This is a genomic window from Shewanella sp. (genome assembly GCF_047975355.1).
Classification (GTDB): Bacteria; Pseudomonadota; Gammaproteobacteria; order Enterobacterales; family Shewanellaceae; genus Shewanella.
On record NZ_JBKEDJ010000046.1, the window covers coordinates 1 to 44,417 of the forward strand.

General features: G+C 47.0%; 39 protein-coding genes. 11 read left to right on the forward strand and 28 right to left on the reverse strand.

Annotation, left to right across the window (positions count from 1 at the left end; translation table 11 throughout):
• Positions 1 to 255: 255 nt before the first annotated feature.
• From glmS to mioC, 18 genes are all read right to left on the reverse strand, one after another.
• Positions 256 to 2,085 carry a glutamine--fructose-6-phosphate transaminase (isomerizing) gene (gene glmS / locus ACK5NH_RS13660; RefSeq protein WP_416920908.1) on the reverse strand — a complete coding sequence of 610 codons (1,830 nt, stop codon included), beginning with the start codon at positions 2,083 to 2,085 and terminating at the stop codon, positions 256 to 258.
• 75 nt (positions 2,086 to 2,160) lie between these two features.
• Positions 2,161 to 2,931, reverse strand: a complete 771-nt coding sequence (locus tag ACK5NH_RS13665; protein ID WP_416920910.1) for a DeoR/GlpR family DNA-binding transcription regulator — start codon at positions 2,929 to 2,931, stop codon at positions 2,161 to 2,163.
• A 203-nt stretch (positions 2,932 to 3,134) separates the two neighbouring features.
• Positions 3,135 to 5,246, reverse strand: coding sequence for a TonB-dependent receptor (locus ACK5NH_RS13670; RefSeq protein ID WP_416920912.1), 2,112 nt, complete (start codon positions 5,244 to 5,246; stop codon positions 3,135 to 3,137).
• A gap of 260 nt (positions 5,247 to 5,506) precedes the next feature.
• Complete coding sequence (glmU, locus tag ACK5NH_RS13675; RefSeq protein WP_416920914.1) at positions 5,507 to 6,871, reverse strand: bifunctional UDP-N-acetylglucosamine diphosphorylase/glucosamine-1-phosphate N-acetyltransferase GlmU; 1,365 nt, start codon at positions 6,869 to 6,871, stop codon at positions 5,507 to 5,509.
• Between the two features lie 170 nt (positions 6,872 to 7,041).
• Positions 7,042 to 7,470: a F0F1 ATP synthase subunit epsilon gene (locus tag ACK5NH_RS13680; RefSeq protein ID WP_011624645.1), complete on the reverse strand. Its 429-nt coding sequence runs from the start codon at positions 7,468 to 7,470 to the stop codon at positions 7,042 to 7,044.
• A gap of 36 nt (positions 7,471 to 7,506) precedes the next feature.
• On the reverse strand, positions 7,507 to 8,898 hold the full coding sequence (gene atpD, locus ACK5NH_RS13685; protein WP_011718832.1) for a F0F1 ATP synthase subunit beta: 1,392 nt from the start codon (positions 8,896 to 8,898) through the stop codon (positions 7,507 to 7,509).
• Between the two features lie 35 nt (positions 8,899 to 8,933).
• A complete protein-coding gene (gene atpG / locus ACK5NH_RS13690) occupies positions 8,934 to 9,794 on the reverse strand; it encodes a F0F1 ATP synthase subunit gamma (RefSeq protein ID WP_416920917.1) in 861 nt (286 codons plus the stop codon).
• Positions 9,795 to 9,844: 50 nt separating this feature from the next.
• Positions 9,845 to 11,386, reverse strand: a complete 1,542-nt coding sequence (atpA, locus tag ACK5NH_RS13695) for a F0F1 ATP synthase subunit alpha (protein WP_416920919.1) — start codon at positions 11,384 to 11,386, stop codon at positions 9,845 to 9,847.
• Positions 11,387 to 11,400: 14 nt separating this feature from the next.
• On the reverse strand, positions 11,401 to 11,934 hold the full coding sequence (gene atpH, locus ACK5NH_RS13700; RefSeq protein WP_416920921.1) for a F0F1 ATP synthase subunit delta: 534 nt from the start codon (positions 11,932 to 11,934) through the stop codon (positions 11,401 to 11,403).
• 16 nt (positions 11,935 to 11,950) lie between these two features.
• Complete coding sequence (gene atpF / locus ACK5NH_RS13705; RefSeq protein ID WP_011624650.1) at positions 11,951 to 12,421, reverse strand: F0F1 ATP synthase subunit B; 471 nt, start codon at positions 12,419 to 12,421, stop codon at positions 11,951 to 11,953.
• 38 nt (positions 12,422 to 12,459) lie between these two features.
• Positions 12,460 to 12,711, reverse strand: a complete 252-nt coding sequence (gene atpE, locus ACK5NH_RS13710; RefSeq protein WP_006083840.1) for a F0F1 ATP synthase subunit C — start codon at positions 12,709 to 12,711, stop codon at positions 12,460 to 12,462.
• A 70-nt stretch (positions 12,712 to 12,781) separates the two neighbouring features.
• Entirely contained in the window at positions 12,782 to 13,576 is a 795-nt protein-coding gene (atpB, locus tag ACK5NH_RS13715) for a F0F1 ATP synthase subunit A (RefSeq protein ID WP_011624651.1), read from the reverse strand.
• Positions 13,577 to 13,588: 12 nt separating this feature from the next.
• On the reverse strand, positions 13,589 to 13,972 hold the full coding sequence (locus ACK5NH_RS13720) for an ATP synthase subunit I (protein ID WP_011624652.1): 384 nt from the start codon (positions 13,970 to 13,972) through the stop codon (positions 13,589 to 13,591).
• Between the two features lie 225 nt (positions 13,973 to 14,197).
• Complete coding sequence (locus ACK5NH_RS13725) at positions 14,198 to 15,076, reverse strand: ParB/RepB/Spo0J family partition protein (protein ID WP_416920924.1); 879 nt, start codon at positions 15,074 to 15,076, stop codon at positions 14,198 to 14,200.
• 9 nt (positions 15,077 to 15,085) lie between these two features.
• A complete protein-coding gene (locus ACK5NH_RS13730; protein WP_011718840.1) occupies positions 15,086 to 15,874 on the reverse strand; it encodes a ParA family protein in 789 nt (262 codons plus the stop codon).
• 74 nt (positions 15,875 to 15,948) lie between these two features.
• Positions 15,949 to 16,569 carry a 16S rRNA (guanine(527)-N(7))-methyltransferase RsmG gene (gene rsmG, locus ACK5NH_RS13735; RefSeq protein WP_416920927.1) on the reverse strand — a complete coding sequence of 207 codons (621 nt, stop codon included), beginning with the start codon at positions 16,567 to 16,569 and terminating at the stop codon, positions 15,949 to 15,951.
• Between the two features lie 117 nt (positions 16,570 to 16,686).
• On the reverse strand, positions 16,687 to 18,576 hold the full coding sequence (mnmG, locus tag ACK5NH_RS13740; protein ID WP_416920930.1) for a tRNA uridine-5-carboxymethylaminomethyl(34) synthesis enzyme MnmG: 1,890 nt from the start codon (positions 18,574 to 18,576) through the stop codon (positions 16,687 to 16,689).
• Between the two features lie 440 nt (positions 18,577 to 19,016).
• The gene (gene mioC / locus ACK5NH_RS13745; RefSeq protein WP_416920932.1) at positions 19,017 to 19,457 is read right to left on the reverse strand and encodes an FMN-binding protein MioC; all 441 of its coding nucleotides are present in this window, start codon (positions 19,455 to 19,457) and stop codon (positions 19,017 to 19,019) included.
• Between the two features lie 178 nt (positions 19,458 to 19,635).
• On the opposite strand from mioC, the gene ACK5NH_RS13750 reads away from it, so the two are divergent.
• Entirely contained in the window at positions 19,636 to 21,183 is a 1,548-nt protein-coding gene (locus ACK5NH_RS13750) for a POT family MFS transporter (RefSeq protein ID WP_416920934.1), read from the forward strand.
• Between the two features lie 181 nt (positions 21,184 to 21,364).
• Here ACK5NH_RS13750 and ACK5NH_RS13755 read toward each other — a convergent pair whose 3' ends face one another.
• Both ACK5NH_RS13755 and ACK5NH_RS13760 read right to left on the reverse strand, forming a co-directional pair.
• On the reverse strand, positions 21,365 to 24,496 hold the full coding sequence (locus ACK5NH_RS13755; RefSeq protein ID WP_416920936.1) for a multidrug efflux RND transporter permease subunit: 3,132 nt from the start codon (positions 24,494 to 24,496) through the stop codon (positions 21,365 to 21,367).
• A gap of 14 nt (positions 24,497 to 24,510) precedes the next feature.
• The gene (locus ACK5NH_RS13760) at positions 24,511 to 25,665 is read right to left on the reverse strand and encodes an efflux RND transporter periplasmic adaptor subunit (RefSeq protein ID WP_416920938.1); all 1,155 of its coding nucleotides are present in this window, start codon (positions 25,663 to 25,665) and stop codon (positions 24,511 to 24,513) included.
• 161 nt (positions 25,666 to 25,826) lie between these two features.
• Here ACK5NH_RS13760 and ACK5NH_RS13765 point away from each other — a divergent pair, with 161 nt between their 5' ends.
• Together ACK5NH_RS13765 and ACK5NH_RS13770 are read left to right on the forward strand one after the other, a co-directional pair.
• Positions 25,827 to 26,555 carry a response regulator gene (locus tag ACK5NH_RS13765; protein WP_416920940.1) on the forward strand — a complete coding sequence of 243 codons (729 nt, stop codon included), beginning with the start codon at positions 25,827 to 25,829 and terminating at the stop codon, positions 26,553 to 26,555.
• Positions 26,552 to 27,646, forward strand: coding sequence for an ATP-binding protein (locus tag ACK5NH_RS13770; RefSeq protein ID WP_416920942.1), 1,095 nt, complete (start codon positions 26,552 to 26,554; stop codon positions 27,644 to 27,646). Before ACK5NH_RS13765 ends, ACK5NH_RS13770 begins: the two co-directional genes overlap by 4 nt.
• 424 nt (positions 27,647 to 28,070) lie before the next feature.
• On the opposite strand, the gene mnmE is transcribed toward ACK5NH_RS13770, so the two are convergent.
• The 5 genes from mnmE to rpmH form a co-directional block, all read right to left on the reverse strand.
• A complete protein-coding gene (mnmE, locus tag ACK5NH_RS13775; protein WP_416920944.1) occupies positions 28,071 to 29,432 on the reverse strand; it encodes a tRNA uridine-5-carboxymethylaminomethyl(34) synthesis GTPase MnmE in 1,362 nt (453 codons plus the stop codon).
• A gap of 104 nt (positions 29,433 to 29,536) precedes the next feature.
• Positions 29,537 to 31,162 carry a membrane protein insertase YidC gene (yidC, locus tag ACK5NH_RS13780; RefSeq protein ID WP_416920945.1) on the reverse strand — a complete coding sequence of 542 codons (1,626 nt, stop codon included), beginning with the start codon at positions 31,160 to 31,162 and terminating at the stop codon, positions 29,537 to 29,539.
• 3 nt (positions 31,163 to 31,165) lie between these two features.
• A complete protein-coding gene (gene yidD / locus ACK5NH_RS13785) occupies positions 31,166 to 31,420 on the reverse strand; it encodes a membrane protein insertion efficiency factor YidD (RefSeq protein ID WP_011624661.1) in 255 nt (84 codons plus the stop codon).
• Complete coding sequence (gene rnpA / locus ACK5NH_RS13790; protein ID WP_007652336.1) at positions 31,387 to 31,743, reverse strand: ribonuclease P protein component; 357 nt, start codon at positions 31,741 to 31,743, stop codon at positions 31,387 to 31,389. The genes yidD and rnpA overlap by 34 nt, the downstream gene beginning before the upstream one ends.
• A gap of 20 nt (positions 31,744 to 31,763) precedes the next feature.
• On the reverse strand, positions 31,764 to 31,901 hold the full coding sequence (gene rpmH, locus ACK5NH_RS13795; RefSeq protein WP_011070423.1) for a 50S ribosomal protein L34: 138 nt from the start codon (positions 31,899 to 31,901) through the stop codon (positions 31,764 to 31,766).
• A 445-nt stretch (positions 31,902 to 32,346) separates the two neighbouring features.
• On the opposite strand from rpmH, the gene dnaA reads away from it, so the two are divergent.
• The 4 genes from dnaA to gyrB all read left to right on the forward strand — a co-directional run bounded on the left by dnaA (position 32,347) and on the right by gyrB (position 38,528).
• On the forward strand, positions 32,347 to 33,729 hold the full coding sequence (gene dnaA, locus ACK5NH_RS13800; RefSeq protein WP_109287714.1) for a chromosomal replication initiator protein DnaA: 1,383 nt from the start codon (positions 32,347 to 32,349) through the stop codon (positions 33,727 to 33,729).
• A gap of 20 nt (positions 33,730 to 33,749) precedes the next feature.
• Complete coding sequence (gene dnaN / locus ACK5NH_RS13805; protein WP_416920949.1) at positions 33,750 to 34,850, forward strand: DNA polymerase III subunit beta; 1,101 nt, start codon at positions 33,750 to 33,752, stop codon at positions 34,848 to 34,850.
• 161 nt (positions 34,851 to 35,011) lie between these two features.
• Positions 35,012 to 36,094, forward strand: a complete 1,083-nt coding sequence (recF, locus tag ACK5NH_RS13810; RefSeq protein ID WP_416920951.1) for a DNA replication/repair protein RecF — start codon at positions 35,012 to 35,014, stop codon at positions 36,092 to 36,094.
• A 16-nt stretch (positions 36,095 to 36,110) separates the two neighbouring features.
• Positions 36,111 to 38,528: a DNA topoisomerase (ATP-hydrolyzing) subunit B gene (gene gyrB, locus ACK5NH_RS13815; RefSeq protein ID WP_416920953.1), complete on the forward strand. Its 2,418-nt coding sequence runs from the start codon at positions 36,111 to 36,113 to the stop codon at positions 38,526 to 38,528.
• 67 nt (positions 38,529 to 38,595) lie between these two features.
• Here gyrB and ACK5NH_RS13820 read toward each other — a convergent pair whose 3' ends face one another.
• Complete coding sequence (locus tag ACK5NH_RS13820; RefSeq protein ID WP_416920955.1) at positions 38,596 to 39,252, reverse strand: glutathione S-transferase family protein; 657 nt, start codon at positions 39,250 to 39,252, stop codon at positions 38,596 to 38,598.
• Between the two features lie 126 nt (positions 39,253 to 39,378).
• On the opposite strand from ACK5NH_RS13820, the gene ACK5NH_RS13825 reads away from it, so the two are divergent.
• The 4 genes from ACK5NH_RS13825 (at position 39,379) to ACK5NH_RS13840 (ending at position 41,429) form a co-directional block, all read left to right on the forward strand.
• Entirely contained in the window at positions 39,379 to 39,507 is a 129-nt protein-coding gene (locus ACK5NH_RS13825) for a LysR family transcriptional regulator (RefSeq protein WP_416920957.1), read from the forward strand.
• Between the two features lie 66 nt (positions 39,508 to 39,573).
• The gene (locus tag ACK5NH_RS13830) at positions 39,574 to 39,741 is read left to right on the forward strand and encodes a hypothetical protein (protein ID WP_416920959.1); all 168 of its coding nucleotides are present in this window, start codon (positions 39,574 to 39,576) and stop codon (positions 39,739 to 39,741) included.
• 33 nt (positions 39,742 to 39,774) lie between these two features.
• Complete coding sequence (locus ACK5NH_RS13835) at positions 39,775 to 40,227, forward strand: hypothetical protein (protein ID WP_416920961.1); 453 nt, start codon at positions 39,775 to 39,777, stop codon at positions 40,225 to 40,227.
• 158 nt (positions 40,228 to 40,385) lie between these two features.
• Positions 40,386 to 41,429, forward strand: coding sequence for an HDOD domain-containing protein (locus ACK5NH_RS13840; protein WP_416920963.1), 1,044 nt, complete (start codon positions 40,386 to 40,388; stop codon positions 41,427 to 41,429).
• Between the two features lie 63 nt (positions 41,430 to 41,492).
• Here ACK5NH_RS13840 and glyS read toward each other — a convergent pair whose 3' ends face one another.
• Both glyS and glyQ read right to left on the reverse strand, forming a co-directional pair.
• Positions 41,493 to 43,559, reverse strand: a complete 2,067-nt coding sequence (glyS, locus tag ACK5NH_RS13845; protein ID WP_416920965.1) for a glycine--tRNA ligase subunit beta — start codon at positions 43,557 to 43,559, stop codon at positions 41,493 to 41,495.
• 9 nt (positions 43,560 to 43,568) lie between these two features.
• Positions 43,569 to 44,417 (reverse strand): glycine--tRNA ligase subunit alpha (gene glyQ, locus ACK5NH_RS13850; RefSeq protein WP_416920967.1); only part of this gene is annotated, 849 nt, incomplete at its 5' end.

The window sequence follows — 44,417 nt, forward strand, 5'->3', positions numbered from 1 at the left end:
TATCCAATTTCGAACAGTCAAACAAGCAGATAAAGCACGAAAAGCAGGGTTTATAGATGAGATTTTGTAGGGCGACTCATTCGTTTGACTAAAGGTGTTCTAACGAGCTTTGGAGCATAAACGTTTTAGAAATGGCAGCGTACCTATGAGAACGCTGCCATTTTAGTATGATACTTTAATACTCAGTATGAATCTTTATTACTTAGTGTGAGACTTTATTACTCTCCCACAGGCGGTTTTTTAATTGCTTCCGATTTATTCCACCGTCACCGATTTAGCAAGGTTACGTGGTTGATCCACATCGGTGCCCTTAATTAAGGCAACGTGATACGAGAGCAACTGTAATGGGATAGTGTAAATCAGCGGTGCCATAAAGATATCGCAATGTGGAACTGGGATAACCTTCATGGTCTCGTCAGATTCAAACTCAGCATCCACATCGGCGAAGACATACATTAAGCCTCCACGGGCACGCACCTCTTCAACGTTAGATTTCAGCTTTTCTAACAGTTCGTTGTTTGGCGCAACCACGATGACGGGCATGTCGGCATCAATCAACGCCAGTGGACCATGTTTCAGTTCGCCAGAGGCATATGCCTCAGCATGGATGTAGGAGATCTCTTTTAGTTTGAGCGCACCTTCCATGGCTATCGGGTACTGATCGCCACGGCCAAGGAATAAGGCATGGTGTTTGTCGGCAAAGTCTTCCGCCAATTCGGCAATCGCATCATCTAAGCTTAAGGCTTGTTCCACTTTGGCAGGCATAGACTGTAGGCTTTGGGTGATCTCCGCCTGCATTTGCTCAGACATACCATTATGGCGACCGATCACCGCCGTCAGCATTAACAAACCCGCTAATTGCACGGTAAAGGCTTTAGTTGAAGCAACGCCAATTTCAGCACCCGCTTTCATCATGTACGCCATATCAGACTCACGGACTAAGGAAGAGCCAGGAGCGTTACAGATAGTCAGCGTCGCCTTATAACCCATTTCTTTAGCTAGGCGCATCGCCGCCAGCGTATCGGCAGTCTCGCCCGATTGAGAAATGGTCACCAACAGGCTGTTCGGGAACAAATGCGACTTACGGTAGCGGAATTCGGAGGCGATTTCGACATTACAAGAAACGCCGGCCCAATCCTCTAACCAATAACGCGCCGCCATACCCGCATGATAGCTAGTACCACAGGCAATGATTTGTACGTGCTTGATATCTTTTAAGAACTCAGCAGCATTATCACCAAAAGCCGTGTCGAGCACTTGCTTGTTAGCGATGCGACCTTCGATAGTGCGTGTCAGCGCCAATGGCTGCTCATAAATCTCTTTGAGCATATAGTGGCGATATTCACCTTTGTCACCGGCATCGTGGGTGATTTCAGATTCTTTAACTTCGCGCTCAACTTTATTGCCATGCACATCGAAAATGCTCACTGTGCGACGAGTCACTTCAGCCACATCACCTTCTTCTAAAAACGCGAAAGAACGGGTCACAGGCAATAGCGCCAATTGATCAGAGGCGACAAAGTTTTCACCTAAACCAAAACCAATTACCAGTGGACTACCAGAACGCGCCACAACCATGCGCTCGCTATCGCGACGGTCAATCACCACAGTGCCATAAGCGCCTTCGAGTTGTTTTACCGTGGCTTGCACCGCAGCCAGTAAGGTGTCGTGCGTTTTTAATTCGTGATGAACTAAGTGGCAAATCACTTCGGTGTCGGTATCAGAATTGAAGTGATAGCCCAGCTCTTTAAGCATTTCGCGCAGTTTATGATGGTTTTCGATAATGCCATTGTGCACCACGGCAATATCGCCTTCCGATAAATGTGGGTGAGCATTGCGCTCGCTTGGCTCACCGTGGGTCGCCCAACGTGTATGCGCAATACCTGTGCCGCCCGCTAGCGGGTCGGTTTCGAGTGCGGCAGAGAGCTCCTGCACTTTACCCACGCGGCGAGTGCGATTGAGCTCGCCATTGTGGATAACGGCAACACCAGCGGAGTCATATCCACGATATTCTAAACGACGTAAACCTTCGACCAGAATTTCGGCCACATCCCTTTGCGCCACGGCGCCAACGATTCCGCACATAGTTTTTACCTATAAAATGAAAAATAAAAATGAAGTTGTTTTAGACATTTGCTTTGGTTTATCACGGGCAAATGCCTAAGGCGAGTAGGGCGCTAAGATGACTTTCACGCCTTGCTCGGTAATTTGGTTAAGGGCGCTCTCATCGATGCGAGCATCGGTGACTAGCACACTGATTTGCGTCCAAGGTAGTTCTAAGTTAGGGATCCGCTTACCAATTTTGTCCGAATCCACCATCACGATCACTTCGCGCGAAACCTCAGCCATCACCTTGCTTAAACCTGTCAGCTCATTAAAGGTGGTGGTGCCGCGCGCTAAATCGATACCGTCGGCACCGATAAACAGTTGGTCGAAGTTATAGGAGCGTAATACCTGCTCGGCCACTTGCCCCTGGAACGACTCAGAATGGGGATCCCAGGTACCACCAGTCATCAACAGGGTGGGCTCATTTTCCAGTTCATGAATCGCATTCGCCAAATGTAAGGCATTGGTCATGACCACCAGCCCACGCTTGTGATTCAGCTCGGCGATCAGGCCTGAAGTGGTGGTGCCACTGTCGATGATGATGCGATTGTGATCTTTAATCAGCTGCGCCGCGGCTTTAGCGATGGATAACTTGTTAGGGGCAATCTTGGCAGAAAACTGTTGTGTCACTTCATCGGGAATAGCCACAGCACCACCATAGCGGCGTAGCAATAGTCCGGTTTTTTCAAGCTCTGCCAAGTCTTTGCGAATAGTTACTTCTGAGGTTTCGAAACGTAATGACAACTCATCGACACTCACTTCACCCTGTTCATTCAGAATGCTGATAATACTGTGGCGTCGTTGCTGTGTGTTTCGTTTATTCATAAAACCTTTCAGTTAACTTTCGATTCGAAAGTTACATTATAGAGAAACGAAACATTTTTGCTAGTATTCGAAAGGTGTTTTTAGAGTGAAAATGATGTAGTTGCTGAGTTTTTAAAATTAACCTAATGAAAAGCAATAAAAAAGCAGTTCACCTATCGATGAACTGCTTTGAGCGAGCTAAAACTTAAGCGTCGAAAGTGAAGTTAGAACTTAGCTTCAAGTGCTACACTGAAGTTACGGTCTTGGCCTAGGGTCACCATATTGTATTGACCACCATCGATATAATCGGTATCAAACAGGTTTCTCACGTTCGCACGGATGCTTACGTCTTTACCCATAATATCCATAGTGTAGGCAGCACCAATATCGAAGCGAACATAACCGTCTTTACTGATAGTGTTATCCAGGTTAGCAAAACGCTCGCCAACATAGATAGCACCGAAGTTCATTGCAAAGTTATCGGTTACTTCATAACGAGTCCAGATATTGGCCGACCATTCAGGGGCATCGATAGGCGTTTTACCTTCACGCTCATCACCCGTTTGATACTCAGCATCGAGGTACATCATAGATGAAGTTACAAACCAGCTATCACCTAGCTTACCTTGGGCACCGACTTCAAAACCACGGTGTTTTTGCTCACCGCCTTGGGTGGTAATATCAGTGTAATCACCGATAGGCGTGGGTAATTTCTCAGAAATGGTGATGTTTTCAAGTGTGATATCAAATGCCGCAGCCGTTAATAACAAGCTATCGTCAAACAATTCCCACTTAGTTCCCACTTCATATTGAATACCGTATTCAGGCTTTAAATTAAGCTTATTGTTTACGTCATATTCGTTATTCACTGCACCTTGCGGGGTGAAGCTTTTTGAATAGTTAACATAAATACTGCCGTTATCTGTAGGTGAGTAGATCACCCCAAATTTTGGCGATACGGCATAGCTATTTTCACCTTCACCATTTTTTTTCTGTTCGTCATAACGTACACCTGCGAGCAATTTCCATTGTTCGTTGATGGTCATTAAGTCTTGCAGATAGAAACCATAGTATTTGTAATCGCTTTCATACTTAGTGGTATCTCTATGATAATCTAAATCAGGTTTTGCAACTGGCAGGCCAGGGACAACGGTAATAGTGCCTTTAGTCGCCTTGTTAACATATCTCTCTATATACTGACCATAATAATAATCGAGGTAGTTAGCACCAATCAGTAATTGATGTTCCATACCCGCTAATGCAAACTCGCCTGTAAAATCGATATAAGCGGTTTTATGTTGCCAATCATCGTAACGATCGAATGGCTTTATTTTATAACCACTAGTAAATGGATCTTCATTATATTGCGGCGCAGAATCGAAACGCTGGCGGTTAAACTGTTGATCGTTATAACCCAGTTTAACTTTCCAATCGTCACTCATATGCCAAGTTAAATCGGCACCTAAATTTGAAACCGTGTTATCGGTAAAGGCCCAAGGCGCATCCCAGATGGTTTTACGCTGGCCGACAACATTACCTTGCTTATCTAACCAACTGCCAGCATCGATACCGGTTTTATCTTGGGTATGGTCGTATTTCAGCGACAATAACAGATCATCACTGATATCGAATTCTAGGTTCAAATAACCTAACCAACGGTCACGTTCTTGGTTTTCATCGGTCGTTGAATATTCACGCCAGTATTTAGTGTCTTGTTTGACTAACACACCGCGGTAACGAATGCTTTGAGCCTCGTTTAAGCTGCCACCCGCATCTAACTGCGCACGGGTAGAGCCGTAACCGTCGGTATCAAACCCTAAGTTGAGCATAGAATCGTAGGTAGGCTTCTTGGTGACCATATTCACCAAACCGCCGGGGCCAGATTGGCCATACAACATGCTCGAAGGGCCTTTAAGAACTTCTACCTGCTGCAGGGTTTCGATAGGTTGAACGTAATGAGACCATTGCTGGTGGCCGTTGATCAGATAACCGTTGCCTGAATCTAATTCAAAACCACGAATACTGAAGACTTGGCGGTTCCAACGAGTGGTACCCGCCGTTACGCTCGAATCGTTAACTAAGACTTCCGCAAGGTTAGTCGCTAATTGCTCATCAGTGACAAAGTCAGGGATAACATTCACGGATTGTGGTGTATCCATTAAATCAATATCACCACGCATAGCACCGGATGCACTACCCACTTTGTAGTCGTTAAATGTACGGCCAGTGACATTAATGCGCTCAATGTTTGCATCGTTTGGCGCTTCGGCTATAACAGGCATCGCCATTAATGCAGACCCTACGGCCAAACCTACAACTGAATATTTAAATACCATTGCCAACACCTCAAGTAGACCTTTCGTCTTAGAATTGCAGGCAATATAAATAAGAATTGTTTTTATTTAATCATCTTTACACGAATTTACAATTCAGCGTGACCTAGATCAACTTTCAATAAAAACAATGAATTAGCCTTAACATTACAGTCTTAATTCAACATTAATTTGGCTAATTTTTATTTGGTGAGGATTTTTAGCTTTGACAAAAAAACATAAAGCGGCAATAAGCCGCTTTATGTTGACTGAGTACTACGCCATTATTTCTTAATCTTTACCGGACGTTGCCAGCCAGTCAGATGCTTTTGTTTAACACGGGTGATAACTAGCTCATCCTCACCCACATCACGGGTAATTGTTGACCCTGCACCGAGTGTCGCGCCTTTACCAATGGTCACAGGCGCTACCAGCTGAGTATCACTCCCAACAAACACATCATCTTCAATCACGGTTAAATGTTTATTGGCACCATCGTAATTACAGGTAATAGTGCCCGCACCAATATTCACGCCCGCACCGATTTGTGCATCACCTAGATAGGCTAAATGACCCGCCTTAGAACCCACACCTAAAACGGCCTTTTTCATCTCAACGAAGTTGCCGATATGGGCATCCTGCATTAACTCGGCACCTGGGCGTAAACGGGCAAAAGGCCCGGCACTGGCGGCAACGCCCAGCTTAGCGCCTTCGATAATAGAGTAAGGTTTGATCTCGGCATTATCGGCAATTTCACAGTCGATAAGAATCGCGCCAGCGCCGATGCTAACGTTATTACCAATCACGACTTTGCCTTCGAAAATCACGTTCACGTCGACCATTACATCCATACCGACCGTCACTTCACCACGGATATCGATACGGCTTGGGTCACGTAGGTTTGCACCAGCGATCATCAGCTTCTCAGCTTCGCGGGCCTGATAAGCTCGCTCTAATTGGGCGAGTTGCACGCGGTTATTAGCACCTTCCACCTCAATGGCAGATTGTGGCTGAGCGGTATTAATCTCAACCCCGTCAGCGTGGGCCATGGCGATAATATCGGTCAGGTAGTATTCACCCTGAGCATTGTTATTCGATAGGCGACCAAGCCAGGTTTTTAACGCCTTGCCAGGAACCGCCATAATGCCTGTGTTGATTTCATTAATGGTGAGTTGCTCGGCATTGGCATCCTTTTGCTCGACGATACCGACAACCTTGCCGTGCTCGCGCACGATACGGCCATAGCCAGTTGGATTACTAAGATTAACGGTTAAAATCGCCACACCATTATCGGGACGCGCAGCAAGCAAAGCTTCAAGCGTAGAGGCTTGGATTAACGGCACATCACCGTAGAGGATCAGCACAGTGTCATTATCATCGATATTAGGAATCGCCTGAGCGACCGCATGGCCTGTGCCTAACTGTTCGGCTTGCAACATCCAATTGAGTTGCTGCTCACCCAAAGCCGATTTTAATTTGTCGGCGCCATAGCCATAAACCAATTGAATGGCATCGCTGCCGATACTGTGGGCTGTATCGATAACATGCTGCACCATGCTCTTGTGGGCGATAGGATGTAATACCTTGGGAAGATCCGAGCGCATGCGAGTTCCTTTTCCTGCCGCTAAGATCACTACATTTAATGCCATTGCTATATCCTTGATTAACATCCCAAAGGGATAAACTGAGCTCGATTTAATGGCGCAATTTTAACGGAAAGGCGCAGCAAAGCGAAAGGCAGATATCAAAACGCAGCGAAAAAACCAACAAAAAAGGCGGGTATCTTTCGATAACCGCCTTTTATCACAAACAATAACCTTTATCTGGCAATGTTTTTCTTGATGGTTTCAACAACACGTAATTGAGCCATTGCTTTCGCTAACTCAACCATAGCGGCGTCATAATTGAAGTCCGCACCCGCAGTCGCCATATGGGCTTCTGCACGACGCTTGGCTTCTAATGCTGCCTGCTCATCAATATCTTTGGCACGCATAACCACATCAGCCAACACAGAAACAGAAGAAGGTTGTACTTCCAGTAAACCACCAGAAAGATAAAACACTTCTTCGCTGCCGTCTTGTTTGACGATGCGCGCCATGCCAGGTTTGATATAGCTTAACAGTGGAGCGTGGCCATGCATGATGCCCAACTCACCTTCAGAACCGGTCACTTGTAGGCTAGCTACGCGACCTGAGAAGATGCTGCTCTCTGCGCTTACTATATCAAGCTGTACTGTCATGGCTGCCATCCCGTTCTCCTTAAAAAACTAAGTATGACTACTTAGTTATTTCTTTTTGTTAGCTTTCTCGACAGCTTCGTCGATAGAACCAACCATGTAGAACGCTTGTTCTGGAATGTGGTCGAACTCGCCACTCAGAATTCCCTTGAAGCCACGGATAGTGTCTTTCAGAGATACGTACTTACCAGGAGAACCAGTAAAGACTTCTGCTACGTGGAAAGGCTGAGACAAGAAACGCTCAATCTTACGTGCACGGGAAACGGTCATCTTATCTTCGTCTGACAGTTCGTCCATACCGAGAATCGCAATGATGTCTTTCAGCTCTTTGTAGCGTTGCAGAACAGTTTGTACACCGTTAGCTACGTCATAGTGCTCTTGACCAACAACCAATGGATCTAATTGACGAGAAGTAGAATCCAGTGGGTCAACCGCTGGGTAAATACCCAGAGAAGCGATTTGACGTGACAATACAACAGTCGCATCTAAGTGAGCGAAGGTTGTTGCTGGTGACGGGTCAGTCAAGTCGTCCGCAGGTACGTATACCGCTTGTACAGAGGTAATAGAACCAGTCTTAGTTGAAGTAATACGCTCTTGCAGAACGCCCATTTCTTCAGCCAGAGTGGGTTGGTAACCTACTGCAGAAGGCATACGACCTAACAGTGCTGATACTTCAGTACCGGCTAGGGTGTAACGGTAGATGTTGTCAACGAACAACAGAACGTCACGACCTTCGTCACGGAATTTTTCAGCCATAGTCAGACCGGTCAGTGCTACACGCAGACGGTTTCCTGGTGGCTCGTTCATTTGGCCATAAACCATGGCTACTTTGTCGAGAACGCCAGAATCCTTCATCTCGTAGTAGAAGTCGTTACCCTCACGAGTACGCTCACCTACACCGGCGAATACAGAAAGACCTGAGTGAGCTTTAGCGATGTTGTTAATCAGTTCCATCATGTTAACTGTCTTACCAACACCCGCACCACCGAACAGACCTACTTTACCACCCTTAGCGAATGGACATACAAGGTCGATAACCTTGATACCAGTCTCTAACAGTTCAGTCGTGTTTGATTGCTCTTCGTATGAAGGAGCGCTGCGGTGAATCACATAACGTTCTTCTTCGCCAATTGCGCCAGCTTCATCAATAGGGTCGCCTAATACGTTCATGATACGGCCAAGAGTGGCGGTACCAACAGGAACAGAAATAGGTGAACCTGAGTTTACTACCTCAAGACCACGACGCAGACCATCAGAAGTACCCATAGCGATGGTACGAACTACACCACCACCTAGTTGTTGCTGAACTTCCAGCACCAAACCATTACAGGAGCCTTCACCTGTGATCTTCAGAGCGTCATATACCTGAGGTACGGCATCTTGTGGAAACTCTACGTCCACAACCGCGCCAATCACTTGGACAACAGTACCTGTGCTCATGATTAATCCTCTAAAACTTGTATTCGTTACCTAACCTAAACCGCAGAGGCACCAGAAACAATTTCCGACAGTTCCTGCGTAATCGCAGCCTGACGAGCCTTGTTATAGACCAATTGCAAATCGTCAATCAGTGTACCCGCGTTGTCTGTTGCCGCCTTCATCGCCACCATACGGGCAGCCTGTTCAGAAGCAATGTTTTCAACAACACCTTGGTAAACCTGAGATTCTACATAACGAACCAATAAGGTATCCAAAAGGGCTTTTGGATCTGGCTCGTAGATGTAGTCCCAACGATGAGCAACCTCATCATCTTCCGATTTAGGCAAAGGTAGCAGCTGCTCGATCACAGGAGTCTGCGTCATAGTGTTTACAAACTTGTTGAACACTACGTACAGACGATCCAGTTTGCCTTCGTTGTAAGCATCTAGCATTACACGTACTGTCCCGATCAGGTCAGCGAGCTTTGGCGCATCGCCTAAACCTGAAGCATGGGCAGATACTTGACCGCCAAAGCTTTTGAAAAACTGAACACTACGAGCGCCAATTGGGCAAAATTCAAATTCTGCACCTTGCTCTTTCCAGCTTTTCACGTCTGAAGCAACCTTTTTAAAGAGGTTGACGTTCAGACCACCACAAAGGCCACGGTCGGTTGCTACAACAATGTAACCAACCCGCTTGGCCTCTCTCACCTCTAAGTAGGGGTGTTTATACTCGAGAGAACCTTGCGCTACGTGACCGATCACCTTACGCATGCTTTCCGCGTATGGACGGCTTGCAGCCATGCGTTCCTGCGCTCTGCGCATTTTGCTGGCTGCCACCATTTCCATGGCGGACGTGATCTTCTGAGTGTTTTTCACACTCGCGATCTTGGTTTTAATCTCTTTAGCGCCGGCCATCTCTACTCTCCAATCTGGACCTGAGGTGCCTTAAGACACCTCTATCATTGTTACCAGGTTTGGGTTGCTACGAACTTGTCGAGGCCAGCTTTTAATTCAGCTTCGATATCGGCGTTATAATCGCCAGTCTCGTTGATAAGCTTGATTAAAGCAGCATGCTCGCTGTTCATGTACGAGAGCAGAGCGGCTTCGAAATCACCAACTTTTTTCAGCTCAACGCCCTTCAGGTAACCTTTTTCAGCTGCGAAAATTGACACAGCTTGAGCGGCTACGCTCATAGGAGCATATTGTTTTTGCTTCATCAGTTCGGTAACACGCACACCATGCTCAAGTTGAGCACGAGTTGCATCGTCTAAGTCAGATGCAAACTGTGAGAACGCAGCAAGTTCACGATACTGTGCTAGAGCGGTACGGATACCACCAGACAGTTTCTTGATGATCTTAGTCTGAGCCGCACCACCAACACGAGAAACAGAAATACCTGGGTTAACAGCTGGACGTAAGCCAGAGTTAAACAGATCGGTCTCAAGGAAGATCTGACCGTCAGTAATAGAAATTACGTTGGTCGGTACGAATGCAGATACGTCACCCGCCTGAGTTTCAATAATAGGCAGCGCGGTTAAAGAACCGGTTTGACCTGTTACAGCACCCTTAGTGAACTTCTCTACATATTCTTCGTTTACGCGTGAAGCACGCTCTAATAAACGAGAGTGTAGATAGAATACGTCACCAGGATAAGCTTCACGGCCTGGTGGACGCTTCAGCAGTAACGAGATCTGACGGTAAGCAACAGCTTGCTTAGACAGGTCATCGTATACGATCAGAGCATCTTCACCGCGGTCGCGGAAGTATTCACCCATAGCACAACCAGAGTATGGTGCTAAGTATTGCAGTGCTGCAGCTTCAGAAGCTGTTGCTACTACAACGATAGTGTTAGCTAATGCACCGTGCTCTTCTAGCTTGCGTACTACGTTAGCGATTGTAGAAGCCTTTTGGCCTACCGCTACGTACACACACTTGATGCTAGAATCGCGCTGGTTGATGATTGCGTCGATCGCCATAGCTGTTTTACCAGTTTGACGGTCGCCAATGATCAATTCACGTTGGCCACGACCGATTGGGATCATAGCGTCAACGGCTTTATAACCAGTTTGAACTGGTTGATCTACTGACTTACGCTCGATAACACCTGGTGCGATCACTTCAACAGGAGAGAAACCATCGTTGTCGATAGCGCCTTTTCCATCAATTGGCTCACCCAGAGTGTTAACTACACGGCCTAACAGGCCGCGACCGACTGGAACTTCCAGAATACGGCCAGTAGTTTTAACTTTTACGCCCTCTGCTAAATCAGCATAAGGACCCATTACTACGGCACCGACAGAATCACGTTCAAGGTTCAACGCGATTGCAAAACGGCTACCAGGCAGTTCGATCATTTCACCTTGCATCACATCGGCTAGACCGTGGATGCGGATAATGCCGTCACTAACCGCAACGATAGTACCTTCGTTACGAGATTCGCTAACGACTTCGAACTGCTCGATCCGCTGCTTAATCAGATCGCTGATTTCAGTGGAATTCAGTTGCATGCTCAAACTCCCAATTACGACTGCAGCTTTTCAGACAGACGCGATAACTTACCGCGGACAGAGCCATCAATGACTAAGTCACCTGCCTTAATAATTACACCGGCGATGAGCGCGGCGTCAGTGCTGCAATTCAGCTTAACTTTGCGTGCGAGACGTTTCTCTAAAGAATTACTGATCTGCTGCTTTTGTTCAGAGCTGAGCTCAGCTGCAGAAACCACATCGGCTTCCACTTCTTTTGCCCACTCATTACGGTATTGAGCAAAAAGCTCAGATACAGCAGGTAGTACCTTTAAGCGACCGTTTTCAGCCATTACCTTTATCAAGTTCTGACCTTGCTCATTGATTTGCTCACCACACACACTAATGAAGAGTGCGGCAAGTTTTGTACTGGCTAAAGAGCCAGTTAGCAGTGGCTGCATGGTTTCGTTTTCACTTACCAGTGCGGCAAACGTGAGCATTTCTGCCCAGCTATCCACTGCGTTGTGTTCAACAGCAACGTCAAAAGCTGCCTTTGCGTAAGGGCGAGCGATGGTGGTTAATTCAGCCATAACTCAAACTCCCTTATCAAATTTCAGCGACTAGTTTATTAACTATGTCACTGTGGGCGGCTGGATCAATAGAACGCTCAAGGATCTTCTCAGCACCCATGATGGCAAGAGTAGCAACCTGCTTACGCAGATCCTCTTTCACGCGATTACGTTCAGCTTCAATTTCTGCTTTACCCTGAGCGATGATTTTTGCACGCTCAGCGTCTGCTTCGGCTTTAGCTTCTTCAACTATTTGAGCTTTACGCTTGTTAGCTTGCTCAATAATTTCGTTAGCAGTCACCTTGGCTTCTTTTAGTTGGTCAGTCGCTTTCGCTTGAGCCAACTCCAGGTCTTTTACCGCACGATCAGCATCAGCTAGACCGTCAGCAATCCTTTTTTGGCGCGCTTCGATGGCATTCATCAAAGGGGGCCATACAAACTTCATGCAGAACCACACGAAGATGATAAAGGCGACCGTCTGACCGATTAGGGTAGCGTTGAAATTCACAACAGCCTCCTATTTAGAGTTAAGACAGAAGCGTTTTCTTACAGCATTGCACCCAGCGGGTTGGTGAACAGCATGAATAATGCGATACCAACGCCGATCATTGTTACGGCGTCAAGCAGACCCGCTACGATGAACATTTTAACTTGCAGCATAGGAGCCATTTCTGGTTGACGCGCAGCGCCTTCCAGGAACTTGCCACCTAATAAGCCGAAACCGATTGCAGTACCAAGAGCACCCATACCAATCAGCAGAGCAACAGCGATAGCTGTCATGCCTAAAATCGTTTCCATCTGTATCTCCAGTATCTAAAATCTAAATCTAATTAGTTGATGATTTAGTTTAAAATTTCTTCAGCAATCCTTAATGATCTTCATGTGCCATGCTTAAGTAAACAATGGTCAACATCATGAAGATAAACGCCTGCAGCGTGATAACCAAAATGTGGAAAATTAACCAACCTAGTTGCAGAGTCACACCCAGGGAAGATAATAACAAGTTGGTACCATACATCAGCGCAATAAGGATGAAGATCAACTCACCTGCGTACAAGTTACCGAATAGACGCAATGCCAATGAAATTGGTTTAGCGATTAAGGTAACAGTCTCTAATAGGAGGTTGACGGGTATCATTGCCTTATGGTTAAAGGGCTGTAGCGTCAGTTCTTTAACAAAACCAGACACGCCTTTGACCTTAATGCTGTAGTAAATAATCAGCACAAACACACCAATAGCTAAGCTGAAGGTGATGTTTACGTCAGTCGTCGGAACCACTTTTAAGTATGGAACGCCCGCTAAACTTGCTAACCAAGGCAGCCAGTCTACAGGGAGCATATCCATGAAGTTCATCATGAATACCCATACAAAAATGGTCAGAGCTAAAGGCGCGATCAGGGCATTGCGGCCATGAAAACTTTCTTTCACGCTGTTATCAACGAACTCAACGATCATCTCGATAAAGCATTGCAGCTTACCGGGAACACCTGAAGTCGCTTTTTTACCAACACTACGGAAAATCCACAGGAACAGAACACCAAGACCAACCGAAAAGAACAACGAATCAATGTGCCATGTCCAGAAACCTTCACCAACGTGTAAGTTGGTAAGGTGATGCTGGATATAGCCCTGCGGTGTTAACGCTTCACCAGTTGCAGCCATGATTCATCCCACTTAACTTTGCTTGAAGTATAAAGGTGCTGTCCAATGCACTATCAACGTCAGTACGTAACAAACAAAAAGCGGCATAAATGCCACCTCGAGCTTGCTAAACACCAATGAAAACATTGCGATGGTTAACAGCAACTTTACCGCTTCCCCCCAGTAAAAAGTTTTAATCACTTTTGCAGCTGAACTTGCTCCCGTATGAGAGAAAGCGAGGGTCGCGAATACAAAATTAGGGAGCACAGCAATTGAACCACCTGCTAACGCAGAATAGCCAAACTGAACTCCCCACACGACGAAAAAGAGAATTGAAGCACCCCCAGCCACCGCCGCCTGCATCATCACCAATTTATAGGCTGACCACCGGCCACGACGCGCTAAAACCTTACTCAACTCATCCTCTCCGCATTCATACTTTTTGTTTCGATGACCGGATGACAAATATCCGTATTTTTGTCGATGCACAAAAAGCTTGCGAAAGTATACCTTTTCACGCCTTCATTGCAACTTTGAGATAAGGAAAAACAGCACTTTTAACGTGATATAGCGCCAAAACAGTCAAAATCCAAAATTAACATATGTCACAAATTTACATTAAAAACTGTTAATCTACAGACATTAACGAATTTTGCTAATAATTCCGTCTAATTCAGCCAGATTCTGATAGTTAATTACAATTTTACCCTTACCCTTACTGCTATGAGCAATCGAAACCTTAGCACCTAATCTTTCAATTAACTGCTGCTCTAAACGACAAACATCTTGATCTTTAGTCGTAGTTTCGACGGGTTTGGGCGGATTTAAGGTTTGATTAATCAATCGTTCAGTTTCGCGAACGGTTAATTCCTTGGCCGCCACTAATCTCGCCAGATTTGTTTGTTCTTCACCTTCAATTGCGAGCAAAGCGCGTGCATGGCCCATATCTATGTCGCCATACTCGAGTAGACGCTTAACCGGTTCATTTAAACCATTTAACCGTAACAAGTTAGATACACTCGCACGAGATTTTCCCACAACATCGGCGACCTGTTGGTGAGTCAGCTCAAATTCTTGCATCAAACGTTGTAATGCAATGGCTTCTTCCATGGCATTTAAGTCTTCACGTTGGATGTTTTCAATCAAGGCGATGGCAACCGCCGCTTCATCTGGCACAGGTTTAACGATACAAGGAATTTTTTCAATTCCCGCCAATTGGGAAGCACGCCAACGGCGTTCACCGGCAATAATCTCATACTGGCTATCGCTGACAGGACGCACCACAATCGGCTGAATAATGCCTTGATTGCGGATGGAATGAGCGAGTTCTTCCAATGCCTCGGGAGACATGTCCTTACGAGGTTGATATTTGCCCGGTTGTAACAGGTCGAGGTCAAGATGGATAAGCTCTTCTTTTTTATCGACAACAACCACTTCTTCCGTGTGTTTTTTACTCGCGGCGTGGCTGTTACTCAGTAAGGCATCTAAGCCTTTACCTAACCCTCTTTTCTTTAACGTCATGGTTATCCTTTACGCTCGCTTAGCCTGAGTTTTCTGTTCGGAACGGCGGATCATCTCACCAGCCAGCGCCAAATAAGCCTTAGCCCCCGCACTCGATTTATCGTAGTACATAGCGGGTGCACCAAAGCTCGGCGCCTCGGCCAAACGCACGTTACGTGGGATCACAGTGCGATAAACCTTATCGCCAAAGTGTTGTTTTAGCTGATCGGACACATCATTTGAGAGACGATTACGTGGATCGTACATAGTGCGTAGGATCCCTTCGATACCCAAACCAGGATTCACCACCGCTGCCAATTTGGTAATGGTATCAATCAAGGCGGTTAAACCTTCAAGCGCAAAGTACTCACACTGCATTGGCACCAGTACAGAGTCGGCAGCCGACATGGCATTGACCGTCAGCATGTTGAGCGAAGGAGGGCAGTCGATAAAGATATAATCGTATTGGTCTTTTATCGGGGCGAGCGCATTACGTAAACGCACTTCACGGGCAAAAAACTCCATGAGTTTGATTTCTGCCGCAGTCACATCGCCGTTACTGGCGATCAAATCGTATTTTCCCGTGGTATCTTTGACCACTATTTCATCGAAGGGCTTTTCTTCAACCAGCAATTCGTAAGCCGTATTCTCGACTTCGTATTTATCGACACCACTGCCCATGGTAGCATTGCCCTGAGGATCGAGATCGATCAGCAGCACTTTACGCTTAGTCGCGGCTAATGAGGCGGCTAAGTTGACACAAGTTGTTGTTTTCCCTACGCCACCTTTCTGGTTGGCCACGGCAATTACTTTACCCACAATGTCACCCTGTATGTAAATTCTGGTTTATTGCCTACTTAAAAATCCATATGATATGAGGAGCTTTAAGCCTGTTATTCTTTGATTATTTTGAGTAAATGTCTTTGCTCATCGAGTCTAGGCACTTGGAGTTCGATGGTTTCGGTCACCACAAATCCAGCGGGGATTTGTTGCATCTCTTCATCACTCAGTTGTCCCTTAAGCGCATAAAATTGTCCATGCTCAGCAGGCAAGTGATGGCACCATGTCAACATATCATGGATTGAGGCAAAGGCGCGGCTGAGCACTCCATCGAACTTTTGCTCTGGTTGATAAGCCTCAACTCGGCTCTCTATCGAGCTAATATTGTGAATGCCGAGTTCAAAGGCCACTTGTTTTTGAAAACGGATGCGCTTGCCTAAGCTATCGAGCAACACAAAGGTTTTATCGGGATTCATAATCGCTAAGGGAATGCCGGGCAACCCAGGACCGGTACCTACATCGATAAAGCGCTCGCCCTGCAAATAGGGCGACACCACTAAGCTATCCATGATATGACGGACAAGCATCGCCTCAGGATCTCTTACCGAGGTTAAGTTATAAGCTTTATTCCATTTGTTGAGCATGCCAACAAAATCAAGCAGTTGTTTTTTCTGCTCAGCCGTGGCGGGCAGATTAATTTCGGCTAAATAGGCCTCTAACTGGGCAGATAACACTGAACAACCTCAATAAAGATACGATTATAAACTCGCTGGCTATTATGAAGCCCTGAAACGTCGAAGGGAAGCCTGAATGCTTCCCTTCTGCGACCAAACTGGCGATTAAGCTAGCTTTTACGCGCTCTTGCGTAATAAACCGCGTTTTTTCAGATGCACCAGCAGAATTGAAATCGCTGCCGGAGTAATACCTGAGATACGCGATGCTTGCCCAATGGTTTCAGGCTTATGGCTATTTAACTTAGCAATAACCTCATTTGAAAGCCCTGGAACCTCTTTGTAATCAAGGTTCAATGGCAAACCAGTGTTCTCATTGCGTACCGCTTTGTTGATCTCTTCCTGCTGACGTTGGATATAACCAGAGTACTTCACTTGGATCTGTACTTGCTCGGCAGCAAGCGGATCGGCAAGTCCTGGGCCAAAGCCTTCAATTTGCATCAACTTGCTGTAATCCATTTCGGGACGACGCAGCAGTTCTTCAAACGACGCTTCACGGGAAATAGGTGTGTTTAAATGCGGATTTAACACTGGTACTAATGGTGAATTTGGATGGATCCATTGACTACGTAGACGTTGTAGCTCTAACTCGATCGATTCTAGTTTTTCACTGAAAGATGCCCAACGCGCATCATCAACCAGTCCTAATTCACGACCTTTTGCCGTTAAGCGCAGATCGGCGTTGTCTTCACGCAGCAATAGGCGGTATTCGGCGCGGCTGGTAAACATGCGGTAGGGTTCTTTGGTGCCTAAGGTTGATAAATCGTCAACCAATACACCGATGTAAGCTTCATCACGGCGAGGACACCAAGCTTCTTTGTCCTGAATCTGCAGCGCAGCGTTCATCCCCGCGAGTAAACCTTGTGCTCCAGCTTCTTCGTAACCCGTGGTACCGTTGATTTGGCCAGCGAAGAACAAACCATTGATAGTTTTGGTTTCTAACGAGTTTTTAAGATCCCTTGGATCGAAATAATCGTACTCAATCGCATAACCTGGGCGAACAATCTCAGCATTTTCCATACCTTGGATCGAACGAACCAGATTTAACTGCACATCGAAAGGCAAGCTGGTGGATATGCCGTTAGGGTAGATCTCGTTAGTATTTAAGCCTTCAGGTTCGATAAAGATCTGGTGAGATGATTTATCTGAAAAACGATGGATCTTATCTTCGATAGAAGGGCAGTAACGTGGACCAATTCCCTCGATCACACCTGAATACATAGGGCTGCGATCTAAGCCTCCACGAATAATATCGTGGGTTTTTTCATTGGTATGGGTGATCCAACATGAAATTTGTTTAGGGTGATGACTCACATCGCCCATAAATGACATCACAGGTAATGGCGTATCGCCTTTTTGCTCTGTCATCTGGGTAAAATCGATGGTATTAGCGTCGATACGTGGTGGTGTACCGGTTTTTAAACGGCCAACACGGATAGGCAACTCGCGTAAACGGTGGGCGAGTGCGATTGATGGTGGATCGCCAGCACGACCGCCACTGTAGTTTTCTAAACCAATGTGGATCTTGCCGCTTAGGAAGGTACCCGCTGTCAGTACCACTGCAGGTGCTTCAAAGGCTAGTCCCATTTGGGTAACCACACCCACGATGCGATCGTTCTCAACAACCAGATCATCAACCGCCTGTTGGAAAATACGTAAGTTGGGTTGGTTTTGCAGAATGTTTTGGATCTTCTGACGATATAGAGCGCGATCGGCCTGAGCCCGAGTTGCTCTTACCGCTGGGCCTTTACTCGAGTTTAGGGTTCTAAATTGGATCCCTGCATAGTCGGTTGCGATCGCCATTGCACCGCCTAGTGCATCGATTTCTTTTACCAAATGACCTTTGCCAATACCACCGATTGCAGGGTTGCATGACATTTGTCCTAAAGTATCAAGATTGTGCGTCAGCAATAATGTCTTAGAGCCCATTCTTGCTGCAGCCAATGCGGCTTCAGTTCCGGCATGACCACCACCTACAACAATAACATCAAACCGTTCATGAAAATGCATGACCCTACCTTTAGTAACTTAAGAGACCCAACGTGAGCCGATCATTTTAGCATTTGCTTTGAATGAGGTGAATGATCATTTTTAGAAAATGGATCCATAGGATCGGGACTAATAGATCTTAAGATCTTTATATAGATCTTCTTATTATGTTTACTATTAGGATCGCACTTCCCTGTGGGTAAGGCTATTTACTTATTTATATCAATAGGTAACAAGTTTTCATTCTTGTGATCTAGAGGCGATCTACTGTCATAAAAGGTGGGGATAGATCCGCTATTTATCCACAGGGTGGATCTTTGAGCGGATCAGGTTGTTAATAGCACAGAGGTTGATCAGATCTAAATAATAGTTTATCCACAAAAATATACATTGAATTGCTTTTATGTGGATAAACTAGATCTAAACTGTGGGTTGTTTGGGATGTTTTCCAAGAGAGAATCTTAAATTTGATCTTGCCATTGTGCCAACCAGGCTAAAGCTGGGTCTTCCGGCACAGGATCTTGTTGTACATCGATCTGGATCTTATCCACAATGACTTTTGCACCACTGTATTCGAGAACTTCAATTAATTTTTCAGGGCCTTGGCAAAATGTGTCATAACTCGAATCGCCAATTGCACATAAGGCGAACTGGACTTGGGTAAGATCCGGCGTGTTTAGCTGCAGTTCTTTACAAAATGGCTGTAAATTGTCGGGCAGATCACCGGCTCCGTGTGTCGATGAAACGATGATCCAAAGGGAATAAGGTTGCAGAGCATCCAATGTTGGGCTCAAAAAGGTATCAACTTCATGTCCTAATGGCGTGAGTTGAGCCTGCATTTCATCCGCAATATATTCACTGCTGCCGAGGGTGGTACCGACTAATATCGCTATCTTGGTCATTGTTACTGCTCTCTGTGGTCGTTAACTTCTATCATTTTTGGGGCTTACATCTATTTACAGTGTTTTACTGTATAAATTTACTCACTATTGATTTGCAGTCTGCTAGTATCCTTGGCTGTAATCTTGGTTTTATCGCTATGAAAGTAAATTTTATATAACAATTATAATAGGATAACAGATGACTACTCCTGCTGATGCGCCAAAGTGGCCACGCCAAATACCCTATATTATTGCCAGTGAAGCCTGTGAGCGTTTCAGCTTCTATGGCATGCGCAACATTCTAACACCATTCTTGATGACGGCACTTTTACTCTCAATCCCTGAAGATCTTCGTGGGGCTGTGGCAAAGGATGTGTTCCATTCGTTTGTGATTGGGGTGTATTTTTTCCCATTACTCGGTGGTTGGATTGCTGATAGATTCTTTGGTAAGTACAACACTATTCTGTGGTTAAGCTTACTCTATTGTGTGGGCCATGCTTTCTTGGCTATTTTTGAGCACAGTGTGCAAGGTTTTTACACGGGTTTATTCTTAATAGCCTTAGGTTCGGGCGGGATTAAACCTCTAGTATCTTCCTTTATGGGTGATCAGTTTGATCAGAGTAACAAGTCTTTGGCGCAAAAAGCCTTTGATATGTTCTATTTTACGATCAACTTCGGTTCCTTCTTCGCATCCTTGTCTATGCCATTGTTACTTAAGAATTTTGGGGCGGCAGTGGCTTTCGGGATCCCCGGTGTACTGATGTTTATCGCAACAGTGTTTTTCTGGTTAGGCCGCAAACGCTATGTGCACATGCCGCCAGAACCTAAGGATCCCCATGGATTTTTACCAGTGATCCGCAGCGCATTGCTCACTAAGAACGAAGGCAAGGCCAATATTGGTTTAGTGCTAGCCTTAATTGGTGGCGTCTCTGCCGCTTATGCGCTGGTGAACATTCCGACCTTGGGCATTGTGGCTGGTCTTTGTAGCGCTATGGTGCTGTTAATGGGATTTGTTGGCCTTGGGGCTTCGTTACAACTTGAGCGGGCAAGAGGTATTCATCCTGATTTGGCTGTGGATGGCGTCCGTTCAGTGCTGCGTATTTTGGTATTATTTGCCTTAGTGACACCATTCTGGTCACTGTTCGATCAAAAAGCTTCTACATGGATTTTGCAGGCTAACGATATGGTCAAACCCCAGTGGTTTGAGCCTGCTATGATGCAGGCGTTAAACCCATTGCTGGTTATGCTACTGATCCCATTCAATAACTTCGTTCTTTATCCTGCGATTGAGCGCATGGGCGTGAAATTAACGGCGCTGCGTAAAATGGGCGCGGGGATAGCGATTACTGGCTTAAGTTGGATTGTCGTCGGGACGATTCAATTGATGATGGACGGTGGCTCGGCGCTGTCTATCTTCTGGCAGATCCTACCCTATGCCTTACTGACATTTGGTGAGGTATTGGTATCGGCGACGGGTCTTGAGTTTGCCTATAGCCAAGCACCTAAGGCTATGAAGGGCACAATTATGAGCTTTTGGACCCTTTCAGTGACGGTCGGTAACCTTTGGGTATTGCTCGCCAACGTGAGTGTGAAGAGCCCTGCGGTGACCGAGCAAATTGTCCAGACGGGGATGAGTGTGACGGCATTCCAAATGTTCTTCTTCGCGGGATTTGCTCTTCTTGCGGCGGTGATATTCGCGCTCTATGCACGTTCCTATCAAATGCAGGATCACTACCGACAGGTATGATGCTCTAAGCTTTTAGATAAAGAATTATATAAAAAAAATCAGCCCCTTGATTTAAAACCAAGGGGCTGATTTTTTTATACTTATCGAATTTGCAACAAGCAGGAGTAGAGCCTATTCGCTAAGGCTGTTACTGAACTAAAGAGACATTAGATCGCTGTACTCTTTATAAATGTCATTGCGTTTATCCTTTGGCTATTTTGGTCGTCTTACGTCGACTTAGCCAGATATAAAAGCGCTCTTGGCCGCCGATGACAAAGACAAAAAAGATCGGTACGAAGAATATTGCCAGCATGGTTCCGCTAAGCATACCGCCAAAAACGCCGGTGCCGATGGCATGTTGGGTTTCTGCACTCGCACCGCTGGCAAGCATCAAGGGGACGACGCCAAGGGTGAAGGCTAGCGAGGTCATCAAGATTGGACGCAGCCGCAGCCGTGCAGCGGTTACTGCTGCATCGACCAAACTGCGTCCCTCGGCGTGTAATTGGCGGGCAAATTCGACGATAAGGATGGCGTTTTTCGCCGATAGGCCAATGATGGTAATCATCCCTACCTTGAAAAACACGTCATTAGGCATGCCACGTAGCATAACCGCCGCCACGGCTCCGATGAGTCCCAGCGGTACTACCAGCATTACCGATAGCGGAATCGACCAGCTCTCGTACAGTGCTGCTAGAACCAAAAATACCACCAGCGCAGACAACAACATCAGCAGCGGCGCTTGTGCAGCCGATTGGCGCTCCTGTAATGATGCCCCCGTCCACGCTATCGCATAGCCTGGTGGTAACTGTGCCACTAGGCGCTCCATTTCTGCCATAGAGGCCCCGCTAGAAACGCCTGGCGCAGCACCTCCCGAAATTCGCACTGCCGGAAAGCCTTGAAAGCGCATCATTTGCTGTGGCGATTCAGTCCATTTAGGTGTAACGACTTCCCGCAGAGGCACCATGCCACCACTCGCATTACGCACCCGCAGGCTTAGCACGTCATCTAACTGCATACGTGCAGATGCTTCCGCTTGTAGAATGACCTGCTGCATACGTCCATTGTTTGGGAAATCATTGACGTACAGTGATCCCATGGCCGCCGAAAGCGTGCTGCTTACCGCGGCGAAAGACAGGCCCATAGCCTCGGCTTTTGGTCGATTGATATCTAGGCTAATGCTTTCACCGGGCGGTAAACCATCTGGATAGACATCGCTAACCACCTTACTCTGAGCCGCTAACTCGAGCAGTTGCGCCTGCGCAGTAAGTAATGAGGCCTCGCCACGGTTGGCTCTATCTTGCAGATATAGAGTGAAGCCTGATGAGGTGCCTAATTCGTCGATGGCTGGTGGCATTAGGCTCATGACAGTGCCATCGACGTTATCAGCCATGGCTTGTTGTGCAAGCTCTGCTTCCTCTGCCGCAGTGGCACCATTACGTTTATCCCAATCTTGGAGCATAGTGAAAGCCATGGCGGCGTTTGGGCCTGAGCCTGCAAAGCTAAAGCCCTGTACTACCATGTTGGCATCCAATGCTGGGCGAGTAGCAACGTGCGCTTCATATTTTTTAACCACTTCCAGTGTACGTTCGCTCGTTGCGCCAGTGGGTAATTGAATAGAGGTCATGAAGTAGCCTTGATCTTCGTCGGGTAGAAACGACGAAGGTAACTCCTTAACCGCTAAGACGAGTACTGCGCAGATCACTGAAAATGCCGCCATCATCCGCCCACTACGCCCTACCAAGTATACTAACCGTGCACTGTAACGAGCCGTCAAGCGTTGGAAGGCGCGGTTAAAAGCACCAAAAAATCCGCTTTTGTGTTGGTGATCTGCACTGACCGGACGCAGTAGTGTTGAACATAGGGCTGGAGTTAAAGACAGGGCGAGGAAGGCCGAAATTAGGATTGACACCGCCATAGACAAACTAAATTGTTGGTAGATAACGCCCACCGAGCCGCTACCAAAGGCCATGGGAATAAACACCGCCGTTAGCACTAAGGTTATACCAATTACCGCACCGGTAATTTCCTTCATCGCCCGTGAGGTTGCTTCTTTGGGGGATAACCCTTGGTTCGCCATCAGCCGTTCCACGTTTTCAACCACCACAATAGCGTCGTCAACAATAATGCCAATGGCCAATACCATGCCAAACATAGTCAGCGAATTGATTGAAAAACCCGCCAGCAACATTACGGCAAAGGTACCGAGCAATGCGATGGGGGCGACGATGGCTGGAATTAGTGTGTAGCGCAGCTTCTGCAAGAACAGGAACATGACCAGAAACACTAAGGCCATAGCTTCAAACAGGGTATAGATTACTTTTTCGATAGACACTTTGACGAAGGGCGCAGTGTCGAAGGGTACCGAATAGCTCATGCCTGAGGGCATGCTAGTTGCCAGTTCGGCTAAGCGTTCTCGCACTGCTGAAGCTGTGCGAACGGCGTTGGCGCCTGGGGAGAGTTGAATCGCGGCACTGGTTGCCGTTACGCCATTCTCACGGTTCGAAAAACCATAGGACTGAGCGCCTAGCTCAACTCTAGCCACATCACCCAACACCAATTTGGCACCATCGACACTGGAACGTAGGACAATAGCGGCGAACTCCTCGGGTGTGGTCAGTTGTCCTTGTACGGTCAATGGAATGGTTAGAAGTTGTCTGGGCAAGGCTGGTTCATCACCGAGTCGGCCAGGGGCTATTTGTGCGTTCTGCTGTTCAATCGCCACAGCTAGGTCGTTCATTGTAAGGCCATAGGCGGTGAGTTTATTGGGGTCAACCCAGACACGCATGGCTTGCTCTGCACCAAATAATTGCACCCGGCCCACACCGTCGATTCGGCGTAGTTCCTCGACAACATTTCGTGCCAAATAGTCGTTTAGCGCGACTTCGTCGAATTGACCGTTAGGTGATGTCATGCCAATCATCATCAGAAAGCTCGATGCCGCCGACTCAACCTGCAGACCGCTCTGCCGTACTACTTGAGGTAAGCGTGGTTCGACAGTCTTAATGCGATTTTGCACATCAACTTGGGCAAGTTCCGCATCTGTGCCCGGTTTAAAGGTGGCGGTAATTTGTGCACTTCCTGAGCTATCAACTGATGATTCGAAGTACAGTAGGTTTTTTACCCCCGACAGTTCACGCTCGACAAGGCTTATCACTGAGTCATTAAGTGTCTGTGGCGTGGCGCCTGGATAAGCGGCATAAATGCTCACCGACACGGGGGCAACCGAAGGGTAGCGAGAGATTGGTAATTGCGGAATGGAGATGACACCAATCAGTACGATAAAGAGGGCTATCACCCATGCAAATACTGGGCGGTTAATAAAAAACTGTGGCATGGTGTGTCTCCAAATCAGCGCACATCGGCACTTAGTTGCTGCTCTGCTGTGGGTTGCCAAGGCCGAGCATGAACCTGCGCATCAGGACTTAGGCGTTCGATGCCTTCAACGACTATCTGCTGGCCAGCAGATAGTCCTGATATCACGCGGTAGCGGCCTGCCACTAGCTCATCGACATTAATTGCCATAGGCTGTACCTTGCCCTCCGCATTAAGTACCCACACTTGGGGTTGACCCGCCTTACGGGTGACCGTCTGTTGTGGCACTCTCAGAGTGGAAGGATAGTAAGCCTTTGGGATCCGAGCTTTTACAAAAAGACCGGGCAATAGGCGATGTTGTGGATTATCAACGAGTACACGCAGCAGTACATCGCCGGTACCTGTATCCACCTCGGAGCCCGAAAATAAGATATGACCTTTCATACCAAGAGGTTCACCGCTGCTGCTTAGGAGCTGTACGCTTAACTCTGGGGTGGCTTCGTTTGCTTGCTGACGCATGCTGTCTAACATTGATGCTGGCAGACGAACATCGACATACACTTGGTCAATTTGTTGGATTCTCGCCATTGGGGTGGTATCAGTCGGTGACACTAAGGCTCCTTCACTCACTAAGGCTTGATCTATTTGCCCAGAGATAGGGGCTTTGACGCTGGCGAATTGTAAATCTAACTGGCGCCGCGTAAGTGTCGCTTGGGATTGGGCGACATCCGCGACGGCTTGATCGCGCTGGGAAATAGCATCATCAAACATTTGTTGGCTAACCGCTTCGGTTTTTAACAGGGAGGCCAAGCGTGCCGTTTCCTGGCGAGAACGAACCAATACGGCTTCGGCTCGCTGCAAGGCGGCCGCCGCAATAGCAACATCGGCTTTAAATTGTGCAGGATCGATTTGGAATAGCACTGTGCCAGATGTTACCTCGCTGCCTTGTTCGAACAGACGATGTTGAACTATGCCGCTAACTTGTGCGCGGATCTCTGCACTGCGAACAGCAACAACGCGACCAGGTAGATCTTCTGTGACCAATAGTGCTTCGTTATCCAGTGTGATGACAGAAACCTGAATTAGAGAGGGGGGATTTTCCTCCTGCTCCGCTGAGTCGCAACCCATCAATCCCATTACGGCAATTCCGACTAGGAATACCAAGTTTAAATGCCGTTTCTTGCTGAACATAACCAACTCTCCTCAATGTGCTACGTTCTCAATGATGACATTGACCAATGCTTGAGAACTCACTGAATTATGACGAGTCGCTATTGCGAATTATTCGAGGCTTTGTGGAGAATGTGTGGAGGGAGTGATAAAGTTCTTCAATTTCAGCCTTGGAGCCATTCATGTCCAATCTCAATGCCCCTACAAGTCAGATGACTTCGGCACTTGTATTGATTGCAGAAGATGAAGCTGAGATTGCCGAAATCCTGATTGCCTATTTACAGCGTAATGGGCTGCGAACTCAACACGCGACGGACGGTATTCAAGCATTGGCCATGCACGACACATTTAAGCCCGATCTGTTGTTGCTTGATGTACAGATGCCGAATCTCGATGGCTGGAAGGTATTGAATGAAATCCGCTCCCGTGGCGATACTCCAGTGATCATGCTCACCGCGCTTGACCAAGATATCGATAAGTTAATGGGATTACGCCTCGGTGCCGATGACTATGTAGTTAAACCTTTCAATCCTGCTGAGGTGGTCGCGAGGGTACAGGCTGTGTTGCGACGCGTCCGAATTAACCCGTCTACCAATAGCCAAATATTGCGCGTCGGCCAGTTTCAAATCGACTTAGACAGTCACGAGGCCAGCGTGAACTTGAACGGTCAGCAGCAAATACTCGATCTGACACTCACTGAATTTAAACTGTTAGCCTGTCTGATGCGTGCGCCTAAACGTGTTTATAGCCGTGAGGAGCTGCTGATTAATTGCTTGCCCGAAGGTGATACTCAGGAACGCACTGTAGATAGTCATATCAGTAAGCTGCGTAAAAAACTTGAAGCCCTTGATATTCAAGGAGTGCCGCTCAGTGTCTGGGGGGTTGGCTATCGCTTTGGTGGTGAAGTATGAGGCAATCACCGGGCTTACGCAGGCAAATCATTCAATCCTTAGCGGTGATGACGCTAGGGATTATTTTCCTGTCGGTGTTTGGTTCCTATGTTTTCTATGCCATTGCGGTGACCTACTTACCTGGCAGCATCTCTGAAACTTGGATGCCTTCTCAGATGGAGATGATTTGGATAGTGTGCACTATCGCCGCCGCATTGGGGATGTCGCTTTTCGTTGCTGTTCGTCTGTCTAGGCGAATCCTCAATCCGTTGAACTCTGTGGCATATAGCCTACGCGAAGTCGCCCTAGGCAAGCTCAACGCACGCGTGCAAATGGATCAAGATACTATGGGGGAGACGGCGCAACTGGTCAGTGACTTTAATGCTATGGCTGAGCGATTAGAGTGTATGACCCGCGAGCGGGAGTTTTGGAATGCGGCCATTGCCCATGAGCTTCGCACTCCGGTCACCATTTTGCGTGGTCGATTGCAGGGCTTAGCGGAAGGTGTTTTTAGTCCTAATAGTGAGTTGTTCGAGGGATTGTTACGCCAGGTTGAAGGCCTAAATCACCTGATCGAAGATTTACGAGTGCTGAGCCTCAATGACAGTGGTCATCTAGAGTTACAGTGGGATGAGGTCTGTATAGCCGAGGAATTAAGTGCGGTGATTGAGACTTTCGCTGCGGTGTTAGGCGCTAAGGGACTCATACTAAAGCTGGAACTCGATACAAGACTTAAAGTTTACTGTGATGCTATACGAATACGTCAGGCGCTAATGGCGTTGCTGGAAAATGCACGCCAGCATGCTGATCCTGGCACTTTGATTGTAAGACTCTACAGCGAGGGAGCAAGTTGTTATCTAACCGTAGAAGATGAAGGCCCAGGTATTCCTGATGAAGCTGTAAGTTACATATTCGAGGCATTTCGCCGAATTGATCCGTCTCGCTCTCGAAAAAGTGGTGGCAGTGGACTCGGTCTCGCAGTAGTTAAGACAATTGCTGAAGCTCACGGCGGCCATGTGGCCTGCCAGCCATCGGGTCGTGGAGGAACAATATTCGTCCTTACTTGGCCTGTTAAGGCAAGTTTAAGGTCCATTAAATCTACAATAATGTAGCGTGTTTAGTCATTGCTATACGTATGATTCACGTTAGCACGGACTACATGTGTAACTTTTTTAAATGATCTTTCTTTAGGGCTGATTCTGTCCGTCAAGTTGATAATGCGCTTTGTTGTAGAGGAGTAGATTTGGTGATTCGTAAGAGTGTTTTTGAGCTCTTGAACAGTCTTCTGAGGTCTTTGAACCTTAATGGTACACAAGCCAGATAGGATGCAGGCCATTCTTATCTGGTTCTCGTTTTTGTATGCTGATTTTCATAGGTTTTTCTCATCTTGTGCGCCATATGTGCTCCAGAATTTATCTTCGGAGCACACGTGGCGCAAGAATCGACAAAACCCTTCAAATCACTTCCCACCCAATAAAACAAAATTATTTTAAAATCATAATGTTGTTTTGATTTGGTTTGATGCGTTTTACTATTTTACTTCCCGATACAGAAAGAACTGAAAATCTTTCCGAGCAAATCATCTGAGGTGAAGCGTCCGGTGATTTCTGACAGGGCTAATTGCGCCATTCTCAGTTCTTCCGCTAACAGTTCGCCCGCGAGGTAAACTTCTAATTGTTCTTTACCAAGTTGCAGATGACTTGCGGCAACATCTAATGCTTCTAGGTGACGACGACGGGCAATAAAACCCCCTTCGAGGTTACTCTGATAACCCATAAGCGATTTTAAATGTTGTTTTAATTCCTCGACACCCAGACCTGTTTTGGCCGAGATCCGATACACGCTGTAACCTTTTTCTTCGGTCATATCGAGATTCTCACCGGTAAGATCGGCTTTGTTGCGGACTACTGTTACGCCTAAATTGGCAGGGAGGCGATCAATAAAGTCTGGCCAAATATCGTGGGGATCGACCGCATCCGTGGTGGTGCCATCGACCATAAATAATACACGATCGGCGCTGTTGATTTCGTTCCATGCGCGCTCGATGCCTATTTGCTCGACCGTATCTGTGGTATCACGCAGCCCGGCGGTGTCGATAATATGCAGCGGCATGCCATCTAAATGGATATGCTCGCGTAGTACGTCGCGAGTGGTGCCGGCAATTTCGGTCACAATCGCCGACTCTTTCCCTGCTAATGCGTTTAAAAGACTCGATTTTCCGGCATTGGGGCGACCGGCAATCACGACTTTCATGCCTTCACGGATAATAGAGCCTTGCTTGGCACTGGCTTGGACGGCGCTGAGTTTGTCGATAATTTTGTAGAGCGCGTTGGCAATTTTTCCGTCACTTAAAAAGTCGACTTCTTCATCGGGGAAATCAATCGCGGCCTCGACGTATAAACGCAGATGGGTGACTTGATCCACCAGTTCATGGACTTCCTTCGAAAACTCACCTTGTAGTGATTGCAGCGCGCTTTTGGCGGCTTGCTCACTGGTGGCATCGATAAGGTCGGCAATGGCTTCGGCCTGAGTTAAGTCCAGCTTGTCGTTCATAAAGGCCTGTTCGCTAAACTCGCCTGGTTTGGCGATGCGAATGCCTTCGACTTCTAATACGCGCTTGATCAGCATATCGAGGACGATTTGACCACCGTGGCCCTGCAGTTCTAATACATCTTCACCAGTGAAGGAATTAGGGCCTTTAAAAAACAGGGCTATACCTTGGTCTATCACTTGGCCTGAGGCATTTTTAAAGTCGCAGTAATCGGCGTAACGGGGTTTAGGTAAATGACCCAATACGGCCATGGCCACGTCTGTTGTCTTATCACCAGAGATACGAATGATACCTACGCCGCCCCGTCCGGGCGCGGTGGCCTGTGCCACGATAGTGTCAGTTGTCACGGAAATACCCATTAATATCGATCAAATCATCTAAAGGAAAAGGCGGCTCATTAAGCCGCCTTTTTGAATATGCTGAGCCGTTAGCTCTTATCTAGCGCTTGGGCTTATTTTAAGCCTTTTTTCTCTAGACCTGCATAAATAATCTTCTGCTGGATGATGGCAACAATGTTACCCACTAACCAGTACAGTACTAGACCCGATGGGAACCACAGGAAGAATACGGTAAAGATCACTGGCATCCATTGCATCATCTTCACTTGCATTGGGTCCATGGTCGGTGCGATGGGTTGCATTTTTTGCATCACAAACATAGACACACCCATCAGCAGCGGCAGAATGTAGTATGGATCTTGTACTGATAAGTCGTGGATCCATAACATAAATGGCGCGTGACGCAGCTCGAAGCTTTCTAACAATACCCAGTACAAGGCAATGAAGATTGGCATCTGTAGCAGGATAGGTAAACAGCCACCCATAGGGTTAACTTTTTCCTTCTTGTACAGTTCCATCATGGCTTGACCCATCTTTTGACGGTCATCGCCGAAGCGTTCTTTCAGATCCTGCAGTTTTGGTTGTAGGTTACGCATCTTCGCCATTGAGGTGTACTGCGCTTTAGTCAGCGGGAACAGTAAACCACGAACGGTTAAGGTGATCAGAATAATTGCCACACCCCAGTTACCCACAAATGATTGATAGAACATCAATAACCAGTGGATTGGGACGGCTAACCACCAAAGGAAACCGTAATCAACAACCAGGTTTAAGGTATCAGATAACGCAGATAGCGCTTTTTGATCCTTAGGACCAACATAAAACTGTGAGCTAATTTCTTGAGTCGCACCTGGTGCAATATCATATACCGCGCCACGGAAACCAATGTTAGCTAAACCGCCAGCACTTACACTCGAGAAAATGGTGTTGCTATCTGTTGCTGGTGGGATCCAAGCAGATACGAAGTAATGTTGTAGCATCGCTGCCCAACCACCGAGAGTCGGTTGATTGAGGTTGCTCTTGCTCATATCTTCAAACTTGTACTTCTCGTAACGTACATCTTGAGTCGAGAACGCGGCGCCACGGTAAGTTGGCATCATCATGCTGCTTTCAGAGGGTTTGATGGTCTGTTTAATCTGACCGTACATCTGAACTTGCAATGGAGCAGCTGAGGTGTTGTTGATCTTGTAGTCGATATCGACGTTAAACTGGCCACGATGGAACACAAACACTTTTGTGTAAGTCACACCATTATCTGCCACATAGGTCAGTGGAACTTCTAAGGTATCTTGGCCATCGGCTAAGGTAAATTCAGTTTTGCTGGCGGCAAATGCGGCGCGCCCCTTAGAACTGCTATCGATACCATCACGGCCAATCAGACCACTTTGAGCTATATAGGTGAAATCTTTGGTTTGCTCAAGCAAAACAAATGGCTGGTCTTTACCCTGTTCCAATTTATGTGAAACCAGAGCCGCAAAAACGATGTCACCACCCACTGGGTTGATTTGTACATCGAGCTGATCAGTCTTAACAGTGATCAGATTTTGTGTTGCCGTTAAGGCTGCTGATACACCTGTGTCTGCTTCTGGAACATCAGCACTGTGATTAGTGGTCGCATTCGCCACTACAGACGATTCGGTTGCAACGGGTTTTGGAGCTTTGTCTGCTTGCCACTGTTGCCACAGCAAAAAGCTGACAAACAGTAGTCCTATTAGCAATATATTGCGTTGAGATTCCATAGCCTATTTATTACACCTGTCATTTTTAGGGGGGACGGGATCACTACCGCCGGGATGCAAAGGGTGACATTTTAATATGCGTTTCAATGCAAACCAACAACCTTTCGCGGTTCCGTGCACTTTTATTGCCTCAATGGCGTAATGAGAGCATGTGGGATTGAAACGACATCGAGGCCCTAAGAGGGGGCTGATGAAGATTTGATAGCCACGAATGAACGTGGTTGCTAGCCATTGTAGCGGCGACTGAGTTTGCGCCATAGCTTTTCTATCAACTTGTTGATCTCTGCGTTTTCCATTTCCATCACCCCATTTCTGACCAGCACAACAATATCAAGGTGAGGGATGTCATGTTGATTGAGGCGAAAACTATCTCTGATAACTCGCTTAATGCGATTGCGCTGATTGGCGCGTTTTACATAGCGTTTAGCTACAGTAAGACCCAAACGCGGATGTTGTTCCGAATTAGGAATAGCAAGCAAGGTGATTTCAGCAGAAGATGCTTTGATGGGATTGGAGAATACAGATTTAAATTGCGCGGGAGTTAGCAAGCGTAACTCCCGCGTAAAGGTATAGCTAGTCAACTAGTTACCTACTTAACTTATTAAGCAGATAAACGAGCGCGACCTTTCGCACGACGACGTGCAAGCACCTTACGGCCGCCTGCAGTAGCCATACGAGCGCGGAAGCCGTGAGAACGCTTGCGCTTCAGGTTGCTAGGTTGAAAAGTACGTTTACTCATGATGGCAATCCGTCTTTGTTATAAGTGAACATATCCTTATCTCTGGTGACAGAGGTAAGGGTAAAAAAGAGGCCGAATTGTAATCACTTTACCTGTCCCCGTCAACAACGAAAGTCAGCAAGTGGGTTATTTCTGCCCGTGTATCCTTTGATCAATTTCCCGCATACACCAGAAGATGTGGATAACTCTGTGTATTGACACTACATGTAGTAGTGAAGGGGATCTATCGATAGATCAAAGGGGCGCTATTATAGATCAATGTGGATCGCTTAATAAAGCGGGATTTGGCCTATTTGTTGAATAAAAGGATCGAATTTGATCTTTGATGATCGGGGATATCTCCATAGAATAATCTCGTTGGGGATAATTATTTTTTAAGGATAGCGATCATTGAGATCTCGCTATAGAATACACCTCTTTTTGATGATCTTTTGGGGATAACTTAGTGGCGGTTTCACTTTGGCAACAATGTATCGGAAGACTGCAAGATGAGCTTTCTGCTCAGCAGTTCAGTATGTGGATCAGACCGTTACAAGCCGAAATGGATGGAGATACTTTGGTGCTTTATGCGCCTAACCGCTTCGTGCTCGATTGGGTTAGGGATAAGTACATCAATATCATTAATCAGTTTTTTACTGAGCAAATGGGTAATGATGCTCCTAAGTTACGCTTCGATATCGGTAGTCGTCCGTCAGCGAAAAAGCCTGAGCCAGCTCCAGTTGCGGCTGTGCGTGTGCCCAATCCCCAAACTAAAGCCTCAGTAGGGACTTCATTTAATACCACTGAGCCTGTTGCTAACGCTAATCATCGCAGCAATATTAATCCCACTTACCAATTCGATAACTTCGTTGAGGGTAAGTCTAACCAACTCGGTAAAGCCGCCGCGCTACAAGTGGCTGAAAATCCAGGTGGCGCCTATAACCCACTGTTTCTTTATGGCGGTACGGGTTTAGGTAAGACCCACTTATTACATGCTGTGGGTAATGGCATCATTAAAAATAATCCCAATGCCAAAGTGGTTTACATGCATTCCGAGCGTTTTGTGCAAGACATGGTCAAAGCGCTACAAAACAATGCGATCGAAGAATTCAAACGTTACTACCGTAGTGTCGATGCCCTGTTTATCGACGATATTCAATTCTTCGCCAATAAAGACAGATCGCAGGAAGAATTTTTCCATACCTTTAACGCGCTGCTTGAAGGTAATCATCAGATCATCCTGACATCGGATCGTTATCCCAAAGAGATCGACGGGGTCGAGGACAGATTAAAATCTCGCTTTGGTTGGGGCTTAACGGTTGCGATTGAACCGCCAGAGCTGGAAACCCGTGTGGCTATTTTGATGCGTAAAGCCCAAGAGAGTGGCATCAATCTTCCCGACGAAGTCGCCTTCTTTATTGCTAAGCGCTTACGCTCAAACGTTCGCGAGTTAGAAGGGGCGTTAAATCGGGTTATCGCCAACGCTAACTTTACTGGTCGTCCAATTACGATTGATTTTGTGCGTGAAGCCCTGCGTGACCTCTTGGCACTGCAGGAAAAATTAGTCACTATAGACAACATTCAGAAAACCGTAGCTGAATACTACAAAATCAAGATGGCTGATATGTTGTCTAAGCGTCGCTCGCGCAGTGTTGCGCGCCCTAGACAAGTGGCCATGGCGTTATCCAAAGAATTAACTAACCAGAGCTTGCCGGAAATTGGTGATGCCTTTGGTGGTCGAGATCACACCACAGTGTTACATGCCTGTCGTAAGATTGCTCAGCTACGGGAAGAGAGTCACGACATTAAAGAAGATTATGCTAACTTGATTAGAACCTTATCTTCTTAAAATCAAGGAATTTGGACACTATGAAATTTTCAATTGATAGGGACGCCCTATTAAAGCCGCTTCAATTGGTCTGTGGTGCGGTAGAAAGACGTCATAACTTGCCTATTTTGGCAAATCTCCTTGTAGAAGTTAGTGGGCACTCACTCAAAATGACAGGTACCGACCTCGAAGTTGAGTTAGTGGGCCAGGCGGTCATTCATGGTGATATCGAAGAAGGTCGTACTACAGTTCCTGCTAAGAAGCTGTTAGACATAGTTAAATCCTTACCCGAGCAAAGCGAGCTTAAGGTCGAGCAACAAGATAACAAATGGTTGTTACGCTCAGGCCGTAGCCGTTTCTCGCTTGCAACCCTGCCCGCAGAAGAATACCCCAATGTGGAAGCTTTTCAGGCGGAAATCGAATTTACCCTTAAGCAAGGCGTGCTGAAGTCACTGATTGATGCGACTCAGTTTTCGATGGCGAACCAAGACGTTCGTTACTACTTGAATGGTTTATTGCTCGAAACCGAAGGTAATGTGCTGCGCGCCATTGCCACCGACGGTCACCGCTTAGCCTTAAGTCACAGAACTATTGATGCGCAATTACCTGAAAAACAAGTGATCGTACCCCGTAAAGGCGTGATGGAAATGGCGCGTTTATTGGAAGCCGATGATTTAGATATCGCGATTGCCATTGGCGATAATGCGATTCGTGCGACCACCAGCACCACAGTTTTTACCAGTAAATTAGTCGATGGTCGTTTCCCCGATTATCGCCGTGTGTTACCGAAAGGCGGTGATAAAATCGTTATCGCCAGCCGTAACCACTTCAAGCAAGCTTTAAACCGTGCTTCTATTCTATCGAACGAGAAGTTTCGCGGTGTACGCATTCAGTTAGAAGCGGGATTACTGAAAATCACCGCCAATAACCCAGAGCAGGAAGAAGCGGAAGAAATCATCGATGTGGATTACAACAATCAGCCACTCGAAATTGGTTTCAACGTCAGTTACTTATTGGATGTGTTAAACAACCTTAAGTCCGATGATGTGCGTATCACCCTAATCGATGGTAACTCGAGTGCTTTATTGGAAAACCACTTGGAAGAAGATTCCATGTATGTGGTTATGCCGATGCGCTTATAGTATTCCATTGCCTACTTTGTGCCATACGCCGCTTTTTAGCGGCGTATATGTCTTCAAGCCTTATCCCTTGTTGCCTTATTTACACGGATGGATGTGAATTGCGGTATGATGACTGTTCTGAGTCTTGGCCTAAGCCGTCGATGCGGTTTGATGAGTAACGCATGAGTCTTATCCGTCTTAATATTGATTCTTTTCGCAATATTCAATTGGCGCAGCTGAGCCCTAGTTCTGGGATCAATCTGATTTATGGCCAAAATGGCAGTGGCAAAACTAGTATACTCGAGGCTATTTACTTTCTCGGGATGGGGCGTTCGTTTCGCAGTCATTTGTCCCAACGGGTGATCAATAACGAACAGGATAAGTTAACCCTGTTTGCGACCTTAAATTTACCCCGCGGCGACAGTAAAATCGGCTTGCGACGTTTCCGGAGTGGCGAAACCGAAGTCAAAATCGACGGGGAAAAGGTGAAACGGCTATCGACCTTAGCCGAAACTTTACCCATCCAAGTGATCACGCCGGAAAGCTTTTCGCTCCTGTTTGAAGGTCCTAAATCCCGTCGGCAGTTTATCGATTGGGGGGCCTTTCATTCTGACCCACAGTTTTATGCGGCATGGGTGAACGTAAAGCGGGTTTTAAAGCAACGAAATCAACTGCTTAGAAATAATTCTTCCTATGATCAAATCCAATATTGGGATAGGGAGTTTGTTCGTTATACCGAGCAGGTCACAGAAATACGAAACCGTTATGTAGACTCGTTAAATGAGCTACTTAAGGGTATAATCGGGGAGTTTTTACCGCAGGTGGATGTTAAGGTTTCATTTACTCGCGGTTGGGATAGCAAAACGGATTTTGCACAACTTCTCGAATCCCAATATCCCAGAGATTTGGCTACGGGTCATACCGTCAGCGGTCCCCATAAAGCTGACCTCAGACTTCGTGTAGGTAGTTTACCGGCGCAGGATGCCCTGTCCCGTGGTCAATTGAAATTATTAGTCTGTGCACTGCGTATTGCACAGGGAAAGTTGCTCAAACAACAAATAGATAAACACAGTATTTATCTTGTGGATGATCTTCCATCCGAGTTGGATGCACAGCATAGGCAGCTATTGCTTAAGCAGCTAGTGGACACTGGTGCACAAGTGTTTGTCACTGCCATTGAGCCTGCAGCAATAGTCGATTCGTTACACACGCCTCCCAGTAGGATGTTCCATGTGGAACAGGGGCGTGTAACGGTAATTGAATAACCATTGAGAGAATAATATGTCAGAGAATAGTTACGATTCTTCGAGTATTAAGGTCCTTAAGGGCCTTGATGCAGTACGTAAGAGACCTGGGATGTATATTGGTGACACCGACGACGGTACGGGTCTACATCATATGGTGTTCGAAGTAGTCGATAACTCTATCGATGAAGCCTTAGCCGGCCATTGTACTGATATCACTATTACTATCCATGTGGATGGCTCAGTCTCCGTTCGCGACGACGGCCGTGGTATTCCTGTGGCGATTCACCCGGAAGAAGGCGTGTCTGCCGCCGAGGTGATCATGACGGTTCTGCACGCGGGCGGTAAGTTCGACGATAACTCTTATAAAGTGTCAGGTGGTCTGCACGGCGTGGGTGTGTCGGTAGTTAACGCGCTGTCTAAAAAGTTGCAGTTAACCATTCGCCGCGAAGGTAAAGTCCACGAGCAGTTTTATACCCACGGTGTTCCTGACGAGCCAATCAAAGTGATCGGCGATGCGACTAAAACTGGTACCGAAATCCGTTTCTGGCCAAGTGAAGAAACCTTCAGCGATGTTGAGTTCCACTTCGAGATTCTGGCAAAGCGCGTGCGCGAACTGTCGTTCCTCAACTCAGGCGTGGGTATCCGCTTAGTCGACGAGCGTGACAATAAGAATGAATTCTTTAAATACGAAGGCGGTATCAGCGCATTCGTTGATTACCTGAACCGTAATAAAACCCCAGTAAACAAAGACGTATTCCACTTTATGCAAGAGCGTGACGACGGTATTACCGTTGAAGTGGCGATGCAGTGGAACGACGGTTACCAAGAAAGCATTTTCTGTTTTACCAACAACATTCCGCAGCGTGATGGTGGTACTCATTTAGCTGGTTTCCGTAGTGCGTTGACACGTAACCTCAACAACTACATGGAAAACGAAGGCTATAACAAGAAAGGCAAAACTAACGCGACAGGCGATGACGCCCGCGAAGGTTTAACGGCCGTGATTTCAGTTAAAGTGCCTGATCCTAAGTTCAGCTCGCAAACCAAAGACAAGTTAGTGTCTAGTGAAGTGAAAGCCGCGGTTGAACAAACCATGGGTGAGAAGCTAAACGACTATCTGCTGGAAAACCCTGCCGATGCCAAGTTAATCGTTGGTAAGATTGTCGATGCGGCCCGTGCCCGTGAAGCGGCGCGTAAAGCCCGTGAAATGACCCGTCGTAAAGGCGCACTCGATTTAGGTGGTTTGCCAGGTAAGCTGGCGGATTGCCAAGAGAAAGACCCTGGTCTTTCAGAAATTTACATAGTGGAAGGGGACTCTGCTGGCGGTAGCGCTAAGCAGGGACGTAACCGTAAGAACCAAGCGATTCTGCCACTGAAAGGTAAAATCTTAAACGTTGAGAAGGCGCGTTTTGATAAAATGCTTTCTTCTCAAGAGGTTGCCACGCTAATCACCGCACTTGGCTGTGGTATTGGCCGTGATGAATACAACCCGGATAAGACGCGTTACCACAACATCATCATCATGACGGATGCTGACGTCGACGGCTCGCACATTCGTACCTTGCTGTTGACCTTCTTCTTCCGCCAAATGCCTGAACTGATTGAACGTGGTTATGTGTATATTGCTCAGCCGCCTTTATTTAAAGTGAAGAAAGGTAAGCAAGAACAATATCTCAAAGACGAAGCGGCACTGACTCAGTATCTGACCACTCAAGCGTTAGATGGTACTAGCATTTACCCATCTCAAGGTGCGCCAGGCATGTCGGGTGAGCCATTAGAGCGTTTAGTGACTCAGTACCGCGAAGTTGAAGCGATTGTGGCCCGCTTAGAGCAACGTTACCCAACGCAAATCACCAACCGCATGCTTTATCACCCAATGGTCAACAACGAAATGTTGGCGGATGAAGGCAAGATGAAGGAATGGATCGACGCCTTTATCCATGAGCTGGTGGAATTAGAAAACAGCGGCGTGTTGTATTCTGGTGAGCCTGTACTCGATCCTGAGCGTAAAGTGTATCTGCCGAAGATCACTATCCGTAAACACGGTATCGATACACACTACCTGTTCAGCTACGACTTCTTCCAATCAACTGACTACCAACGCATTGGTAAATTAGGTGCGGCGCTAGAAGGCCTGATTGAAGTCGGTGGTTATGTACAACGTGGCGACCGTGTGAAGGAAGTGGGTAGCTTCATTGAAGCGTTAGATTGGACCATTGGCGAAGCCAAGCGAGGCCTCTACATCCAACGCTATAAAGGATTAGGTGAGATGAACCCTGAGCAATTGTGGGAAACCACGATGGATCCTGAATCTCGCCGCATGCTGCAAGTGACGATTGATGATGCCGTTGGTGCGGATCAGCTGTTTACTTGTTTGATGGGCGACCAAGTGGAACCACGCCGTGACTTTATCGAAGCCAACGCGCTGAACGTGGCGAACTTAGACGTTTAACGATCTATATCGTTAGCAATTGATAAAAAAGGGAGAGCTTAGCTTTCCCTTTTTGTTTGGTAGAAAATTATCTATCAACACCAGCCTCGTCGATGTCCACTATTTCAGTCTCGGCTTTGGCGGCTTGTATCCAAGCCTGCATTTCCGGCTGGCTGACGATAAATTCCATATAGGCTCGGCTCGCTTGGGAGACTTCAATCTCATAGGTGAAGAAGCGCATCACAATCGGCGCAAACATCATATCGGCTATCGACCACTTGCCAAATAACCAAGTGCCTTGGGCTGTGGCAAACTCTGCCATTTGCTGTGACCAGATACTGTCGATGCGGGCAATATCCTGCAATACGGCAGGGCTTAATTCGACATAACGATGGGCACGGATATTCATAGGCAGGGCATTTCGCAGGGCATGAAAGCCTGAATGCATTTCACAGGCGAAGGAGCGAGCCTTGGCCTTATGTTTCGGATCTTGTGGCCAGGCTGTGCCTGAAAGATAAGTATCGTTGATATATTCGCAAATCGACAATGAATCCCAAACCGTGATATTTCCATCGATGAGTGTTGGAACTTTTAGGGTAGGCGAAATGGATTTGAGCTGCTGATAAAAGCTATCGGTATCGAGTTGCAATAGCACTTCATCGAACTGAATACCTGATTTTGCGGCCATTAACCAAGCACGGAGCGACCAACTAGAGTAGTTTTTATTACCAATGTAGAGTTCCATTTTCACCTTCCTGTTTGGGGTTGTGCTTATCAATATAGGCGCTTGTACTTTGCATGACTAACGAATAGATTTGATGTTATCTATCAGCAAAATGAATAGATAGACTGACATCAGATAGGAAACATGATGGATATAGAAGCGCTGCGCAGTTTTGTGGCATTTGTCGATACCGGGAGTTTTACCCGTGCGGCAATGCAAACCTATAAGACTCAATCTGCCGTCAGTATGCAAATGAAGCGCTTAGAGCAAGAGTAGGGAAAAACGCTCTTTGTAAAAGAGGGGCGAAACTTAGTCTTATCTACCGAAGGCCAACGTTTTGGTTTGTACGCTAAGCAATTACTGCAATTGCATGATGAGACTGTCACAACCATTAAGCAGACCCAAATCGGCACACAATTGCATTTAGGTTGTCCCGATGACTATGCCGAATCCGTGTTGCCGCGGATAGTGGCGTTGTTACATGGCCACATTAAGCAACTCGATCTTTAAATTACCAGCGCCTCGAGCCAAAAGCTGCGGATCATGCTGGATTCCGGGCAGCTCGATGCGGCGATAGTGACTCGTTTGCCCGAGTCCGATGAAGGCTACTTATTACAAACCTCGAAAGGCGTTTGGGTGAGCGCGAGTGGTTCGAACTTGAGTGATGCCGATCCCTTACCTATAGCGCTATTCCAAAAGGATTGTAAATTCCATATCGCTGCGTTAGATGGATTGATGAAGCAAGATAGGCATTATCAATTGTTCGCCTGTAGCAGCAGTGCTGCGGCTCTTAACGCGATAGTGGCTAAGGATTTGGCTATTAGTGCCATGGCCGAATGCAGTGTATCGGCACCACTGAATATTATTGATTCTGAAATACTTCCACCCTTGCCTGTGGTCGCCGTCGTGCTGGTTATTTCCGCGAAAGCTTACTCACCAATCAATGCGGAGTTGGCCAAGCACATTGCACGGGCCTATCAAGGCTACTTGGAATAAGGTTTCACGTGAAACATTCGATTTGATAATGCAGCCTTAAGTCTAGGGGCATATAGTAAAGCTGCGCGTAATACATGATATGACCACTAGTATATGAACTACAATGGACTGATAATTATGCAGGGTCAGTTAATTCAGCTCTTATAGGTTGGAACGTCTTGATTAAGTCCATATTTAATAAAATTTTTAATATCCGCGAAGAGACAACACTGGAGCGACCTAAAAGCTTTAGTCAAACCGATCTCAGTAAATCGTTGGACAAAGTTTCTGCCCCTAAACGCCAAGAAGAACCCGTTGATACCGTGGTGAGTATCGACCTCGAGGCGCTGTTTTACAGCCTGTTGTTTCCCGCCAGAACCAAAGATGCTGGTGGCGTTGCCAATAACCTTGAACGGCGTGTCATGTCTGAAATTGAGCTCGCCTTAGCATCGCCACAAGTGATAGCCGAAAAGGTCCTGAAGCTTCCCTCTAAGGTTTTGGAATTAGACCGTAAATTAGCTGAGCCACAGTTTGATACTAAGGACTTGTTGGCGTTAATCGAGAAAGATCCTTTATTGAGCGTCGAAGTGCTTAAGCTGTGTAACTCACCAGCCTTTAAGCGTGGAGATAGAGAGGTCACAAGCCTGCAGCAGGCCTTAGTGCAACTTGGCCGTGAACAGTTACGCCGCTTTGTGACGAGCTGCCTAGTGCGTGAGATACTCGATATTAAACCCATTTATTTTCGACGCTTTGGTGCCGAGATTTGGCGTCATTCGATGCAGGTGGCCTTTTTAACCAGTGAACTGAGTGAAGAAGATAGAGACACCGCATTCCTATTAGGATTACTGCATGATGTGGGTAAGCTCGCCATCTTTAAAATGCTACTCGATGCCTTTGTACAAGCAGAGCCTGGGGAGCAGCCAAATTCTTGGTTATTCCGACAAGTGATGACGGCCAAATCACTCACTTTAAGTGCATTGTTGGCAAAGCATTGGCAATTGCCAAGTACCTTTGAAACCGAGCTGGATAAATTAGCCCATGTCCATACTCGGCCGAATGAAGGAATTGCCGCTGTGGTTTGGCGCGCCAATATCATCAGTGAGATTTCGATGCTGCAGCAAGCGGGTAAATTGCCTGCTGACATGCTGAGCAACTTGTTAGCCTTGGTTGGACTGGAGCCCGCTCAATTCGAAGCATTGCACGAAAAACTTCAGCAGTTTTAATATATTGCAACCAATAAAAAACGCGCTAAAAGCGCGTTTTTTATTGGCACTCTAAAGTGCGACTTACTGAAGCAGAGAAATATCCGCAACATGTAAGAACTGCTCACGTAGGTTATTCAGCAGTGCTAAGCGGTTGTTACGCAGCGCTTCATCATCCGCCATTACCATGACGTCTTCGAAGAACTGGTCAACACTTTCACGTAAGTTCGCCAGCAGGGTTAGTGCTTGCTGGTAATCAGCGTTAGCAAACAGTGGTGCAAGCTGAGGTTGTAGTTCGCTAAGCTTAGCCGCTAATGCCTGTTCAGCCGCTTCGGCTAACAGTGTTGAATTAACCGCAGTTGGTAATTCACCTTCCACTTTCGCCAGAATGTTAGACACGCGCTTATTCGCCGCTGCCAGAGCGCTAGAGGCTTCTAAGCTTCTGAAGTGTGATACCGCATTGATACGACTATCAAAATCAGCAGGGCGAGTTGGGCGACGTGCTAATACGGCGAGGATCACGTCAACCTCGATACCTTTATCTTGGTACCAAGCACGGAAACGCGCCATTAAGAACTCAAGCACTTCATCGCTTGCATTCGCGTTGCTTAAGTTAGTGCCATGGAGTTCCTGAGCCTTAGCAATTAGGGTCACTAAGTCTAGTGGCAGCTTGTTCTCAACGATAATGCGTAGCACACCGATAGCGGCGCGGCGCAGTGCGAATGGGTCGGCAGCGCCCTTAGGTGCCTGACCAATACCGAAGATACCCACTAAGGTATCGAGTTTATCCGCTAAGGCTACTGCGCAAGAAACGGCAGCTGTTGGAACTGTATCGCCAGAGAATTTTGGCTTGTATTGCTCTTCCATGGCCAAGGCTACGGCTTCCGTTTCACCGTCTAGGCGGGCGTAATGCATGCCCATAGTGCCTTGAGTATCGGTAAACTCCATCACCATATTTGTCATTAAGTCTGTTTTAGACAATAAACCAGCGCGCGCTGCATCAACTGCGTTAGCGCCAGTTTGCTCGGCAATAAAGGCGGCTAGGGCAGAGATACGAGTCACTTTGTCTTTTAAGGTACCGAGTTGTTGTTGGAACAAGACGGTCTCAAGACTAGGTAAACGTGATTCCAGCGTGTGCTTTTTGTCGGTATTGAAGAAGAACTCGGCATCGGCCAAGCGTGGACGAACCACTATCTCGTTACCAGCAATGAATTGTGCCGGATCTTTTGATTCGATGTTCGCAACAAAGATGAAGTTTGGCAGTAACTTACCGGCATCATCGAATACTGGGAAGTATTTCTGATCGCCCTTCATCGTATAAACCAAGGCTTCAGAAGGCACGTTCAAGAATTTCTCTTCAAAGCTTGCGGTTAACACGACTGGCCATTCAACCAAAGAGGTGACTTCTTCAAGCAGGTCATCTTCGATATCGGCGGTGCCACCAATCTTAGCGGCCGCTTTTTCGGCATCGGCTTTAATTAAGGCTTTACGGCTTTCGTAATCGGCGATGACTTTACCTTTTTCTTTCAGTCGCGTCAGGTAGTTGTCTGCATGGTCAAGCTCGAAGCCTGTACCCATAAAGCGGTGACCACGAACATTACGTGCCGATTTAATGCCGAGTAATTCACCTTCGATTAGCTCACTGCCTAACAGCATAGTGGCTGTGTGAACAGGGCGAATGAATTGTGTCTTGCTGCTTCCCCAGCGCATTGGCTTAGGAATGGGTAACTTATCCAGCGCGCGCTGCGCCATAGCTGCGATTAAGCTCTTGGTTTCAACGCCTTCGACTTTGGCGTTATAAACCAGCCATTCGCCTTTGTCGGTCACTAAACGCTCAGCTTGTTCAACGGTAATACCGTTACCACGTGCCCAGCCTTCAGCGGCTTTCGTTGGTTTACCTTCGGCATCAAAGGCTGAGCTGACAGCTGGGCCGCGTTTTTCAACGATTTTGTCCGCTTGAGCAAGCGCTAGTTCTGTCACATTAATGGCTAGACGACGGGGTGCTGCATACCAAACAGCTGATTTAAAAGCTAAATCGGCTTTGGTTAATTCTTCGGTAAAGTTCGCTAAGAAAGACTCAGCCAGTTTACGCAGCGCCTTTGGCGGCAGTTCTTCAGTGCCTAACTCGATGAGTAAGTTTTCAAAATTCATGTGTTACCTCTACTTACACATTGGGAAGCCAAGCGCTTCGCGTGCCTGATAATAGGATTCAGCAACGGCTTTAGCCATGGTACGAACGCGCAGGATATAACGCTGACGTTCAGTCACTGAAATGGCGTGGCGTGCATCGAGCAGGTTGAAGGCGTGCGAGGCTTTCATCACTTGCTCATAGGCTGGCAGAGGTAATGGTTTTTCAAGCGACAATAAATGCTGACACATCTTTTCGCATTGATCGAACAGGGCAAACATAAAGTCTACGTCTGCGTGCTCAAAGTTATAGGTCGATTGCTCAACTTCGTTTTGGTGGAACACATCGCCGTAGGTGATGCGACCCATTGGGCCATCGGTCCATACGAGGTCATACACGCTATCCACACCTTGGATGTACATGGCGAGACGCTCTAAACCGTAGGTGATCTCACCCGTGACAGGGCTACACTCTAAGCCGCCGACCTGTTGGAAGTAAGTAAACTGAGTCACTTCCATGCCGTTTAACCAGACTTCCCAACCCAGACCCCAAGCGCCGAGCGTTGGTGATTCCCAGTTGTCTTCCACAAAACGGATATCATGGATTTGTGTATCAATACCAAGAGCTTGCAGAGAACCTAAATAGAGTTCTTGGATATTATCCGGTGACGGTTTTAACACGACTTGGAATTGGTAGTAGTGCTGCAGACGGTTTGGGTTTTCACCGTAACGGCCGTCGGTAGGGCGGCGCGATGGCTGCACATAGGCACTGCTCATTGGCTCAGGCCCTAAAGAGCGTAGGAAAGTTTGTGGGTGGAATGTACCCGCACCGACTTCCATATCTAGAGGTTGAACGATTGCACAGCCTTGCTGCGCCCAATA

What these genes read in the sequence shown, in the direction of transcription:
- glmS (WP_416920908.1), bottom strand. Translation starts at nt 2,085, where the DNA reads ATGTGCGGAATCGTTGGCGCCGTGGCGCAAAGGGATGTGGCCGAAATT.
- ACK5NH_RS13665 (WP_416920910.1), bottom strand. Translation starts at nt 2,931, where the DNA reads ATGAATAAACGAAACACACAGCAACGACGCCACAGTATTATCAGCATT.
- ACK5NH_RS13670 (WP_416920912.1), bottom strand. Translation starts at nt 5,246, where the DNA reads ATGGTATTTAAATATTCAGTTGTAGGTTTGGCCGTAGGGTCTGCATTA.
- glmU (WP_416920914.1), bottom strand. Translation starts at nt 6,871, where the DNA reads ATGGCATTAAATGTAGTGATCTTAGCGGCAGGAAAAGGAACTCGCATG.
- ACK5NH_RS13680 (WP_011624645.1), bottom strand. Translation starts at nt 7,470, where the DNA reads ATGGCAGCCATGACAGTACAGCTTGATATAGTAAGCGCAGAGAGCAGC.
- atpD (WP_011718832.1), bottom strand. Translation starts at nt 8,898, where the DNA reads ATGAGCACAGGTACTGTTGTCCAAGTGATTGGCGCGGTTGTGGACGTA.
- atpG (WP_416920917.1), bottom strand. Translation starts at nt 9,794, where the DNA reads ATGGCCGGCGCTAAAGAGATTAAAACCAAGATCGCGAGTGTGAAAAAC.
- atpA (WP_416920919.1), bottom strand. Translation starts at nt 11,386, where the DNA reads ATGCAACTGAATTCCACTGAAATCAGCGATCTGATTAAGCAGCGGATC.
- atpH (WP_416920921.1), bottom strand. Translation starts at nt 11,934, where the DNA reads ATGGCTGAATTAACCACCATCGCTCGCCCTTACGCAAAGGCAGCTTTT.
- atpE (WP_006083840.1), bottom strand. Translation starts at nt 12,711, where the DNA reads ATGGAAACGATTTTAGGCATGACAGCTATCGCTGTTGCTCTGCTGATT.
- atpB (WP_011624651.1), bottom strand. Translation starts at nt 13,576, where the DNA reads ATGGCTGCAACTGGTGAAGCGTTAACACCGCAGGGCTATATCCAGCAT.
- ACK5NH_RS13725 (WP_416920924.1), bottom strand. Translation starts at nt 15,076, where the DNA reads ATGACGTTAAAGAAAAGAGGGTTAGGTAAAGGCTTAGATGCCTTACTG.
- mnmG (WP_416920930.1), bottom strand. Translation starts at nt 18,576, where the DNA reads ATGCATTTTCATGAACGGTTTGATGTTATTGTTGTAGGTGGTGGTCAT.
- mioC (WP_416920932.1), bottom strand. Translation starts at nt 19,457, where the DNA reads ATGACCAAGATAGCGATATTAGTCGGTACCACCCTCGGCAGCAGTGAA.
- ACK5NH_RS13750 (WP_416920934.1), top strand. Translation starts at nt 19,636, where the DNA reads ATGACTACTCCTGCTGATGCGCCAAAGTGGCCACGCCAAATACCCTAT.
- ACK5NH_RS13755 (WP_416920936.1), bottom strand. Translation starts at nt 24,496, where the DNA reads ATGCCACAGTTTTTTATTAACCGCCCAGTATTTGCATGGGTGATAGCC.
- ACK5NH_RS13760 (WP_416920938.1), bottom strand. Translation starts at nt 25,665, where the DNA reads ATGTTCAGCAAGAAACGGCATTTAAACTTGGTATTCCTAGTCGGAATT.
- ACK5NH_RS13765 (WP_416920940.1), top strand. Translation starts at nt 25,827, where the DNA reads ATGTCCAATCTCAATGCCCCTACAAGTCAGATGACTTCGGCACTTGTA.
- ACK5NH_RS13770 (WP_416920942.1), top strand. Translation starts at nt 26,552, where the DNA reads ATGAGGCAATCACCGGGCTTACGCAGGCAAATCATTCAATCCTTAGCG.
- yidC (WP_416920945.1), bottom strand. Translation starts at nt 31,162, where the DNA reads ATGGAATCTCAACGCAATATATTGCTAATAGGACTACTGTTTGTCAGC.
- yidD (WP_011624661.1), bottom strand. Translation starts at nt 31,420, where the DNA reads ATGGCGCAAACTCAGTCGCCGCTACAATGGCTAGCAACCACGTTCATT.
- rpmH (WP_011070423.1), bottom strand. Translation starts at nt 31,901, where the DNA reads ATGAGTAAACGTACTTTTCAACCTAGCAACCTGAAGCGCAAGCGTTCT.
- dnaN (WP_416920949.1), top strand. Translation starts at nt 33,750, where the DNA reads ATGAAATTTTCAATTGATAGGGACGCCCTATTAAAGCCGCTTCAATTG.
- recF (WP_416920951.1), top strand. Translation starts at nt 35,012, where the DNA reads ATGAGTCTTATCCGTCTTAATATTGATTCTTTTCGCAATATTCAATTG.
- gyrB (WP_416920953.1), top strand. Translation starts at nt 36,111, where the DNA reads ATGTCAGAGAATAGTTACGATTCTTCGAGTATTAAGGTCCTTAAGGGC.
- ACK5NH_RS13820 (WP_416920955.1), bottom strand. Translation starts at nt 39,252, where the DNA reads ATGGAACTCTACATTGGTAATAAAAACTACTCTAGTTGGTCGCTCCGT.
- ACK5NH_RS13825 (WP_416920957.1), top strand. Translation starts at nt 39,379, where the DNA reads ATGGATATAGAAGCGCTGCGCAGTTTTGTGGCATTTGTCGATACCGGG.
- ACK5NH_RS13835 (WP_416920961.1), top strand. Translation starts at nt 39,775, where the DNA reads ATGCTGGATTCCGGGCAGCTCGATGCGGCGATAGTGACTCGTTTGCCC.
- glyS (WP_416920965.1), bottom strand. Translation starts at nt 43,559, where the DNA reads ATGAATTTTGAAAACTTACTCATCGAGTTAGGCACTGAAGAACTGCCG.